45 protein-coding genes, 1 tRNA gene and 1 rRNA gene (1 of these 47 running past the window's edge) are annotated in these 57,671 nt (G+C 67.8%); 25 read left to right on the top strand and 22 right to left on the bottom strand.

What is annotated here, in order from left to right:
• The 3 genes in view from AC1DR1_RS14840 to AC1DR1_RS14830 are tightly spaced (at most 38 nt apart) and all read left to right on the top strand, a layout consistent with a single transcriptional unit that may run on beyond the window.
• A protein-coding gene (locus AC1DR1_RS14840; RefSeq protein ID WP_364748690.1) for an MFS transporter crosses the window boundary here: on the top strand, nucleotides 1-895 show its 3' portion. It extends 506 nt beyond the left edge of the window; 895 of the gene's 1,401 nt are visible here — the last part of the coding sequence; its start codon lies beyond the left edge, outside the window; the stop codon is at nucleotides 893-895.
• A gap of 38 nt (nucleotides 896-933) precedes the next feature.
• Complete coding sequence (locus AC1DR1_RS14835) at nucleotides 934-1,416, top strand: cation:proton antiporter regulatory subunit (protein ID WP_229993108.1); 483 nt, start codon at nucleotides 934-936, stop codon at nucleotides 1,414-1,416.
• A 5-nt stretch (nucleotides 1,417-1,421) separates the two neighbouring features.
• Nucleotides 1,422-2,618, top strand: coding sequence for a cation:proton antiporter (locus AC1DR1_RS14830; protein WP_229993107.1), 1,197 nt, complete (start codon nucleotides 1,422-1,424; stop codon nucleotides 2,616-2,618).
• A 63-nt stretch (nucleotides 2,619-2,681) separates the two neighbouring features.
• Here AC1DR1_RS14830 and dcd read toward each other — a convergent pair whose 3' ends face one another.
• From dcd to AC1DR1_RS14810, 4 genes are all read right to left on the bottom strand, one after another.
• Nucleotides 2,682-3,257, bottom strand: coding sequence for a dCTP deaminase (gene dcd / locus AC1DR1_RS14825; protein ID WP_090579904.1), 576 nt, complete (start codon nucleotides 3,255-3,257; stop codon nucleotides 2,682-2,684).
• A gap of 92 nt (nucleotides 3,258-3,349) precedes the next feature.
• Entirely contained in the window at nucleotides 3,350-3,796 is a 447-nt protein-coding gene (locus AC1DR1_RS14820) for an SRPBCC family protein (RefSeq protein WP_229993106.1), read from the bottom strand.
• 193 nt (nucleotides 3,797-3,989) lie between these two features.
• Nucleotides 3,990-5,288, bottom strand: a complete 1,299-nt coding sequence (locus AC1DR1_RS14815) for an MFS transporter (protein WP_476992807.1) — start codon at nucleotides 5,286-5,288, stop codon at nucleotides 3,990-3,992.
• A 154-nt stretch (nucleotides 5,289-5,442) separates the two neighbouring features.
• Entirely contained in the window at nucleotides 5,443-7,248 is a 1,806-nt protein-coding gene (locus AC1DR1_RS14810; protein ID WP_476992806.1) for a thiamine pyrophosphate-binding protein, read from the bottom strand.
• A 96-nt stretch (nucleotides 7,249-7,344) separates the two neighbouring features.
• On the opposite strand from AC1DR1_RS14810, the gene AC1DR1_RS14805 reads away from it, so the two are divergent.
• Nucleotides 7,345-7,794, top strand: coding sequence for an acyl-CoA thioesterase (locus tag AC1DR1_RS14805; protein WP_476992805.1), 450 nt, complete (start codon nucleotides 7,345-7,347; stop codon nucleotides 7,792-7,794).
• 76 nt (nucleotides 7,795-7,870) lie between these two features.
• On the opposite strand, the gene AC1DR1_RS14800 is transcribed toward AC1DR1_RS14805, so the two are convergent.
• The 5 genes from AC1DR1_RS14800 to AC1DR1_RS14780 form a co-directional block, all read right to left on the bottom strand.
• Nucleotides 7,871-10,252 carry a bifunctional salicylyl-CoA 5-hydroxylase/oxidoreductase gene (locus tag AC1DR1_RS14800; RefSeq protein ID WP_476992804.1) on the bottom strand — a complete coding sequence of 794 codons (2,382 nt, stop codon included), beginning with the start codon at nucleotides 10,250-10,252 and terminating at the stop codon, nucleotides 7,871-7,873.
• 10 nt (nucleotides 10,253-10,262) lie between these two features.
• Complete coding sequence (locus AC1DR1_RS14795; RefSeq protein ID WP_476992803.1) at nucleotides 10,263-11,912, bottom strand: AMP-binding protein; 1,650 nt, start codon at nucleotides 11,910-11,912, stop codon at nucleotides 10,263-10,265.
• Between the two features lie 129 nt (nucleotides 11,913-12,041).
• Nucleotides 12,042-12,914 (bottom strand): acyl-CoA thioesterase, encoded by an 873-nt coding sequence (locus AC1DR1_RS14790; RefSeq protein ID WP_229993100.1) that lies wholly within the window; start codon nucleotides 12,912-12,914, stop codon nucleotides 12,042-12,044.
• Nucleotides 12,911-13,360 (bottom strand): cupin domain-containing protein, encoded by a 450-nt coding sequence (locus AC1DR1_RS14785; protein ID WP_476992802.1) that lies wholly within the window; start codon nucleotides 13,358-13,360, stop codon nucleotides 12,911-12,913. Before AC1DR1_RS14785 ends, AC1DR1_RS14790 begins: the two co-directional genes overlap by 4 nt.
• Nucleotides 13,361-13,434: 74 nt before the next feature.
• Nucleotides 13,435-14,307 carry a fumarylacetoacetate hydrolase family protein gene (locus AC1DR1_RS14780; protein WP_476992801.1) on the bottom strand — a complete coding sequence of 291 codons (873 nt, stop codon included), beginning with the start codon at nucleotides 14,305-14,307 and terminating at the stop codon, nucleotides 13,435-13,437.
• A gap of 270 nt (nucleotides 14,308-14,577) precedes the next feature.
• Here AC1DR1_RS14780 and AC1DR1_RS14775 point away from each other — a divergent pair, with 270 nt between their 5' ends.
• Nucleotides 14,578-14,979, top strand: coding sequence for a RidA family protein (locus AC1DR1_RS14775; RefSeq protein ID WP_364748704.1), 402 nt, complete (start codon nucleotides 14,578-14,580; stop codon nucleotides 14,977-14,979).
• 5 nt (nucleotides 14,980-14,984) lie between these two features.
• Here AC1DR1_RS14775 and AC1DR1_RS14770 read toward each other — a convergent pair whose 3' ends face one another.
• Complete coding sequence (locus AC1DR1_RS14770) at nucleotides 14,985-15,905, bottom strand: PaaX family transcriptional regulator (protein WP_364748706.1); 921 nt, start codon at nucleotides 15,903-15,905, stop codon at nucleotides 14,985-14,987.
• Between the two features lie 325 nt (nucleotides 15,906-16,230).
• On the opposite strand from AC1DR1_RS14770, the gene AC1DR1_RS14765 reads away from it, so the two are divergent.
• The 3 genes from AC1DR1_RS14765 to AC1DR1_RS14755 all read left to right on the top strand — a co-directional run bounded on the left by AC1DR1_RS14765 (nucleotide 16,231) and on the right by AC1DR1_RS14755 (nucleotide 17,711).
• Nucleotides 16,231-16,304 (top strand) — tRNA-Gly (locus tag AC1DR1_RS14765).
• Between the two features lie 100 nt (nucleotides 16,305-16,404).
• Complete coding sequence (locus AC1DR1_RS14760) at nucleotides 16,405-16,554, top strand: hypothetical protein (protein ID WP_229993095.1); 150 nt, start codon at nucleotides 16,405-16,407, stop codon at nucleotides 16,552-16,554.
• A complete protein-coding gene (locus AC1DR1_RS14755) occupies nucleotides 16,551-17,711 on the top strand; it encodes a N(5)-(carboxyethyl)ornithine synthase (protein WP_476967009.1) in 1,161 nt (386 codons plus the stop codon). The genes AC1DR1_RS14760 and AC1DR1_RS14755 overlap by 4 nt, the downstream gene beginning before the upstream one ends.
• A gap of 115 nt (nucleotides 17,712-17,826) precedes the next feature.
• Here the strand turns inward: AC1DR1_RS14755 and AC1DR1_RS14750 are convergent, their stop codons facing one another.
• On the bottom strand, nucleotides 17,827-19,200 hold the full coding sequence (locus AC1DR1_RS14750; RefSeq protein WP_476992800.1) for an MFS transporter: 1,374 nt from the start codon (nucleotides 19,198-19,200) through the stop codon (nucleotides 17,827-17,829).
• Nucleotides 19,201-19,341: 141 nt separating this feature from the next.
• Here AC1DR1_RS14750 and AC1DR1_RS14745 point away from each other — a divergent pair, with 141 nt between their 5' ends.
• Both AC1DR1_RS14745 and AC1DR1_RS14740 read left to right on the top strand, forming a co-directional pair.
• Nucleotides 19,342-20,196 carry a LysR substrate-binding domain-containing protein gene (locus tag AC1DR1_RS14745; protein ID WP_229993092.1) on the top strand — a complete coding sequence of 285 codons (855 nt, stop codon included), beginning with the start codon at nucleotides 19,342-19,344 and terminating at the stop codon, nucleotides 20,194-20,196.
• Nucleotides 20,197-20,462: 266 nt separating this feature from the next.
• Nucleotides 20,463-20,831, top strand: a complete 369-nt coding sequence (locus AC1DR1_RS14740; protein ID WP_476992799.1) for a hypothetical protein — start codon at nucleotides 20,463-20,465, stop codon at nucleotides 20,829-20,831.
• A gap of 187 nt (nucleotides 20,832-21,018) precedes the next feature.
• On the opposite strand, the gene AC1DR1_RS14735 is transcribed toward AC1DR1_RS14740, so the two are convergent.
• Nucleotides 21,019-24,573 carry a bifunctional proline dehydrogenase/L-glutamate gamma-semialdehyde dehydrogenase gene (locus tag AC1DR1_RS14735; protein ID WP_476992798.1) on the bottom strand — a complete coding sequence of 1,185 codons (3,555 nt, stop codon included), beginning with the start codon at nucleotides 24,571-24,573 and terminating at the stop codon, nucleotides 21,019-21,021.
• Between the two features lie 250 nt (nucleotides 24,574-24,823).
• On the bottom strand, nucleotides 24,824-26,287 hold the full coding sequence (locus AC1DR1_RS14730; RefSeq protein WP_476992797.1) for an amino acid permease: 1,464 nt from the start codon (nucleotides 26,285-26,287) through the stop codon (nucleotides 24,824-24,826).
• A gap of 142 nt (nucleotides 26,288-26,429) precedes the next feature.
• On the opposite strand from AC1DR1_RS14730, the gene AC1DR1_RS14725 reads away from it, so the two are divergent.
• From AC1DR1_RS14725 to AC1DR1_RS14705, 5 genes are all read left to right on the top strand, one after another.
• On the top strand, nucleotides 26,430-27,380 hold the full coding sequence (locus AC1DR1_RS14725) for a LysR family transcriptional regulator (RefSeq protein ID WP_229993088.1): 951 nt from the start codon (nucleotides 26,430-26,432) through the stop codon (nucleotides 27,378-27,380).
• Nucleotides 27,381-27,469: 89 nt separating this feature from the next.
• Complete coding sequence (gene panD / locus AC1DR1_RS14720; protein ID WP_229993087.1) at nucleotides 27,470-27,898, top strand: aspartate 1-decarboxylase; 429 nt, start codon at nucleotides 27,470-27,472, stop codon at nucleotides 27,896-27,898.
• A gap of 160 nt (nucleotides 27,899-28,058) precedes the next feature.
• The gene (locus tag AC1DR1_RS14715; RefSeq protein WP_229993086.1) at nucleotides 28,059-28,985 is read left to right on the top strand and encodes an AEC family transporter; all 927 of its coding nucleotides are present in this window, start codon (nucleotides 28,059-28,061) and stop codon (nucleotides 28,983-28,985) included.
• Between the two features lie 56 nt (nucleotides 28,986-29,041).
• Entirely contained in the window at nucleotides 29,042-30,169 is a 1,128-nt protein-coding gene (locus AC1DR1_RS14710; protein ID WP_364748722.1) for an FAD-dependent oxidoreductase, read from the top strand.
• A gap of 88 nt (nucleotides 30,170-30,257) precedes the next feature.
• The gene (locus AC1DR1_RS14705) at nucleotides 30,258-31,355 is read left to right on the top strand and encodes a GmrSD restriction endonuclease domain-containing protein (protein WP_476992796.1); all 1,098 of its coding nucleotides are present in this window, start codon (nucleotides 30,258-30,260) and stop codon (nucleotides 31,353-31,355) included.
• Between the two features lie 38 nt (nucleotides 31,356-31,393).
• On the opposite strand, the gene AC1DR1_RS14700 is transcribed toward AC1DR1_RS14705, so the two are convergent.
• From AC1DR1_RS14700 to AC1DR1_RS14690, 3 genes are all read right to left on the bottom strand, one after another.
• Nucleotides 31,394-34,021 carry a trehalase-like domain-containing protein gene (locus tag AC1DR1_RS14700; protein WP_476992795.1) on the bottom strand — a complete coding sequence of 876 codons (2,628 nt, stop codon included), beginning with the start codon at nucleotides 34,019-34,021 and terminating at the stop codon, nucleotides 31,394-31,396.
• 157 nt (nucleotides 34,022-34,178) lie between these two features.
• Nucleotides 34,179-34,430: a LacI family DNA-binding transcriptional regulator gene (locus AC1DR1_RS14695; protein WP_229995039.1), complete on the bottom strand. Its 252-nt coding sequence runs from the start codon at nucleotides 34,428-34,430 to the stop codon at nucleotides 34,179-34,181.
• Nucleotides 34,431-34,577: 147 nt separating this feature from the next.
• Entirely contained in the window at nucleotides 34,578-35,903 is a 1,326-nt protein-coding gene (locus tag AC1DR1_RS14690) for a right-handed parallel beta-helix repeat-containing protein (protein WP_229995040.1), read from the bottom strand.
• 292 nt (nucleotides 35,904-36,195) lie between these two features.
• Between AC1DR1_RS14690 and AC1DR1_RS14685 the strand changes: the two genes are divergently transcribed.
• The 8 genes from AC1DR1_RS14685 to galK all read left to right on the top strand — a co-directional run bounded on the left by AC1DR1_RS14685 (nucleotide 36,196) and on the right by galK (nucleotide 47,221).
• On the top strand, nucleotides 36,196-37,512 hold the full coding sequence (locus tag AC1DR1_RS14685; protein WP_476967004.1) for an ABC transporter substrate-binding protein: 1,317 nt from the start codon (nucleotides 36,196-36,198) through the stop codon (nucleotides 37,510-37,512).
• 78 nt (nucleotides 37,513-37,590) lie between these two features.
• Nucleotides 37,591-38,541 carry a carbohydrate ABC transporter permease gene (locus AC1DR1_RS14680; RefSeq protein ID WP_364748731.1) on the top strand — a complete coding sequence of 317 codons (951 nt, stop codon included), beginning with the start codon at nucleotides 37,591-37,593 and terminating at the stop codon, nucleotides 38,539-38,541.
• Entirely contained in the window at nucleotides 38,538-39,506 is a 969-nt protein-coding gene (locus AC1DR1_RS14675) for a carbohydrate ABC transporter permease (RefSeq protein ID WP_229995043.1), read from the top strand. The genes AC1DR1_RS14680 and AC1DR1_RS14675 overlap by 4 nt, the downstream gene beginning before the upstream one ends.
• 2 nt (nucleotides 39,507-39,508) lie before the next feature.
• Nucleotides 39,509-41,623, top strand: coding sequence for a beta-galactosidase (locus AC1DR1_RS14670; RefSeq protein ID WP_476992794.1), 2,115 nt, complete (start codon nucleotides 39,509-39,511; stop codon nucleotides 41,621-41,623).
• A gap of 9 nt (nucleotides 41,624-41,632) precedes the next feature.
• Complete coding sequence (locus tag AC1DR1_RS14665; RefSeq protein WP_476992793.1) at nucleotides 41,633-42,454, top strand: DeoR/GlpR family DNA-binding transcription regulator; 822 nt, start codon at nucleotides 41,633-41,635, stop codon at nucleotides 42,452-42,454.
• 119 nt (nucleotides 42,455-42,573) lie between these two features.
• Nucleotides 42,574-44,850, top strand: coding sequence for an alpha-galactosidase (locus AC1DR1_RS14660; RefSeq protein WP_476992825.1), 2,277 nt, complete (start codon nucleotides 42,574-42,576; stop codon nucleotides 44,848-44,850).
• Nucleotides 44,851-44,852: 2 nt separating this feature from the next.
• The gene (galT, locus tag AC1DR1_RS14655; protein WP_476992792.1) at nucleotides 44,853-46,034 is read left to right on the top strand and encodes a galactose-1-phosphate uridylyltransferase; all 1,182 of its coding nucleotides are present in this window, start codon (nucleotides 44,853-44,855) and stop codon (nucleotides 46,032-46,034) included.
• Entirely contained in the window at nucleotides 46,031-47,221 is a 1,191-nt protein-coding gene (gene galK, locus AC1DR1_RS14650) for a galactokinase (protein WP_476992791.1), read from the top strand. Before galT ends, galK begins: the two co-directional genes overlap by 4 nt.
• A gap of 44 nt (nucleotides 47,222-47,265) precedes the next feature.
• On the opposite strand, the gene AC1DR1_RS14645 is transcribed toward galK, so the two are convergent.
• Both AC1DR1_RS14645 and AC1DR1_RS14640 read right to left on the bottom strand, forming a co-directional pair.
• A complete protein-coding gene (locus AC1DR1_RS14645) occupies nucleotides 47,266-48,255 on the bottom strand; it encodes an LLM class flavin-dependent oxidoreductase (protein ID WP_229995048.1) in 990 nt (329 codons plus the stop codon).
• 233 nt (nucleotides 48,256-48,488) lie between these two features.
• Nucleotides 48,489-49,289, bottom strand: coding sequence for a glycoside hydrolase family 25 domain-containing protein (locus AC1DR1_RS14640; RefSeq protein WP_476992790.1), 801 nt, complete (start codon nucleotides 49,287-49,289; stop codon nucleotides 48,489-48,491).
• A gap of 172 nt (nucleotides 49,290-49,461) precedes the next feature.
• On the opposite strand from AC1DR1_RS14640, the gene AC1DR1_RS14635 reads away from it, so the two are divergent.
• The gene (locus AC1DR1_RS14635; protein WP_476992789.1) at nucleotides 49,462-51,192 is read left to right on the top strand and encodes a helicase HerA-like domain-containing protein; all 1,731 of its coding nucleotides are present in this window, start codon (nucleotides 49,462-49,464) and stop codon (nucleotides 51,190-51,192) included.
• A 134-nt stretch (nucleotides 51,193-51,326) separates the two neighbouring features.
• Entirely contained in the window at nucleotides 51,327-52,319 is a 993-nt protein-coding gene (locus AC1DR1_RS14630) for a hypothetical protein (RefSeq protein WP_229995051.1), read from the top strand.
• A 199-nt stretch (nucleotides 52,320-52,518) separates the two neighbouring features.
• Here the strand turns inward: AC1DR1_RS14630 and AC1DR1_RS14625 are convergent, their stop codons facing one another.
• The 4 genes from AC1DR1_RS14625 to rrf form a co-directional block, all read right to left on the bottom strand.
• Nucleotides 52,519-54,477 (bottom strand): NHL domain-containing thioredoxin family protein, encoded by a 1,959-nt coding sequence (locus AC1DR1_RS14625; RefSeq protein WP_229995052.1) that lies wholly within the window; start codon nucleotides 54,475-54,477, stop codon nucleotides 52,519-52,521.
• Nucleotides 54,474-56,648 (bottom strand): bifunctional copper resistance protein CopD/cytochrome c oxidase assembly protein, encoded by a 2,175-nt coding sequence (locus AC1DR1_RS14620; protein WP_476992788.1) that lies wholly within the window; start codon nucleotides 56,646-56,648, stop codon nucleotides 54,474-54,476. Before AC1DR1_RS14620 ends, AC1DR1_RS14625 begins: the two co-directional genes overlap by 4 nt.
• 165 nt (nucleotides 56,649-56,813) lie before the next feature.
• The gene (locus AC1DR1_RS14615) at nucleotides 56,814-57,101 is read right to left on the bottom strand and encodes an HU family DNA-binding protein (RefSeq protein WP_011776355.1); all 288 of its coding nucleotides are present in this window, start codon (nucleotides 57,099-57,101) and stop codon (nucleotides 56,814-56,816) included.
• 373 nt (nucleotides 57,102-57,474) lie between these two features.
• A 5S ribosomal RNA gene (gene rrf, locus AC1DR1_RS14610) occupies nucleotides 57,475-57,591 on the bottom strand.
• Between the last annotated feature and the right edge of the window lie 80 nt (nucleotides 57,592-57,671).

Below are 57,671 nucleotides of genomic sequence, written 5' to 3'. Positions count from 1 at the left end.
GTATCTCGGCGGCATCGTGGCGCTGCTGATTGTGCTCCAGCTCTTTGTCCAGCCCAGCTTCGACTGGTTTGGCGCCTCCACCGCGGACAGCCTGAACATCCGGCTGGTGGCAGTGTTCTCGGCCCTGTGGTTCTTCATCTTTGCCCTGCCGGTGCTGTTTGCGGTGCCGGAGCTGCCACGCTCCGAGCGGGGCGCAGGCATTGGGTTCCTCGCCTCCTACGGCCTGCTGGTCCGGCGTATCAAGGCGATCTACCGGACCAGCCCGCACACCATCTACTTCCTTCTCGCGAGCGCCATCTTCCGGGACGGGCTGGCCGCGGTTTTCACCTTTGGCGGGATCATCGCGGCCGGCACCTTTGGCTTCGAACTCAAGGACGTCATCTTCTTCGCGATCTTCGGAAACGTCGTGGCGGCCGTCGGCGCCATCCTCGGCGGCTTCCTGGATGACAAGATCGGGCCGAAGTCCGTGATCATCGCGTCCCTCGCCGGCCTGCTGGTGGCGGGCACGGCAATCCTGGTCCTCGGCAACGGGAGCTACGAGTTCTTTGGCATGGCCTGGGCCGGGACCACCACATTCTGGATTTTCGGCCTGCTGCTGTGCCTCTTCGTGGGACCGGCCCAGTCGTCCTCCCGCGCCTACCTCGCCCGGCTCGCCCCGCACGGCGAATCCGGCGAGCTCTTCGGCCTCTACGCCACCACGGGCCGGGCCGTGAGTTTCCTCGCCCCCGCCCTTTTCACCCTGTGCATCACAGTCGCCGCTCCCTTCGTGGAAGCCGGCGAGGCCCAGCGCTGGGGCATCCTCGGCATCATGGTGGTGCTGCTCGCGGGCCTGCTCGTGCTCCTGCCGGTCAAGGCCCCCGACCAGACCGAAATCGCGGTGGTCCCCGAGGCGTGAGGCGGCCGAAAAGCCGGTTCGCGCACTAGGCTGATCATATGAACGTGGATGAGACGGACCTCCCCGGCCTCGGCCGGCGCAAGGACTTCATGACTGCCTCCGGACGCCGGATCGGCGTGGTCGAATACCGGGAGGGCCAGACAGAACTCATCGTCTCGACCTGGGACGATCCTGACACCTGCCAGGCCTCCGTCCCGCTGACCGCGGACGAGTCCGCCACCCTGGGCAACCTCCTGGGCGGCCAGCGCCTTGCAATGAAACTCTCCGAAGCCCACCGGGAAATTCCCGGCATCGTCACGCGCCAGTTCTCGATCAGCGCCGAGTCCCCCTTCCAGAACCAGCCGATGGGCAAAGCGTGCATCCGGACCCGCAGCGGGGTCTCAATCGTGGCCATCATGCGCGAAGGCGAGGTCCTGCCCTCCCCGGGACCCGACGTCGTCCTTCACCCCGGTGACCTCCTCGTTGCGGTGGGAACGCAAGAAGGCCTGGACACGGCGGCCGGCATCCTGCGCAACGGATAAGCGGCATGGATCCGCTCGCCCTGACCCTGATCGAGCTGGGGGCCGTCGTCTTCTGTCTCGGCCTGCTGGCCAGACTGGCCGGGCGGATCGGCATGTCGCCCATCCCGCTCTATCTGGTGGGCGGGCTGTTCTTTGGGGCCGGCGGCCTCGTCAAACTCGAAGGCATGCACGAGTTCGCCCATCTTTCCGCCGAGATCGGCGTGATCCTGCTCCTGCTTATGCTTGGACTGGAATATACGGCAACCGAACTCGTCACCGGGCTGCGGCGGTCCTGGCAAGCCGGCATCCTCGATCTGCTGCTCAATTTCCTGCCCGGCGCAGGGCTCGCGGTGATGCTGGGATGGGGCGTCGTGGGGGCGATGGTGATGGGCGGCGTCACCTACATTTCTTCCTCCGGGATCGCGGCCAAGGTGATTACCGATCTCGGCCGGATCGGCAACCGGGAAACCCCGGTGGTCCTGTCCATCCTGGTCTTCGAGGACCTGGCCATGGCCGTGTACCTGCCGGTCCTGACCGCCACCCTGGCCGGCGTCAGCTTGCTGATGGGCCTGCAGACCGTGGGCATCTCCCTGGCCGTCGTCACCCTGGTCCTGGTGGTGGCCCTGCGGCACGGGCACCACGTGTCCAAGGCCGTGCACAGCGAGAACTCCGAGGTGTTCCTGCTCAACCTGCTGGGCGCGGCGCTTCTTGTGGCGGGGCTCGCCGCCGCCATGCAGGTTTCCGCGGCCGTCGGAGCGTTTATGCTCGGTATCGCGATTTCCGGCGCCACGGCCCACAGCGCCACCCGTGTCCTGGAACCGCTCCGTGACCTCTTCGCGGCGATCTTCTTCGTTGTCTTTGGCCTCAACACAGACCCCCGGTCCATCCCGCCGGTCCTTGGCTGGGCCCTGTTGCTGGCCGTGGTGACGGCAGCCACCAAGATGATCACCGGGTTCTGGGCCGCCAAACGGGCCGGAATCGGCGTTCCCGGCCGTTACCGTGCGGGGGCCGCCCTGATCGCGCGAGGCGAGTTCTCGATTGTCATCGCCGGCCTGGCTGTCGCCTCCGGCGTGGTGCCCTCGGATCTGGCAGCCCTCGCCACCGCCTACGTCCTGATCATGGCGATCGTGGGGCCGCTGGCCGCCCGCTTCGTGGAGCCGCTGGTCCGGGTCCTGCGCCGTCCGGTGAGGGGACCCGCGTTCAGGACCTCCGGCCCGGCGTGAGGCTGCCGCCGGTACGAGCCGCGGCGCTGGATGTCGGCGTCAGATTACAGCGCCTGAAATGGGCTAGATGTCGGTGAGGTGGAAATTCAGGTGGCTGCGGCTGGCAGTGGGACCGCGCTGGCCCTGGTAGCGGTTGCCGTATTCCCCCGAACCGTAGGGGTGCTCCGCGGCGGAGGATAGCCGGAAGAAGCACAGCTGGCCGATCTTCATGCCCGGCCACAGCTTGATGGGCAGCGTGGCCATGTTGGACAGTTCCAGCGTGACGTGGCCGGAGAATCCGGGATCGATGAAGCCTGCCGTCGAGTGCGTCAGCAGGCCGAGCCGGCCAAGGGAGGACTTGCCCTCGAGGCGGGCCGCGATGTCATCCGGCAGCGTCACGGTCTCGTAGGTGGAGCCAAGGACAAACTCCCCCGGGTGCAGGATAAACGGCTCGCCGGACTCCACTTCCACCAGGCGGGTCAGCTCGGGCTGCTCTTCGGCCGGGTCGATGTGGGCGTATTTGTGGTTATCGAACAGCCGGAAGAACTTGTCGATCCTGACGTCCACGGAGGACGGCTGGACCATGGCGGGGTCGAACGGTTCGAGGACAATCCGCTCGGAGTCAATTTCGGTTCGAATGTCGCGGTCAGAGATCAGCACAGGTTCAAAAATACCGCACGGCGCCCTGCCGGGCCGCACGGACGGACGCAGCCGCCCAGTGTGACATCCCCGGGGCGTCTGCACCCAGACGTCTATTCCGCGGCAGGCATATCTTCGAGGAGGGACTTGAGCCGTTCGAGCTGGCCCACCTCGGCCTTCATCCGCCGGCGGAACGGGCTGGTCATCCGGACCATGAATCCCTTGGGCTCGTAGTTCAGGGCGAAACGGACGCGGGTACTGGGACCCTCCGTGCTCAGGTAGTAGCCGCCGTGCGGCCGGGCAGGGCCGACGAGGACCTGGTACTGGATCTCCGCGCCCGTCCGGGCCGCGATGATTTCGAAGTCCGCGGCCACGGGACGTCCGCCGGGCCCTGCGACCGTCTGCCGGTACACAGCACCTTTGGCACCGGCGGCGCCGGAGAGCAGTTCCACGCTCCTGACCCCTTCCCGCCACAGCGGCAGATGGACCGGGTCCAGGAGGAAGTTGTACACGCTCAGGGCGTCACGGTGGATGATGACGTCGTACTCTGCGAATGCCACGAAAATCCTTGCTCGGCGGACGGCAAATGGGCGTAGCCCGCTTCCCCCGAACTGCAGCTAACCATTTCAGGATAGACAGCAAGGCCCGCCCCGCGCGGCTGCGGGACGGGCCTTTATCGAAGAGTTATCGCCCCCGGACTGCATCCAGGCTGCGTGTCGCTCAGTGACTGCTTCGCAGGGGCTGCTACAGGGACTACTTTTCGGTTAGCTTCGGCACCGAGAACACCACAATGGCCCCGATCACGGCGAACGCTGCGAACATGTAGAAGTTGAGCTGCCAGCCGAAGGCCATCCCGGCAATCAGCCCGCCGATCAGCGGCCCGCAGATGGCGCCGATGCGTCCGATGCCCAGGGACCAGCTCAGGGCGGTGGCACTCAGGGACTGCGGGTAGTGGGTGGCGCAGTAGCCGCCCACCAGGATCTGAGTTCCCACCGAGCCGAGGCCGGCGAAGGCGACAATGACGAGCAGCATCGCCAGCGGCAGCTGGAGGCTCAGCATGAGGATCGCCACGAAGGCCAGGATGAAGGAGCCGGTGACCACCTTGCGGATGCCGATCTTGTCCGCCAGCACGGAGGCGCTGATGGAGCCGACTATCGCGCCGGCGTTGAGGACCAGCAGGAACGTCAGGGCATCCCCGAGCTGGAAGCCGGCCTGGCGCATGATCTGCGGAAGCCAGGTGTTCAGCCCGTAGACCAGCAGCAGCCCGCAGAAGTTCGCGAGCGCAAACAGGACGGTGGAGCGGAGCCACTTGCGGGTGAACAGGGTCTTCATGGCTGACTTCGGCGCCTCGGCACCGGTCTTGACGTCCTCTGCGGTGACGATGTCCGAGTAGACCAGGCCGTAGCGGTCCGCGGTGGCCCTGGCTTCTTCGATGCGCTGTTTGCGGGCCAGGTACGCCACCGATTCGGGCAGGACCTTCCAGGCGACGGGGAGCAGGGTGAGAAGAGGCAGGGCGCCGATGGCGTACATCCAGCGGAAGTCGATGTGCGGCAGGAGGTTGATGGCAAGCAGCGAGGCGCCGACGCCGCCCACGGAGTACCCGCTGAACATCACCGCGTTGGCGATCTGGCGGCGCTCCTTGCGGGCGTATTCGACCGTCAGCGCAATGCAGGTCGGCACAATGCCCCCCAGGCCCAGGCCTGTCAGGAACCGCAGGAAGCCGAACACCTCGGCGGACGGCGCGAAGGCCGTGAGCAGCATGCAGATGGAGAACCACGCGATGCAGGCGAGCATGATGCGGCGGCGGCCCAGCTTGTCTGTCAGGATGCCGACCGAGAGCGTGCCGACCAGCATGCCCACCAGGGCGAGGCTGCCGATCAGGCCGGCCTGCGCGGGGGTGACGCCCCATTCCTGGAATTTCAGGATCGTGGGGACGGTGGATCCGTAGACCACCAGGTCGTAGCCATCAAAGACGATGGCCAGGAAACACAGGATGAGGACGGCGTGGCCCTTCCAGCGGGTCGTGGCCTCGTTGCGCAACTCAGTCGACATTGACTGCGTCATGGATCTACCTCTCGTTGAGATTTCATGGGGATTTGTGCGGTGGCTCACATGCTGTGCCCACTGTGTCACGCTTTGATTCCGACAGTAAACAAGTCAGCATATATCGTTTACGTAACGATCGTCAGGTATTATCCGGCCGGCGTCAGTGGCCCTTGAACGCCTCGGCGAGCCACCAGGCGCCGCCGTCGGACGAGATCTTGGCATCGATGACCAGCGGGCGGGCGGGCCTCTCGCGCACCCAGGCGCGGACCTCCTCGAGATCCGCCACGCTGCGGACCGTCACTGCGTCCGCGCCGAAGCCCCGGGCGATCGCGGCGATGTCCGTGTCCGGGAAGGTCACGGTACTCAGATCGACGGCGGGGCCGACGGCGGGACCGTTACCGTCCGCAGCTCCCGCGCCAAAGTGGTGGACTTCCGCCCCGTAGCCTGCATCGTTGTAGATGATGCAGACGAGCGGCAGCTCCAGCCGGACGGCGGTCTCCAGTTCGCTGATGCCCATCAGGAAGCCGCCGTCCCCGGCACCGAGCACGGGCAGCCGGTCCGGCCGGGCCAGCGCAGCCCCGATCGCGGTGGAGAGCCCGAGACCGATCGACTGGAAGGCCTGCGTGAAGCAGAACCCGAACTCGTCCGGGACCTTCAGATAGGTGCTGGGATAGCCCATGAAGTTGCCGGAGTCGATCGAGACGATCCGCTCCGCCGGCAGGATGGCGTCCAGTTCGCGGCTCAGCTCCCGCGGATCGATCCGTCCGCCGCCGGAGAGATCCGGCGTTTCGACGTCGTTCCAGCGCGAGCGTTCTGCGATGGCCGCCGCGTTCCGCGCGGTGCGGTACCGCTGCGCCGGGGCCGGCTGGAGCGTCCGCAGCTCCGTGAGGACATCCGCCGCTGTCAGCGCGGCATCCCCCACCACGCCCAGGCCGATGGGCCGGTTGGCACCAAGCGCGGAGTCCTCGACGTCGACCTGGGCCACGGCGGTCCCGTCCGAGATCAGGTGGCCGTGCCGCATGGTCCACATGTTCAGGGCGCAGCCCCAGCCGACGATCAGGTCGGCGCCCTGGATCAGCTCGGCGCTCAGTGGTGAGGAGAATCCGCCCGAGATCCCGAGGGCGAACTCCTCGTTGTGGAACAACCCGTTCGCCACCGCGGACGTGGCCACGATGGCACCGGCGTGGGCGGCAAGGCTGAGCAGTTCCTCCCGCGCATTCCTTGCCCCGCGGCCTGCCACAAAGACCGGGCGCTCCGCGGCGTTGATCAGGTGTGCCAGGCGCCGGACGCTGGGGGCGGCGGGGCGGACCGGCTGGGCTTCGGCGACGGCGGCCGGGTGCGCTGCCGCCCGTGCGCTTGCCGGCGCCGGGGCGGACTGGACGTCGAGGGGCAGGTTGAGCACCACGGTGCGGCGTTCGTTCCGGGCGGTGCGGAAGGCCCGGAGGGTGTCCGCGACGGCGGTGGCCGGGGAATGGATCCGCTCGCTCACGGCTCCGACGCTGCGGGCGAGGGCGTCCTGGTCGATCTTGAAGTTGGAGCGGACAGCGGAGGCCTGGGTGTCGGCCGTCAGCACGATCAGCGGCGTGCGGCTCTTGGCGGCTTCCCCGATCCCGGTGACGGCGTTGCTCAGCCCGCAGCCCTGATGTGTGCTCACGACGCCCACCCGGCCGGACATCCGGGCGTAGGCGTCGGCCATTGTGGCGGCGCCGCCCTCGTGCCGGGCGGCGGTGAAGGGCACCCCGGCCAGGCGCAGGGCGTTGGTCACCTCGAAGTTGCCGCTGCCGACGACGCCGAAGACATGCCCGACGCCGAGCTCCGCCAGGGTCCGGCCCACCAGCTGGGCGACCGTCCCGGCTGCCTGCTGCGCCGGAGCCCCGTCTGTGTCCCGGGCCGTGTCCCGTGCCGCTTCGACGGGCTCGCGGGAGGCTTCAAAGGTGCCGGGGGAAATGTGTGAAGCTACTACCATGGACTTACCTTCCATTGAGTAATGCACCGGTTGAGTACTGCACTGGTTGAGTGCCGCACTGCTGCTGACTGCTCTTCGAACTTCCAGGCGGCATCCATGAACCCCACCCAGTCCCTTCCGTGCACGGCCACGACGGCGACTCTGGAACGGACCATCGAATGGGTGGATACGGATGCCGCGGGGCACCAGCACAATTCGGCGGTGCTCCGCTTTGTTGAGGCCTGCGAGGCCAAGTTGTTCCGGGACCTGGATCTGCCGGAGTATTTCCCGACGGCCCCGCGGGTTCGCCACGAGCTCAACTACCGGGCGAAGTTGTACTTCGGCCAGCAGGTCACCACCACCGTAGTGGTGGAGAAAATCGGCCGCACGTCCATGACGTTCAGCTTTGAAGTGTGGGGCGAGCCGTTCCGCGGCGAACCCCGCGCCCTTGCCGCCCACGGGTCCTTCGTCACCGCCCATGTGGCCCAGGGCGGCACGGCCGCCACCCCGTGGCCGGCGGAGCTGACGGCCAAGGTCACCGCCCGCGAGGCCTCCGGCCGGGACTAACCCGTCCGGACGCTGCCCGGCACCGCGCCTTTGCGGCACCGGGCATTGGGCCCGGGCAGCGGCCCTCCAACCGGCGCTAGACCGACGCCGGCACCTTGGCCGGCGTCCAGCGCAGGTGCGTCGGCAGTTCGGCGGCCTCCGGCTCCCGCACGAGCGCCAGCCGGGGCCGGACCGCGTCGGTGCGCGCCTCCGGTGGCTTCCGGCTGCCGGCCCGGAACTGCTGCGGCCAGGCGGCGCCGGGCCCCCGGTAGTCCTGCTCGATCGCCGCATGCAGGGTCCACTGCGGATCGAACAGGTGCGTACGGCCGAGGGCGCAGAGGTCCGCGCGGCCTGCCAGCAGGATTGAGTTGACGTCGTCGTAGGAGGACACCGCCCCCACCGCGATCACCGCGACGCCTGCCTTGTGCGCCACTTCCTGCCGGATCCGGTCCGCGAACGGCGTCTGGTAGCTGCGGCCGTAGGCTGGTTTCTCCTCCTTGACCACCTGGCCGGAGGAGACGTCCACGCCGTCGGCGCCGTGCTCCACGAACGCCCGGGCAATCGCGACGGCGTCGTGCTCGTCGTTGCCGCCGGGGGCCCAGTCCGTCGCCGAAAGCCGCACGGTCAGCGGCTTGTCCGCCGGCCAGGCGGCGCGGACGGCGTCGAATACCTCCAGCGGGTAGCGCAGCCGGTTCTCCAGCGGTCCGCCGTATTCGTCGCTGCGCCGGTTGGCCAGCGGCGAGAGGAACGAGGAGAGCAGGTAGCCGTGCGCGCAGTGCAGCTCCAGCAGGTCGAAGCCCGAGGCGGCCGCACGGACGGCGGCGGCGACAAACTCGTCCCGGACCCGGTCCATTTCAGCGCGGCTGATTTCCCGCGGCGCCGGACTGCCGGGGCCGTACGGGATAGCCGAGGGGCCCACCGGCTCCCAGCCGCCCTCGGGAAGCGGTTCGTCGATGCCTTCCCACATGAGTTTGGTGGAGCCTTTGCGGCCGGAATGGCCAAGCTGGACGCCGATGGCCGCCGTCGAGCGCTCGTGTACGAACTCGACGATCGTGCGCCAGCTCTCCTGCTGGGCCTCGTTGTAGAGGCCGCTGCAGCCCGGCGTGATGCGGCCGGTCTCGGAGACGCAGACCATCTCGGTCATGACCAGGCCGGCGCCGCCGAGGGCCTTGCCCCCGAGGTGGACCAGGTGGAAGTTGCCCGGGACGCCGTCGGTGGCGGAGTACATGTCCATCGGGGAGACGACGATCCGGTTCTTCAGCTCCAGCCCGCCGATCCGGTACGGCTGGAACATGGCAGGGGCACTGGACGCGATGCCCTGCGTGCGGGCGAATTCCTCATCCACGCGGGCCGCGAACTCGGGATCGCGCAGCTTGAGGTTGTCGTAGGTGATCCGGCGGCTGCGGGTGAGCAGGTTGAAGCAGAACTGCACCGGGTTCTGGTCCTTGTACATTCCGATGTTCTCGAACCATTCCAGCGAGGCCTGGGCTGCGCGCTGGGTGGATTCGACCACCGGCCGTCGCTCGGTTTCGTAGGCTGCCAGGGCGGCCTCAAGCTCGGCGTGCTCGTGCAGGCAGGCCGCCAGGGCGAGGGAGTCCTCCATGGCCAGTTTGGTGCCGGAGCCGATGGAGAAGTGCGCGGTGTGGGCGGCATCGCCGAGGAGCACGATGTTGCCGTGCCGCCAGGACTCGTTGCGGACCGTGGTGAAGTTGATCCACTTGGAGTTGTTGACCAGGACTTCGTGGCCCTCAAGCTCTTCGGCGAAGATGGCAAGGATCGCGTCGACGGCCGCCTCGTCGCTTTCGCCGGGCCGGAAGACCTGGTGCTCGGTGGCGTCGAATCCGGCGTTGCGCCACACGTCCTCGTGCATTTCGACGATGAAGGTGCTGCCCTCGTCCGAGTACGGGTAGCCGTGGATCTGCATGACGCCGTGCTCGGTGTCCTTGACGAAGAACTTGAACGCCTCAAAGACGAGGTCGGTGCCCAGCCACATGTACTTGGACTTGCGGACGTCCAGGCTGGGCCGGAACACCTCTGCAAAGCGGGAACGGACGGCGGAGTTCAGGCCGTCCGCGGCGAGGACCAGGTCGTAGTCCCGGCTGAGTTCCTCAACGTCGGGCGCCAGCGTGCTGAAGCGCAGGTCGACGTCGAGTTCGGCGCAGCGGCGCTGCAGCAGCTCGAGCAGCTCTTTCCGGCTCATGGCGGCGAAGCCCTGCCCGCCGACGGTGTGCTGACCGCCCTTGAAGTGGATGTCGATGTCGGTCCAGCGGGCAAAGCGCTCGGACATGTGCTCGGCGATCACGGTGTCCGCGTTGCCGATTCCGCCGAGGGTCTCGTCGCTGAAGACGACGCCGAAGCCGAACGTGTCGCTTGCGGCGTTGCGTTCCCAGACGGTGACCTCGTGGTTCGGGTCCAGCTGCTTCATGAGGGCGGCGAAGTACAGTCCGCCCGGACCGCCGCCGATGATTGCGATTTTCATGTGGTGCCTCTCAGGCGTTCTGGTGTTCGGGGGTGGCGGTGTCAGCGGCCAGCTGCTCGCGCAGCCGGAAGTGCTGGAGTTTGCCGCTGGGGTTGCGGGGCAGTCCGTCAACGAAGTTCACCTGCCGCGGGTACTTGTACGGGGCGATGCCCTGCTTGACGAAGTCCTGGATTTCCTTGCGCTTCGCGTCATCGGCCTCGACGCCCTCGCGCAGCACGATGAAGGCGCAGACCACGCTGCCCCGGTCCGGGTCGGGCCTGCCGACGACGGCGTTTTCCATCACGTCCGGGTGCTGGTCAATCGCGGCTTCCACCTCCGGGGCGCCGATGTTGTAGCCGGAGGACACGATCATGTTGTCGGAGCGGGCCTGGTAGTAGAAGTAGCCGTCCTCGTCCCGGCGGAAGGTGTCGCCGGTGACGTTCCAGCCATTGACGACGTAGTCCAGCTGGCGGGAATCGTTGAGGTAGCGGCAGCCGGTGGGCCCGATCACGGCGAGGCGTCCGACGGCGTCCGGGCCGAGTTCCCCACCGTCGTCGTCCAGAATCGTGGCGCGGTAGCCGGGGACGGCCGTGCCGGTGGCGCCGGCGCGGATGTCCTCCCCTGCCGCGGAGATGAAGACGTGCAGCATTTCGGTGGCACCGATGCCATTGACCAGCTTCAGGCCGGTGCGTTCATGGACCGCGCGCCAGGTCTCGGCCGGCAGGTGCTCACCGGCTGAGACTGCCGTGCGGAGGCTGGCGAGCAGCCCCTCGGCGCCTTCCTTGAGGATCGCCTTGTAGGCCGTCGGTGCGGTGAACAGGATGGTGGCCTTGGCCGCGTGCACGGCCTGCGCCAGTTCGAGCGGGGTGGCTCGTTCGGTCAGCAGCGAGGCGGCCCCGAAGCGCAGCGGGAAGACCACCAGGCCGCCCAGCCCGAAGGTGAAGGCCAGCGGCGGGGACCCCGCGAAGACGTCCTCCGGCGTCGGCGCAAGGATGTGCCGGGCGAAAGTGTCAGCGTTGGCGAGGATGTCGCGGTGGAAATGCATGGTGATCTTCGGCGTTCCGGTGGTGCCCGACGTCGGGCCGAGCAGGGCGACGTCGTCCGCGGCGGTCGGGACGGCGCTGAACTCGCCGCTCTTGGCAGCACAGCGGGCGGTGAGGTCCGTGCCGGTGCTGCCCCCCATGGCCAGCACCGGCACGTCGTTTCCGGCTGCCTCGGCGAGGTCGTCCAGGAACCGGCTGTCGCACAGGGCGGCGGCCGGTGCGGTCAGCTCCAGCAGGGTCCGGATCTCGTTGGCGCGCAGTGCCGGCATGATCGTGACCACCACGGCGCCGGCCTTGAGCACGCCAAGCCAGGCCGCGACGAGCCACGGGTTGTTCGGCGAGCGGAGCATCACCCGGTTCCCGGGGACCACCCCCAAATCCTCAACCAGGACCTGGGCCACCTGGTTGGCGTGGCGCTGCAGCTCACCGTAACTCCAGGCGTTGCCGTCCGGGGTGAGCAGGGCCGGGCGCTCGGCACCGAAGCTGCGGACGGCGTCGTCAATCAGCGCGGCGGCGGCGTTGAGCTGTTGCGGGTACTGCAGTTCCGGGAGGGTGAACTCCAGCGCGGGCCACTGCTCTGCCGGCGGCAGATTGTCACGCGCGAAGGTGTCCTGGTGCGCCGAGGGCGTCAGTTCCATGGCAAACCTTTCGTATCGTCATTGATAAGAGGTCACTGATAAGAGGTCACAGCTAAGAGGTCACAGCTAAGAGGTGGAACGGCTCATCGATTGCTCCGTAACGGCCGTCATGGCGGCCCAAAAGGGCAGTTACGGAGCAGTCGACATCCGGATCATGCCTTCCTGGACCACRGTGGCCAGGAGCCGGCCCTGCCGGTCGTAGAAGTGGCCCTGCGCCAGGCCGCGGCTGGCCTGGGCGGAGACTGCTTCCTGGACGTACAGCAGCCAGTCGTCCACCCGGCCTTCGCGGTGGAACCACATGGCGTGGTCCAGGCTGGCCGTGACCAGGCCCGGATCGCCCCATGCGTAGCCGTGCACCCGGAGCACCGGTTCCAGGATGGTGTAGTCGCAGACGTAGGCCAGCGCCGCGCGCTGCAGATCCGGGTCATCCGGGAGCCGGTCGAAGGCCTTGACCCAGACTGCCTGGTGCGGCACCTGCTCCCCCTCAACGCTGAGGTAGACGGCGCCCGGCACATGCCGCATGTCGAAACTGCGGCCGCCGGACCAGTAGGCTGCGGCGTCGCCTTCGACGCCGTCAAGCACGTCGGCGGAGGACGGCAGCGACTCCGGATCCGGGATCCCGGCCGGCATGGCACGGGCGAATTCCTCGCCGGATTCCTCCGCGTGGAAGGAGGCCATGGCCACGTAGACGGTCTTGCCGCCCTGGTAGGCGCGGACCTGCCGGGTGGAGTAGCCCCGCCCGTCGCGGAGCCGCTCCACCTCGTAGCGGACTTCGGCGCCGATGTCCGCCGGCCGCATGAAGTAGCTGTGCATCGAGTGCAGCGAGCGGTCATCCCCCACCGAGCGCATCGCTGCAGCCGCGGCCTGGGCCACCATGTCTCCGCCGTAGGCCTTGGGCCACGGCACGTACTGCGTCGTGGCGGTGTAGGCCTCGTCGAGGAACTCCGGTTCGATCGGCGTCAGCTCGAGGGCGGACAGCAGGATCTCCGACGTCGGAGTCATGCCCGGCGGTACCCGGCGAGCACGGAGTCATCGACGTCCTCGAGGTTCACCACAATGTTTTCCGGGGTGCGGGCCGTGAGCCAGACGAGCTCCTCGGTGATGCTCATGTTGGCTTCCACGTGCGGCATGTACGGCGGGACGAAAACCCAGTCGCCCTCGGTCATGTCGATGAACTCCTTGTAGTCCTCGCCGAAGTAGATCCGGCCGTGGCCGCGCAGCACGTAGCCGCCGGTCTCGGCTTCGCCGTGGTGGTGCGGGAAGGAGCGGTAGCCGGGTTCGTTGCTGACCTGGCCGTACCAAATCTTTGTAGCAGGGGTGTGCTGCGGGCTGACACCGGAGATCCGGACGGCCCCGCCGGACTGGCCGGTGTCGCGGTGCTCAGCACCCCTGCGGGTCACGACGGGGACAACCTGCGCGGTCAGCTGATCTGCGATCTGTTCGGTCATGGTGTTTCCTCTCTGTCGGCGGCAGCCTGGGTTGCCGCCACTGGGTGGTGTGGGGTGCGTGTGAGCCGGTGGCGTCAGAGACGGACCGTGTTGGTGAGCGTGCCGATGCCCTCGACCTCGGTGGTGACGACGTCGCCGTCGTGCAGGAAGCGGGGCGGGACGGCGCCCATGCCGACACCGCCGGGGGTGCCGGTGAGGACGACGTCGCCGGGGCTCAGCCGGGTGAAGGTGGAGATATAGGACAGCAGGGCGGCCGCGGTGAAGACGAGTGTCCTGGTGTTGCCGTTCTGGACCTCTTCGCCGTTGACCAGGCAACGGACCCGGACGCCGGCCTCGGGGTCGCATTCGTCCGGGGTCACAAGTACGGGACCCAGCGGGGTGGTGCGGTCAAAGGCCTTGCCCTGGAACCACTGCAGGGTGCGGCTCTGCCAGTCGCGCATGGAGATATCGTTCGCCACGGTGTAGCCGGCGATCGCGGCCGAGGCTTCCTCCGGCGAGGCATTCTTGAGCGGGGCGCCGACGACGACCGCCAGCTCCGCCTCCCAGTCCAGCCGGGCGCCGTGCCCGGCGGCGTCAATGACCTCGCTGTCGCCGATCAGGGTGTCCGCGTACTTGGCGAACAGGGTGGGGTACTCCGGCAGCTCCCGGCCCATTTCCGCGATGTGGTCCGCGTAGTTCAGGCCACAACAGATGACCTTGGCGGGGCGCGGCAGCACGGTGGCGAACCGGGCGGCGCTAACGGGGATGGACTCACCCGGGAGGCCGCCAGCGGTTTCCGCGGCGGCAACGGCTGCAGCTGCATGCTCCCGCCAGCCGGCGCTTCCCAGCAGTTCGCTGAGGTCCTGTGCGGCCAGCAGCACAAACCGGTCCCCGGACTGCACGGCGGCGCGGGTGGCAGGGCCGCCCCTGGCGTCGCGGGCTGCCGTAATAACGGTCGCAAGGCGCATGTTTCTTCACTTCCGGTTCGACGGCGGAACCGGCCCCTTTGCCGATTCCGGTGACGTGTCCACTGCGCCATCCCCAACGAGGGTATGTCGACATTTTTACGGTCGTCACATATGCTCAAGTTAACACGAATTCACCGGTTTGGGTAGACCCGCTTCGGTTCCGGATCCGGTCAACGGCCGGCGCCGACCGGCGCCGACTAGCCCGTAGGTACGCTCGCATTTACCAAAATCACCGCCGACTCAATACCGCCGACTCAATGAGGAGCCACCATGAACCACAAGGTCATCAACCCCGCAGCCCTGGCCAAGCCCTCCGGCTTCGCCCACGGCATCCTGGCCGGCAACACCGTGTTCCTGGGCGGCCAGACGGCCATGGACAACAACGGCACCATTGTTCCCGGCGGCATCGTGGAGCAGTTCCGTCAGTGCTTCTCCAACGTCCTCACCACGCTGGCTGAGGCCGGGGGCATGCCCTCGGACCTGGTCAACGTCACCATCTACCTGACCGACGTCGAGGACTACCAGAAGAACGGTCGCGAAATCGGGCGGATCTGGCGCGAGATGGCGGGCACCGACTATCCCGCGATGGCCGGCGTCGGCGTCACCCGGCTCTGGCAGGCCGAGGCGCTGATCGAGATCCAGGCCATCGCCGTCGTGTCAGGCCAGGGCTAGGACTACTACGCGGTAGCGGAACTGCCCGTGGCCCCCAGCAGCCGCTCGGCATGCTGGCGGGCCGGGCCGTTCAGGAGGCGGTGCAGTTCCGCGAAGATCCGCTCCGCGGTCAGCCCGTGCCAGCCCGGCGGCAGGAACTCCTCGGGCAGGCCCGGATCCAGATAGGGCAGCCGACGCCACTGGGTGAGGAGCTGGACGTAGTCCGCGAAGGCCGCCCGGTCGGCGTCGGGCCCGGACGCCGGCGCGCCCGCCGATTCCCAGCGTTCCAGCACCGGAGCGAAGCGTTCGATGAACTCCGCGTAGAGCGATTCAAGTGCCGGAAGGTCCCACCATCGGGAGACTTTGTCCTTGACGTCCTCGGCGGTCAGGTGCTCCGCCTTGAAGAACTCCACGTATTCCATCAGCCCTGTCCGCTCGAGCTGGTGCCTGATGTCCTCATAGGTGTTGCCCGGGGCAATCCAGAGCCCGGGCGTCACGGAACCGAAGCCCATCCGGGTCAGCATGCTGCGCAGCTGGTGGCGAAGGTGGCGCTGCGATTCCGGGACGGAGAAGGCGATGAGGAGCCAGCGGTCGGCCGCCGTCGCCCGCCGGGGCGAAAAGATGCGGCGGTCGCCCTCCTGGAAGACATCCTCCAGGTTGGGGGCCAGCCGGTAGGCGGCCACGCCGCCCTGTTTGACACTCTCCAGCACACCGCGGCGCTTGAGCCGGGACACGGAAGAGCGCACCCCGGACGACTCGACGCCAAGGTCGTCCAGCATGGAAATCAGCACCGAGACGGGCAGGGCGCCGCCGTTTGAGCGCCCATACAGGCCGTAAATCGTGACGATTAGCTGCTGGTGCCGCGGGGTCAGCCGGGGAACGGCGCTTCCGGCGGCAGGCTCGGCGTCCGGGTCGGCGTCCAGCGGCGGCGCTGGGTCTTCTACCACCGTCGGCCTTCCCTCGGGAGAACAGTCATGGATCTAGGCTATAGAGGTCTGCGCGCCCCGACGGCCATGACGCTCCGCGAACCGGTGCCGTGCCGCGTCCGGCGAAGCCGCTGCCCGCTTGGTCCGGGGCTGGGGACCGGCCGGCCCCGCCCGTTTGACGGAGATGGCCGCTCTGCGGAGCGGTTAGCGACCATCTCCGGCAAACGGAGGAGTGCGCTGCCCACGATTTCGACCGCGTGACCTGTTCGGAGAACGCCCGCGGCTGGGGTAAGGTAAATCTCGTTGTTTCACTGGGGCAAAGTCCAGCACGCTGGCTGGCCCCACTGCGGCTGTAGCTCAATGGTAGAGCGCTAGCTTCCCAAGCTTGATACGCGGGTTCGATTCCCGTCAGCCGCTCCAATCCACTCCCGCGCTCCGCGCCGCTCCCAGGGCTCCTATTAGGTAGCTACCTGTATCGTCAGAAGTCAGGAACCTCTTCGGTTCCGCTACAGGAGCAATCATGGCTGACAAGTCCCCCCGTCAAGCAGCATCCAAGAAATCCGGCAAATCCATCAAGGAAAAGCGCGCTGACAAGAGGGCCGCTTCTGCGCCGGCCAGCTCCCTGGACAAGGTGACCGCCACAAAGACGGCGAGCCCCAAAAAGAAGTGACCGGTTCCTCGAACCACCTCACCCTCGGCATCCTCGCCAGCACACGCAAACCGGATGAACGACGCCTCCCCATCCACCCCTCGCACCTGGACCGCATCGCGCCGGAAATCCGGGAACAGCTGATCCTCGAGGAAGGCTACGGCGAGCGCTTCGGCCTTTCCGACGCCGAGCTCGCGCCCCTCGTGGGGCGCATCGCGCCGCGACAGCAGCTGCTGGCGGACGCCGACGTCGTCCTGCTGCCCAAGCCGCAGCCCGAGGACCTGGCCGAACTCCGGGACGGGCAGGTCCTCTGGGGCTGGCCGCACTGCGTCCAGGACCGGGCCATCACCCAGCTGGCGATCGACAAGAAGCTCACGCTCATCGCCTTCGAGGCCATGAACCACTGGGCCAGCGACGGCGGCTTCGGCCTGCATGTCTTCCACAAGAACAACGAACTCGCCGGCTACTGCTCCGTGCTGCACGCCCTGGCACTGACCGGTTCCACCGGAGACTACGGCCGCCGGCTGAGCGCCGTCGTGATCGGCTTCGGGGCCACCGCCCGCGGCGCCGTCACGGCGCTGAATGCCCACGGCGTCCACGATGTTCAGGTGCTGACCAACCGCGGGGTCGCCGCGGTTGGCTCGCCCATACACTCGGTCCGGATCGCGCAGTTCGACCACGACGACCAGGCACCCTTCCTGAGCGAGGTCATTACCGAGCGCGGGCGCGTGCCGTTGGCGCCGTTCCTCGCCGGCAGCGACATCGTGGTCAACTGCACGCTGCAGGACCCCAACGCGCCGCTGACCTACCTGCGCACCGAGGACCTGGCCGCCTTCCGGCCCGGCAGCCTGATCGTGGACGTGTCCTGCGACGAGGGCATGGGCTTCAGCTGGGCGAAAACCACCACCTTCGCCGAGCCGATGTTCCAGGTGGGCCACCACATCGACTACTACGCCGTGGACCACAGCCCGTCCTATCTGTGGAATTCCTCCAGCTGGGAAATCAGCGAGGCGTTGCTGCCGTTCCTCGAGACCGTGGTCGCCGGCCCCGGGGCCTGGGCGGAGAACGAGACCATCCGCCGCGCGATAGAAATCCGCGACGGCGTGGTCCTCAACCCGGACGTGCTGCAGTTCCAGCAGCGGGAGCCGGAGTTCCCCCACCGCCCCCTGGCGCCTTAGTACTGCCGCACCTCTCCCGGTTTTCCGCGACGAAAAAGGACAGCCGCTGCGTGGATCCACGCAGCGGCTGTCCTTTTTCGGTGCGGAAACCGGCGTGGAAACCGGTGCGGAAAAGCTAGGGCGTGGCGGCTGCCGGCCGCCCGCCATCGTTCCGGACGATCCGCAGCAGCCGGCGCCGGTCCTTCAGGTCCACCTTGAGCATGAGCTGCCCGCGCCGGGCGAGCACGACGCCGACAGTCGCGGCGGCCAGCATCGGCACGCCCCCGGAAACCAGGACAGCGGTGTGCGGGTTAGCGTGCTCGGCCAGCCAGCCCATCATTGGCCCGCCGATTGCCTGGCCGCCGATCAGCACCATGATGTACAGGCTCATGACCCGCCCGCGGATGGCCAGGTTGGAGCTGACCTGGACCAGCTGGTTGGCGGCGGTCAGGAACATCAGGCACCAGAACCCGGCCAGCACCATGGCCGCGCCGAACCACACCATCGACGGCGCCAGGGAAGCCAGGCACAGCATGAGCCCGTACATCCCGGCGCCCAGGACCACCGAGCGCAGCCGCAATGCTCGCCGCCGGGCCGAGGTGATGGCACCGGCCAGCGCACCGAGCGCCACGAGGGTGTTGAGCAGCCCGTAGCCGCCGGCACCGGCGTCGTACACGTGGTCGGCAAACGCGGCCAGCAGCACCGGCAGGCTCATCGCGAACACGGCGATGAACCCGGCCATCAGCCAGGGCCAGTAGATGGTGGGCTTGCTGAGCGCATAGTCCAGCCCTTCCCTCAGCATGCCCCGGCGCTTGGCGACCGGCGTGCTGACATGCAGCTGGTCCTTGCGCAGGCTCAGGAGCATGGCCACCGTGAAGCAGCAGGCCACCGCGTTGGCGGCAAAGGCCCAGCCCGCACCCACGGCGGTCAGCAGGATCCCGGCGATCGCTGGACCGATCAGGCCGCCGAGCTGGAAGATCGTGGAGTTCACGCTGATCGCGTTTCGCAGGTAGCCGGGGCCTACGAGTTCGTTGACGAACACCTGACGGGCCGGCTGGTCCAGCACTGTCACGAGGCCCAGCACCAGTGCGATCGCGTAGACGTGCCCCACCTCGATCCTCTGGCTGAGCGCCAGGACGGCAAGGGCCGCGGCCAACGCGGCTGCCACCGACTGGCACAGCATGAGGATCTTCCGCTTCGCGAAGCGGTCCGCCATCATGCCGGCCCACGGGCCGAGGAACAGGGACGGCAGGAACTGCAAGGCCACGGTGATGCCGACGGCGGTGACGGAACCGGAGAGCTGGAGCACCAGCCAGTCCTGGGCGATCCGCTGCATCCAGAGCGCAATCACGGCGACGAAGTGCCCGATCGCGAAGATGCGGAAGTTGCGGACCTTCAGCGAAATGAATGTGTGGCGCCAGGGCAGGCGCTCGTTGACGACGGCGAGTGGTTGGGTGATGGTGTCCGGCAGGGAAGCTGCGTTCGCCTCTAGCGGCGGAGGGGGTGCCACGGAAAAGTCCTCAAATGAGCGGGTGAGCGGGATGGACTTAACGCTAGGCTGGCCCCAAGAGATTATGGAAGCCTATTCCAGGCATAACTCGCATTACAAAACGCAATGCGGTGTTTGCTGAACCCGATCCGGGAGACCCCGATGTTCGAACCCGCCCAGCTCCGCTCGTTCCTGGCCGTGGCCGAAACCTTGAGTTTTACCAAGGCCGCGGAACGCCTTGGCCTGGCCCAACCCACCGTCAGCCAGCACGTCCGCAAGCTGGAGGCCGCCGCCAAGCGGGTGCTGATTGCCCGGGACACCCGGGATGTGCGTTTGACCGACAACGGCGATGCCATGGCCGGGTTCGCCCGAAGCATCCTCTCCGCGCACGACTCCGCCGCCCGCTATTTCTCCGGATCCGCCATGCGCGGGCGCCTGCGCTTCGGCACGGCCGACGATCTCGCCATCACCGGGCTGCCCCGCATCCTCCGGGAGTTCCGGCAGATCTACCCGCAGATCAACCTCGAGCTGACGGTGGGCCAGAGCGACCAGCTCTACAAGCGCCTCAACGCCGGTCAGCTGGACCTCGTCTTCGTGAAATGGGTGGCGGGGGCCAAAGACGGGACCGTGGTCCAGCAGGACGCCTTCGCCTGGGTCGGCCTGGAGCAGACCGCGCTGGATCCGGCCGATCCTGTTCCGCTGATCGCCTATCCCTCCCCCAGCCTGAGCCGGAAGCTGGCGATCGACGCCCTTGAGGCCACGGGCCGCACCTGGCGGATCACCTGCACCACGCGGCAGATCAGCGGCGTGCTGGCCGCCGTCCGGGCCGGCATTGGGGTGGCGGTCATGCCTTCCTCCCTGGTGCCGGAGGACTTGAAAATCATCACCCGCCGCTTCGATCTGCCGCCCGTGGGCGACGTCGATTTCACGCTCATCCGCAACCCGCTGGCCAATACCGAGGTGATCGATGCCCTCACGCAGGCGATCGTTGGCCGGACCCTGAAGCGCCCGGCCTGAAGCGCCCGGCCTGAAGCGCCCGGCCTGCTGCCCTGGCGGGCCGCGTCCCGGCGCGGATCCTTCCACGGTACTTACGGGACGGACTACCCGGACGGGAGCAGTACTTACTTGACCATTGAACGGTGCAGGTACTTCATCTATCCTGTCACTACTTACGATCAACCGTTCGAGGTCAAGAAGTGGCCCGCGACAACGATTCGAAAAACGAACGCTGTCCGTCGCTGATGCCGTGTGGCTGGCGCCGGAGCGTTCGGGATAGGCCGCCAATGATGCCAGCCATTAACCACCCCCGATTGTCCACTCCCCACGCGCCCAAGGCCGCCCGTCCGGGAACCGCGCCGGCGCACCCCGCAGCGGCCATGCACCACCCGGGCACAGCATTGCACTCCAGCCTTGGCCACCGGGACATTCACCCGGCCACCCTGGCGGATTCCGACTATGTTGCCAGTCCGTTCTGCGAACACTGCGGCACGGACGAGTTCATTTACCTGGAGACCTTCGTCCCGGCCACGCACCGAAGGGACGGCTCCGTCAGCAAGCTCGGCGAAGTCACCTACTTCTGCTCGGGCTGCGATGACTTTTCCGCCCACGCGGTCCCGGCTTCGTGGGCGCCGCCGGGCTGGTACTTCGGCTAAGCGGCACGGCGTCTAACGCCCCGGCGCTCGGCGCCGTCACTGCCACTTACACTGCCACCACCGCTGCCGCCGCCACTGACACTGCGCAGCGCGGCCCCCTTTAACGCCGTCGCCGCCGTGCCGCACCTGACGGTGCCTGCACGGCGGCGATGGCGTTTTAGCACGCCCGGGCTAGACGACTAACTGCCTAGATAAGGGCGTCCGAGATGTGGTTGGGCGTCCCGAATCGGTGCGCCGTGATGCTGATGGCCTGCTCGTGCAGGAACGGCAGCAGCTCCACGCGTCCGGCTTCCGTGACGGGGTGGACATACACCGCCAGGTCCGGACGGCCGCCCGTGGCCTCGGACAGTGCCTTGGCGTCCCCGCCGATCAGCCGGATCCGGGCGCCGGAAAGCTTGCCCGCCGCGGCGAGCGTGCCGGCGGAAGCGAGCCATTCGGCGTCGTTCTCAACAGTGGCGGCGATGCCAAGCCCGGACAGGACCGCGCGCAGCTGGGCGGGCAGTTCGACGGCGGTGGAGATCGTCAGGTCGGACCCGGCCAGGACGCCCGCGGCGACGGTCCGGACCAGGCCTGCCAGCGGCTCGCCTTCCGAGAGGCGGACGGTGACGGGCAGGGCACGGTAGCGGAACACGTTGCGCTCCGCGCTCAGGCCCGAGACGTCCTTCGCGGTGCCGAACTCTTCGGCCCAGGCACGGGCGTCGGAGGCGAGCGCGCGCTGCAGCGGTGCGAGTTCGTCGGCTGTCAGGAAGCCCTTGGCCGCGTCCTCGATCCGGCGGACGCCGGAGTGGGCGGGAGCAGTGCCCGGCGTGCCGGCGGCGGTGCTGGGCTTGCTGACCCATTCGCCGAGGCCGACGAGGTAGTTCGGCCCGCCGGCCTTGGTGCCGGCGCCGACGGCGGATTTCTTCCAGCCGCCGAAGGGCTGGCGCTGGACGATCGCGCCGGTGATGCCGCGGTTGACGTAGAGGTTGCCGGCCTGGATGGTGTCCAGCCAGATCCCCAGCTCATCGGTGTTCAGCGAGTGCAGGCCCGCGGTGAGACCGTATTCGATCTGGTTCTGGATCGCGATGGCCTCCTCGAGGGTCTCTGCCGTCATGACGCCCAGGACCGGGCCGAAGAACTCGGTGAGGTGGAAGTAGGATCCGCGGCGGACGCCTGAGCGCACGCCGGGGCTCCAGAGCTTGCCCGTATCATCGAGCTTCCGCGGCTCAACGGCCCAGGTCTCGCCCTCGCCGAGGGTGGTGAGGGCGTTCAGGAGCTTGCCCTTGGCGGGCTCGATGATCGGGCCCATCTGGCTCGCCGGATCCTCCGGGTAGCCGACCTTCAAGGAGGTGACGGCGTCGATCAGCTGGTTGTGGAAACGCTTCGATTTCGCCACGGAGCCGACGAGGATCACCAGCGAGGCGGCGGAGCACTTCTGGCCGGCGTGGCCGAACGCGGAGTACGCGACGTCCTTGGCCGCGAGGTCCAGGTCCGCGCTCGGGGTGACGATGATGGCGTTCTTGCCGCTGGTCTCGGCCAGCAGGGGCAGGTCCTTGCGGAAGGAGCGGAACAGCTCGGCGGTCTCGTAGCCGCCAGTCAGGATGACGCGGTCCACGGCCGGGTGGGAAATCAGCTGCTGGCCCAGTTCCCGCTCGCCCAGCTGGACCATGGTGAGGACGTCGCGGGGAACGCCGGCCTCCCAGAGGGCCTCGATCATGACCGCGCCGCTGCGGCGGGCCTGCTTGGCGGGCTTGATCACGACGGCGGAGCCGGCGGCGAGGGCGGCCAGGGTGGAGCCGGCCGGGATGGCGACCGGGAAATTCCAGGGCGGCGYCACGACGGTGAGCTTGGCCGGAACGAAGGTGGCGCCGTCGACGTCGTCGAGTTTGCGGGCGGACTCGGCGTAGTAGTGCGCGAAGTCCACTGCCTCGCTGACCTCGGGGTCGCCCTGGTCGATCGTCTTGCCGGTCTCGGATGCCATGACCTCGAGGAGGTCCGCGCGGCGGGCCTCGAGAACGTCGCCGGCGCGGTGCAGGATTTCGGCGCGCTCGGCGCCGGAGAGTGCGCCCCAGGCCTTGCCCTTCTCGACGGCGGTGTCGATGACCGTGTTCAGGGTTGCGGCATCGTTGATCGTGGCGGCCTCGACGGCGGCGTTGCCCAGAGCCGACGTAGCCACGCGGCCCAGGATGGCGCGGCCCCAGTCGCGGTTCACGGGCAGCGACGGATCAGTGTCCGCGGTGTTCTCGAAGGAGTCGTGCGGCAGCGGCGCGGCCGGGAGGGCGCGGTTCTGCAGGCGGTTCGGGGCCGGGACCACGTCGTCGAGCTTGACGAGCGAGGCGAGGAAGCGCCGCTTCTCACGCTCGAAGAGGGACTCGTTTTCGCTGAGTTCGAAGACGGCGGACATGAAGTTGTCCTGGCTGGCGCCCTCTTCGAGGCGGCGGATCAGGTAGGCGATCGCGACGTCGAACTCGGCGGGATGGACCACGGGCGTGTAGAGCAGGAGGGAGCCGACGTCCTTCTTGACGGCTTCGGCCTGGCCCTGGGCCATGCCGAGCAGCATCTCGAATTCGATGCCGGACTCCACGCCGCGCTGCTTGGCCAGGAGCCAGGCGAAGGCGATGTCGAAGAGGTTGTGGCCGGCGACGCCGATCCGGATGTTGCGGATCCGGTCCGGGTGCAGCGAGTAGTTGATGACCCGCTTGTAGTTGGTGTCCGAGTCCTGCTTGGTGTTCCAGGTGGCGAGCGGCCAGTCATGCAGGGAGGCTTCGACCTGCTCCATCGGCAGGTTGGCGCCCTTGACGACGCGGACCTTGATGGCGGCGCCGCCGTCGGCGCGGCGGGCGGCGGCCCAGTCCTGCAGGCGGATCATGGCGGACAGGGCATCCGGGAGGTAGGCCTGGAGCACGATGCCGGCCTCAAGGTTCTTGAACTCGGGCTTGTCCAGGATCCGGGTGAAGACCGCGATGGTCATGTCCAGGTCCTTGTATTCCTCCATGTCCAGATTGATGAACTTCGCCTTCTGCCCGGCGGCGGCGTAGGAGGCGGCGCGGGTGAAGAGCGGGGTGAGCTTCTCCACGACGTGCTCCACGGCCTCGTCGAAGGCCCACGCGGAATGCGGCGCCACTGTGGAGGAGACCTTGATCGAGACGTAGTCGACGTCGGGCCGGGACAGCAGGGTGTGCGTGCCCTCGAGCCGGCGGGAGGCCTCGTGCTCGCCGAGGACTGCCTCGCCAAGGAGGTTGACGTTGAGCTTGATGCCGTCCTTGCGAATCTTGGCGATGGCCGGACCCAGCTTGGCGTCGGTGGCGTCGACAATGAGGTGGCCGACCATTTCACGCAGCACCCGGCGGGCGACCGGGATGACGACCTGGGGCAGGACCGGGGCCATCGTGCCGCCGAGGCGGACCGCGCTGCGCATGTGCCAGGGCAGGAACGCCGGGACCTTGGGGGCCAGTGCGGCGAGGTTGCGGGCGGCGACCTGCAGGTCTTCGGGACGGACGACGCCGTCGACGAAGCCGACCGTGAAGTCCAGGCCGTTGGGGTCCTTCAGGACCCCGGCGAGCTGCTCGGCCGAGGCGTCGACGGGCACCTTTGCGGCTTCGGTGAGCCAGTGGCGCACCAGCGCGATGGTGTCCTCGGCGAGGGCTGCGGCCTCAAGGACCGAAGAGCCTTCCGAAACGGCGGCGTGCGTGGCTTCGTTGCCTGCGGCGCTGCCTGCTGCGTTTCCGGTGATTGCGCCGGGCTCCGTGGAGATGTTGGTCATGGCTGGAACTCGTTCTTTCTCAAAATGTGGACCTCTTATGAATCAGTATGCGACCGGATTTTCATAAGATAAAGCGAAGTTTTCTGAGCAATACCGGTTAGAAAAACCGAAGCTTTGTTTTCCCGCCCGAACGTTCGGAAACCACCCCGAAACCTTAAAAACCCGTTGCGCTATCACTTCAGGGCCTTAAGACGTGTGAAGCACCGGGAATGGGAGCCATAAGTGATAGCGCAACGGGGAGGTGGGGTGGTTACGGCAGGGGGCGGTGCATCTCCACGATCTCCTCGTGCCGCGGGCTGTCCGGGTTCATTAGCGAGTTCTTGCGGCCGTAGCTGAAGTAGATGATCAGGCCGATCACGAGCCAGACGCCGAACCGCAGCCAGGTCTCCCAGTGCAGCTGGAACATCAGGAACAGCGAGGCAAACACACCGAACGCCGGAACCAGCGGCATCAGCGGCAGGCGGAAGGTCCGCGGGGCGTCGGGTTTCTTGTAGCGGAACACGATCACCGACACGCAGACGACGACGAACGCGGCCAGGATGCCGATATTGGTCAGGTCTGCCACGGCCTTGATCGGGAGGATGCCTGCCAGGACTGCGGCCCCGAGACCGGCAATCCAGGTCACGCGCTGCGGTGTGCCGTGCTGGTCCGTCTTTGAGAACCAGCCGGGCAGCAGGCCGTCGCGGCTCATCGAGAACCAGACGCGGGTGACGCCGAGGAGGAAGGTCAGCATCACCGTGAGGATGGACAGGACGGCGAAGACGGAGATGATCGTCGCGATCACCGGCAGCCCGACGCTGTTGAACGCGGAGGCGAAGCCGGCCTTGGGGTCGATCTCCGTGAAGTTCTGCATGCCGGTGAGCACCAGGGTGGCTGCGACATAGAGCAGCATGGCGATGATCAGCGAGAGGATGATCGCCTTCGGCATGTGCTTCTTGCCGTCGGTGGCCTCCTCCGCGGCGGTACTCATGGCGTCGTAGCCGAACACCGCGAAGAACACCGTGGCGGAACCGGCGACCACGGGACCGAAGCCGCTGGGGAAGAACGGGTTGTAGTTGTTGGTGTTTACGTAGAAGACGCCCAGGCCGATGATGAACAGGATCAGCAACACCTTGATGCCGACGGCGATCAGCTCGAAGCGTCCAAAGGTCTTGGTGCCGCGGGAGAGGATCCAAGTCACCAGCAGGCAGACGAGGATCGCGGGAAGGTTGATGATGCCGCCCGTGCCCTCATCCGGCGTCGAGGTCATCCAGGCGGGCATATGGATACCGACGCCGGAGAGGAACGCGTCGAAGTAGCCCGAGATGCCGATGGCCACCACGGCCACGATGGCGATGTACTCCAGCAGCAGGTCCCAGCCGATAAACCAGCCGATTATCTCGCCGAGGGCAACGTAGCCGTACGTGTAGGCCGAGCCTGCCCGCGGGATCATGCCGGCGAACTCGGCGTAGGACAGCGCCGCGGCGGCGGATGCCAGGCCGGCAATCAGGAATGAGATGAGCACGGCCGGGCCGACTCCGGGCTCGGTCTCGCTGCCGTGGGCCACCAAGCCCGCCAAAGAGAAGATGCCGACACCGATAATGCCGCCGACGCCGATGGCCGTTAACTGCCAGAGCCCCAGGCTCTTGTGCAATCCGCTGTGCTTGTTTTCTTCTTCAATGTCGTCGATGGGCTTGCGCCGCATGATCGACTGTGCCGAATCCTGTGTAGCCATCAGGGCCTCCTGCTTAGGTGTGATGCCCATCAATCCACCCTGTGATGGGCGTTACCGAGTGACAACAGTATGCAAGGCTGATTGCATTAGATAAAGTGAATTCTCTTAACGAATAACCATCAGAATTCACAAAGGAATAGCGATGCTTGACGTCCGGCGTTTGCGACTGTTGCGCGAACTGAAGATCCGGGGCACGTTGGCCGAAGTGGCCGAAGCGCTCCAGTACAGCCCGTCGTCAGTCTCACAGCAGCTGGCCCTCCTTGAGAAGGAGGCCGGAGTGGAGCTCCTGCGCAAGACCGGGCGCCGGGTGCAGCTGACGCCCCAGGCCGAAGTCCTGGTGGCCCACACCTCCCAGCTCCTGGAGACCCTGGAGCAGGCGGAGGCGGACCTGGCCGCGTCGCTGACCACGGTCACAGGTACAGTGCGGATTGCGGTCTTCCAGTCCGCCGCGCTGGCACTGATGCCGGACACCCTGACCAGGATGTCCTCCAGCTACCCGGAAGTCCGGGTGGAAATGACCCAGCGGGAACCGGAGACCGCCCTTCACGAGACATGGGCCCGCGACTTCGACCTTGTGATCGCGGAGCAGTACCCGGGCCATGCCGCCCCGCACTACGCCGAACTGGACCGCGTGGCCCTGACCCGCGACGCCATCCGGCTCGCCGTTCCGCCCGCTTCGACCGGGCGCGACGCCATCAGGACGCTGGCCGATACCGCCGGGCTGCCCTGGGTGATGGAACCGCGCGGAGCGGCCTCCCGGCACTGGGCCGAGCAAGCCTGCCGGAGCGCCGGCTTCGAGCCCGACGTCCGCTTTGAAACCGCCGACCTGCAGGCCCAGATCCGGCTGATCGAATCGGGAAATGCGGTGGCCCTGATGCCCGACCTCGTGTGGACCGGCCGTGGCACCAGCGCGCAGCTCCTGGACCTGCCCGGGAATCCGCACCGGACAGTGTTCACCTCGGTGCGGCGATCGAGTGCCAGGCGGCCCGCCCTGCTGGCAGCACGCGAAATCCTGGCGGTAACGGCGGCATCAATCGTGCCGGCGGCCGCTGCCGGCGCCCTCGATCCGGCCCACGAGGACCGGCCCGCGTGACTGCCAGCATGGTTGCACGCGCGGACAGGCCCGCGCGTGTGCGGTGGGCCACAGCGCGTGCGGTGGCCCCGCGTTAGACTGGTGACGTTATGAATCGCACAATATTCAAATCCAAGATCCACCGCGCGACGGTCACGCACGCGGACCTTCACTATGTCGGTTCCGTCACCGTGGACCTGGATCTGCTGGAAGCGGCCGACATCCTTCCCGGGGAGCTCGTGGCGATTGTCGACGTCACGAACGGCGCCCGGCTTGAGACTTACACGATTGCCGGCGAGCGCGGTTCCGGCGTGATCGGCATCAACGGCGCCGCCGCCCACCTGATGCACGAGAACGACATCGTCATCCTCATTACCTACGCCCAGATGACCACGGAAGAGGCGAAGGCGTACAACCCCAAGGTGGTCCACGTTGATCAGGACAACAAGATTGTCCAGATCGGCAACGACCCTGCGGAGGGCATGACCCCGGGCCTCCTGCGACCGCCGCACTCGCTCAATAACGCCGCGCTCAACTAGCGGCAGCCGCCCCACCCCCGCCTCCCGAGCGCCGCAGCAGGCGTGCGCAAGGCGCGGCAGCACGCCGTCGTGCGTAATAGGACGGTCTGCGGAATAAAGCTGATTACTCTGGAACGGTGACCCTTACCCGCTGCCCTCCCGCCCCGCTGCGGAGAACCGCGTGCTAGGGGTATTGGCAGGGTTCTTTGTGGTCTGGGTCATCATCCTGGTCGGCATGTTCGTAGGCCGGCGCAACATCCTGGGCGAGAACGCGCGCTCCGTCCTCAGCGCCCTGACGTTCTTCGTCGCCAGCCCCGCCCTGCTCTTCGAGACCCTCAGCAAGGCGAAACTCCACGACGTCTTTGCCGCACCGCTGCTCGTGACGGCAGTCGGTGCGGTGACGACGGCGGTCCTGTTCTTCGGCATTGTGCGCTTCGCCCTCAAGCGGCCCGTGCCGGAAGCCCTCATCGCCTCCATGAGCGCGTCCCTGGCCAACTCGGCCAACCTCGGCATTCCCATCGCCGTCTTCGTGCTCGGCGATGCCAGCTATGTGGCACCCCTGCTCATCTTCCAGCTGGCCTTCTTCACGCCCCTGTTCCTCATGGCATTGGATGCCACCACCAGCTCGCACCGCACCACGCCGCTGGGGTTCGTGCTCATGATCCTGCGGAACCCGATGATCGTGGGGTCCGGGCTGGGTCTGGTCGTGGCCGGAACCGGCTGGCAGGTACCGCCGCTGATCATGGAGCCCATCCACCTGATCGGCGGGGCCGCCATCCCGGCCATGCTGATCGCCTTCGGCATGAGCCTGAACGGCTCCAAGCCGCTGCAGGCGGCGGCCGGCCGCCGGCTGGACACGCTGCTGGCGAGCTGCTTCAAGCTCATTGTCCACCCGCTGGTGGCCTACCTGTTTGCCCGCTTTGTCCTCGGCATGCAGGAGCAGGCGCTGTTCGCCGCCGTCGTCACGGCAGCCCTGCCCACTGCCCAAAACGTGTTTGTTGCGGCCAGCCGCTACCGCACCGGCGTCACAGTAGCCAAGGACACCGTGTTGATCACTACGGTGGTAGCTGTCCCGGCCATGATCGGCGTGGCCCTGCTGCTGGCCTGACCCGTCTGGCCTGACCTATCTGGGCGGGCCGGGACCACACCCCGGAGGAGGAACCCTTGAAGACAACTTTGGACACCGTGGTCATCGGCGGCGGAGCGATGGGCTCCGCCGCCGCGTGGGCGCTGGCCCGGCGCGGCCGGGACGTGACCCTGCTGGAGCAGTTCGGGCCCGGCCACCGCAACGGGGCTTCCCACGGCACAACCCGGAACTTCAACCCCGGCTACGCGGATCGCGACTACGTGGCCATGCTGGCCGAGGCGGCACGGCTGTGGCGCGAGCTGGAAACGGACTCCGGCGCGCGGCTGCTGGCGCGCACCGGCGTCGTGAACCACGGCGCCGATCCGCGGCTGCCCGAGGTCCGGAATGCGCTGCTTGCCGCCGGGCTCCGGGCGGAGTTCCTCTCCGCCGAGGAAGCCGCCGAGCGCTGGCGGGGCATCCGGTTCGAGACGCGCGTGCTGCACATGGCGGACGGCGGCCAGCTGAACCCGGACGCCGCGTTGCCGGCGCTGCAGCGCCTCGCCGCCGGCCTCGGGGCCGAGATCCGCCATCATGTGAAGGTCCTGGAGCTGGAAGTGCTCGACGACGGCGTCCGGCTCACCGTGGAGTCCGGCGGCCGCACGGAGGTGCTCTCCGCCAGGCAGGCCGTTGTCACCGCCGGCGGCTGGACCACGAAGCTGCTGGCCGGCGTTTTGCCCCTCCCCCGGCTGACGGTCACCCAGGAACAGCCCGCGCACTTCGCCATCGCAGACGACGGCGCCGTGTGGCCGGGGTTCAACCACATGCCCGGCCGCGGGGATGCGTACGCGTACTGGCGGTCCCCCGTCTATGGCATGTCAACGCCGGGCGAGGGCATCAAGGCCGGATGGCACGGTGTGGGCCCGGTGGTGGACCCGGACCGGCGGACGTTCGCTCCGGAGCCCGAACAGCGGGCAGCCCTGCAGCGCTACGCCCGGGACTGGCTGCCCGGCGTCGACCCCGACTCCCTCACCGACATCAGCTGCACCTACACAACCACAGTGGATGAGAACTTTGTCCTGGACCGGATCGGCCCGGTTGTCATCGGCGCCGGCTTCTCCGGCCACGGGTTCAAGTTCACGCCGGCCGTGGGCAGGATCCTGGCCGACCTCGCCACCGGCGACGGCGGTGCGCCGGCCATCTTCTCGGCCTCCCGCCCCCGCCCCTGACGTCCCGCCCGGAGCAACGCCGGTAGGCTGGGACCGGTCTTAAGCCGCCCCACAGGCACCAGGGGCACCAGCATGAAGTGGGGAAGAATTGCTCAGCACCAAATCAGGCAGCGCCCAGTCCAACAGCACGCCATCAACAAGTGCCCGCAGCCGGACGATGGGCCCCGTCGACTGGATGGCCCGGGGCCTGGCCGGCCTGCTGCTGGTGGCGACCTCAGCGTGCGCCGGTCCCGGGGCAGTCCCCACGGCCGCTGGTGCCGGCGTTCGCCCCGGCGTGACGGCTGCCCCAGCCACTGCGTCAGCGGGCACGGACAGCGCCCCGCTGGATCCGGACACCACACCCGGTGTCGGTGTTCCCGGCGTCGGCGCCCCGCACCAGCTGCCAGCCTTTGCGAGCAAAGCCCTCGAGGTGCTGGCGACGCTGCCCGTCAAGGGCCGCGCACCCAAGACGGGCTATTCGCGCGAGCAGTTCGGCCCGGCCTGGTCCGACGTCGACCACAACGGCTGCGACACCCGCAATGACGTGCTCCGCCGCGACCTCACCGCCCTCGCGCTCAGGCCCGGGACGCGGGACTGCGTGGTGCTCTCCGGCGTTCTGGCCGACCCCTACACGGCCGCCGCCATCAACTTCCTGCGCGGCAACGCCACCAGCACCGCGGTCCAGATCGACCATGTCGTGGCCCTCAGCGACGCCTGGCAGAAGGGCGCGCAGCAGCTCAGTCCGGCACAGCGGCTAACCTTCGCCAACGACCCCCTGAACCTGCTGGCGGTGGACGGCCCGGCCAACCAAAGCAAGAGCGACGGCGACGCCGCCACCTGGCTGCCGCCGAACAAGTCCTACCGCTGCAACTACGTCGCCCGCCAGATTTCAGTGAAATCCGTCTACGGGCTCTGGGTGACCCAAGCCGAGCACGATGCCATGGCCCGGGTCCTCTCCGACTGCCCGGACGCCCTGGCCCCCACTAACCAGCAGACCTCCGCTCCAGGCCAGGCCGCGCAGGCACCGCCCGCACAGCAGCCCGCCCCGGCGCAGGTCCAGATGGCCCCCGCCCCCGCAGCACCTGCGGCGGTGACCTACGCGAACTGCGCCGCGGTCCGCGCCGCCGGCGCGGCGCCCATCCACGTCGGCCAGCCGGGGTACAGCGGCAAGCTGGACGGCGACGGGGACGGCGTCGGCTGCGAGTAGTGGCGGCCGGCCCTGCGTCCGGTCATTTCCGGTGGCGGTCAGTTCTTCTGGTGCTCGTGCAGGAGCCGGGCGCAGCGGATGAAGCCCAGGTGCGAATAGGCCTGGGGATGGTTGCCCAGGTGGGTTTCCGTGCCGGGATCGTATTCTTCCGGCAGCAGCCCCGTGGGACCGAACAGGTTCACCAACTGGTCGAAGAGGTCCCATGCCTCCTCGATCCGGCCGACGGCGATGTAGGCCTCGATCAGCCACGTGGTGCAGATGTGGAAGCCGCCCTCCAGGCCGGGCAGGCCGTCGTCGTACCGGTAGCGGAAAACGGTGGGCCCCACCCGCAGTTCCCGTTCCACCGCCGTGACGGTGGCCAGGAAGCGGGGGTCGTTGACGTCCAGCAGGCCGGAGAGGCCGATGTGCAGCACGGCCGCGTCCAGGTCCGGGCTGTCGTAGGCCACGGTGTAGGAGGACGCCGACTCGTCCCAGCCTTCGCGCAGGACTTCCTGCCGGATTCTCGCCGCTGTGGGCTCCCAGTCCGGCAGCGGTTCCCGGCCATGCCGGGCGGCCGTGCGCAGCGCCCGGTCGAGCGCCACCCAGCACATCACCTTCGTGTAGACATGGTGCCGCGGCGCCCGTCTGGCCTCCCAGATGCCGTGGTCCGCCTCATGCCAGCGGGCCAGCACGGCCGAGGCCATCTGGACCAGCAGTTCCCAGTGGTCATCTGAGAGCACGCCCTGGCGGGCGCTGAGGGCATGAATCAGCTCGGCAATCGGGCCAAACACATCCAGCTGCACCTGGTGGTCGGCAGCATTCCCGATCCGGACCGGGCGGGACCCCGCGTAGCCGGGCAGGCTCTCGATGATGGCCTCGGTGGACAGCGGCGCCCCGGTCACCGAGTAGAGCGGATGCAGCCACTCCGGGCCCGGGGCGTGGGCCAGGATCCGGCCCAGCCAGGCCAGGAAGCCCTCGGCCTCGGCGGTGGAGCCCAGGTCCACGAGGGCGTTGACGGTCATGGACCCGTCCCGTAGCCAGCAGTACCGGTAGTCCCAGTTCCGCGTGCCGCCGATACCCTCCGGCAGTGAGGTGGTGGGCGCGGCCAGCACGGCGCCGGTGGGTTCGTGGACCAGGGCCCGCAGCACCAGCGCGGACCGGCGGACCAGCGACGGCTTAACGCCCGGCAGTTGCAGCTCGTGGACCCAGCGCCGGGAATGAAGGGCGACGGCGGCGCGACGCCCGGTCTCATCCTCGGGCACCGCCGGCTGGAGTTCCGTGTCGCCGCAGCGCAGGTTGAGGACCACGGGCCCGTCCCGCAGGTCGACGTCGGCCGTGGCGGTGGCGTGCCGGCCGTCCGAGGTGATGGAAAAGGCCACCCCGGGCGCCCGAAGGGCGATGGGGTCCGCGGTGCCGACGACGTGCAGTTCCGGCCCGCGCGCCTCCATGCTGAACGGCGCATTCGCGTAGTCCGGCCGTGGCGCGAAGACGATTCTCGCCGTGCCGGTGCCGGAGAGGACCCGGACCAGGCTGGTGATGCCTTCCGGGGCCGGCTCCAGGTAGTCCGTCACGGTGACGTCGGCCCAGCGGGTTTCGACGATCATGGTGCTGTCCACGTAGCGCTGGCCCAGGACCTGGGAGGACTTCACCGGTTCCACGGAGAAGTGGCCGGCCGCATCGCCGCCGAGGAGATGGGCAAACAGCGACCCCGAGTCCGGCAGCGGGTGGCTCATCCAGCAGATCTTCGCGTCCGGCGTGATCAGGGCGGTGGAGGAGCCGTTGCCGATCATGGAGTGCCGTTCCAGGCCCACGGCGTCCTCGCCGAAAAGCCACGCCCGCCGCAGTTCGAACAGGATCGCCAGGACCCGGGCAAACGACTCCGTGTCCCGGAGCCTGTGGTTCGCCACGCTGGGCCCCTCCCCCACGCGCAGCGCCATGTCCGGTCCGCGCAGCGTTGCCATGGCCAGCTCATCGCTGGACGCGTCGCCGGCGTAGAGGGCGGCACTGACGCCGAGCACGGAGCGCAGGTGCTCCATGGCCGCAGCCTTGGACGGTTCGACGACCGAAAGGTCCAGCACTGAGCCGTCCACGATGAAGTGGAGCCCAAGGTCCTGGGCGATGTGCGAGGCCTTCCCGGTGGCCAGGGCAACGATGTCCGGCGCCGCGGACCGCGTGTGGACGGACACCGCGACGGGTTTGCGTTCGATGCTGATGCCCCGGTACGCGCCGACCGTTTCGGCGAGTGCCTGGTGGGCCTGCTGGAGCACGGACTCCGTGGCCAGCGAGAGGCTGTGGGCGTAGCCCATGTCGAACTCGGCACCGTGCGAGCCCACCAGATGTACCTCGGCGGGCAGGCGTGAGACTGCTGCGAGGTCGCGGAGGGACCGGCCGGAAATGACGGCGGCGTGCGTATTGGGCAGGGCGGCGAGCGCGCGGAGGGCGATCGCGGCGCTGGCCAGCGGCAGGGTCTCGGTCGAGATCCCTTCCGCCGCGCAGAGGGTTCCGCCATAGTTGCACGCCACCAGTAGCCCCGGGGTGCGGGCCAGGATCTTGRGCTCAGCCAGCAGTTGCGGCGTCAGCCCGTCGTCGGCGGCGTCAGTCTGCACGAAGGCCCGGAGCACGCCCAGCGGGAGGGACTTGGTCAGGAGGGCAGAGTCAGCCAAGGACTGGTTGAGCGGAGTGGGCATGCGCGGAGTCCTTCGAATAGTCCCCAATGCTGCATGAGAATCGTCCTCGGGAGGGCGTAGTTCCAGTATCCTCCTGACCCAGTTTCGCCCGGGTGTCCCGGCGGTTGCAGGTATGTAACGTCTGCTGGCCGCCGGGAACAAAACAGTGCGTTGGGAGCTAGCTGTGCTCGGCGCCCGGAGCCGTGGCGACGCTCAGGACCAGGGTGTAGTCGTGCTCGGCGAGCGCGGTCTCGATCCCGGCGATGAAGGCCGGGAAGAACGGGTCGGTTCCCAGCAGGGAAGGGTCCCGGGCCACCACCAGGCCCAGCGCATAGGCCTTTGCTGAGGACAGTCCTTTCACCCGGAGGCTCGGCTTCCAGCCGAGGTCCTTGGCCACCCTGAGGATGCGCTCCCGGGTGTCCGGGCTCACCCCGGGCTGGCCGTTGAGGGCGTAGGCACGGCACCCTTGCTGACGCCGGCCGCGTGGGCGACGTCCGGTTCAGTTGCTGCTTGTCAAGGATGGGCACTGCGCAGCCCCGGCCCGGCCGGCATCGGAGCAGCCGCCCCGCCACGCGTTTCAGCAGTTGGCTGGCCTGTATTCGTAGGTTCCCGCATCGGCCGCGCCACCGCCCTGGCAGTCGGTCTTTTGGTTGGCCGACCGCCCGTCCAGATCCATGGGGAACGGGCTGATCCCGGCCCGGTCAATGGCCGGGCTCACGCCCGAAAGGTGGAGATCGGCGGGTGCATTCACAAAGTCGGCCGGTTCGGTGGTGGAGGTGGCGCTGGGAACGATGTTGATGGGGCCGTTGAGGACGTTCCCTTGCTCCGTCCAGCCAGAGCTGTCCATCCACAGCGCGTTGCGGGCGGCTACCAGGATGTTTCCCCGGATGACGGTGGAAGCCGGGCATGACGCGTGGCAGACAAAGGCCTGGGAGTCCGGGCCGTCCAGCCATACGGTGTTGTATTCGAACGTGGTGCCGTTGGTCGGGCCGAAGGACGACGTCCTGCCGCGCGCAATCAGCCCCATGGCCTGGGAACAATTGGGGCCGCAGGTGGATCGGACGAGGTTGTAGCTAAAGGTGTTGCCGTCGGCAGTTCCGCCCCTTCCGCGCCCCAGTTCGGAGAAGACGTTGTTATCCACGGCCACGTTGTGGTGGATCCTGTTCCGGTTGCCGTTGAAGATTTCGAACGCGCTGCCGTCGTGGCCAAAGTCGTAGGACAACGCGGTGGAACCGGTGATGGTGTTGCCGGAGAACTCATTGTCGCTCCCGTTGACCAGGAAGCCGAAGGCACCCGAATCATCGGTGCACTTCACGGCTGTCGCGGTGCCGCACCGCTCCCCCTGGGTGTTGACGTTCATGATGCTGTTGTCAGCGAGTGTGTTGTTGGCGTAGCTGCCAAAGTCGGAGCCCTCGCTCACCTTGATACCCGCGGCGTTCTTGTCCGCGGCGGAATTCCGTATGGAACCGTGGTCGCCGTAGATGCTGAAGCCCGCATAGCCGCACGATTCCGTCCGCAAGCCGTCCACGGTGATGTAGTCGCCGTCGAGCCTGACGCAAGTACCCGCCAGCCCCCCGGTAACGACAGGCAGGTCGCCGCTTCCGTAGGCATTCAGGGTGATCCTGAGCCGGCTGGTGCCGCTGTTGCCGACCACAAGGCCCCCGGAAAAGACATCTCCGCGGCGAAAGCTGACTGAGTCCCCGGGCCGCAGAATGGTGGCGTTGACCATATCGAAGGTCGCCCAGGCCGATTGTGGCGATGTCCCATCGTTGGCGTCATTGCCGTCCGCGCCCACGTAATACGTGGCACCGACCGCCGCGGCCGGCGCGGATGCGCCGCCGAGCAATCCACCCAGGAACAGCAGGATGAGCAGCGTGGCGGCGGCTGTGGACTTGATCTTCATGGGTGCACCTGGGTTTTCGCCATGTATCCGCGGATCCGGGCACCACCGCCAACCGGCGGACCACGTCGGCACCCTGAGGGGCTTAACGCTAAGAGCGGGTCGGTGCTAAGTCAACGGACAAAGCTGCCCCTGGCAGAAATACAGCGAGAATGCCGCAGCGGCGCCGCCCACAGCGCCGGCCGCGGGCATCGTAATGTTCTTTTTTGCTACTTGACGTTCTTTATTGTGCGAATATGATAGCTAATTATGTGAGCTGCTTCACGCGACCCCGCATTATTTCAAAGGAGAAATTATGACCATGCACGAAGACGCACTGCTCCGGGCCTCCAGCCAAGGCGGGTGGGACCGGAGGACGCTGCTGAAGACATTCGGCGCCGGAGCAGTCGCGATGGCCGGCATTCCCCTGCTTACAGCCTGCACGGGCGGCAGCGCACCTGCCAGCAGCGGTGCCACGACGGCCACCTTCGGATCCGGCTCCTCGGACGAGGTCCCCAAGGCCGCTTACAAGGCGGTGACGGACGCTTTCCAGAAGAAGTCCGGCATCACGATCACCACCAACGTGGTGGCGCACAACGACTTCCAGAACAAAATCAACACCTACCTCCAGGGCAGCCCGGACGATTCCTTCACGTGGTTCGCCGGCTACCGCATGCAGTACTACGCCGGCAAGGGACTGCTCGCCCCGATCGACGACGTCTGGGAAAAGGTCGGCGGAAACTACTCCGACGCCCTGAAAAAGGCCTCGACGGGCGCCGACGGCAAGATGTACCTGATCCCGAACTACAACTACCCCTGGGGCTTCTTCTACCGGAAGAGCCTCTGGACGGAAAAGGGCTACACCGTCCCCACGACGTTCGATGAGCTGAAGACCCTCGCCGCCAAAATGAAGGCGGACGGCCTGATCCCGATTGAATTTGCGGACAAGGACGGCTGGCCCGCCATGGGCACCTTCGACTACCTGAACATGCGCCTGAACGGCTACCAGTTCCACATGGACCTCACCGCGCACCGGGAAAGCTGGGACCAGAAGAAGGTCAGCGATGTCTTCGACACCTGGAAGGCCCTGCTGCCGTACCAGAACCCGAACGCCCTCGGCATGACCTGGCAGGACTCGGCGAAGTCCCTCGCGGACAAGAAATCCGGCATGTACCTGCTCGGCTCCTTCCTCACCCAGCAGTACACGGACAAGGCAATCGCCGACGACATCGACTTCTTCCCCTTCCCCGAGGTCGCGATGGAAGGCCAGGACGCCATCGAGGCACCCATCGACGGCCTCCTGCTCTCCAAGAAGGGCGGCCAGAACCAGGCCGCGCGGGACTTCCTGGCCTACGTCGGCACCCCGGAGGGACAGGACGTGTACGCCTCGGTTGACTCGTCCAACATCGCCACCGCCAAGGGCGCTGATACGTCCAAGTTCACTCCGCTCAACAAGAAACTGGCCGAGGCCATCAGCGGTGCCAAGAACATCAGCCAGTTCTTCGACCGTGATGCCCTGCCCGCCATGGCCAACAACGTGATGATCCCGGCCCTGCAGTCCTTCATCAAGGACGGCACCGTCGATGTGAAGAACCTGGAAGCCCAGGCCAAGTCCCTGTACGCCGCCCAGTAGCGGCGTGCCTGGCCGCGCGTTTCGCACGCGCAATTTCCACAGCATTCCCCTCTGCATTTCCCAAGGCAAGGAATCTCCATGAGTGTCTCTACCAATCCGTCGGCGCGGGGGCGCAAGGCAGCCGCCGCCCCAGCGCGGCGGGTTCGGCGGCTGTCCGGCCGCGACAAACTGGTGCTCGGCTTGATGGTGGGCGTCCCCACGCTGATCCAGCTCGTATTGGTCTGGATCCCCACGCTCATGTCGGTCGGGCTGTCCTTCACCCGCTGGAACGGGCTGGAGCTGACCGACATCAAGCCCGCCGGCGTCGAGAACTACCAGTTCATCGCCCAGGATTACCCGCCGTTTTGGCCGGCCATGCAGCACAACGTGCTGTGGCTGGCGTTCCTGGCACTTGTCGCCACCCCGCTGGGGCTGCTGCTGGCTGTCCTCCTGGACCAGAACATCCGCGGCACGCGGATCTACCAGAGCATCTTCTTCGCACCGGTGATGCTGTCCCTGGCCCTGATCGGGATCATCTGGCAGCTGTTCTACAACCGTGACAGCGGCCTCTTGAACTTCGTCCTCGGCACGGCGGGCACGCCCCAGGCCGTCGACTGGTTCGGGGATTCCAGCGTCAACATCTGGGCTGCCCTCTTCGCCGCCACCTGGCGGCACGCCGGCTACGTCATGATCCTGTACTTGGCCGGGCTCAAGGGAGTGGATCCGACACTGCGGGAGGCGGCCCAGATTGACGGCGCCAACGCGGTCCAGACCTTCTTCCGGGTGATCTTCCCGGCCATGCGTCCGGTCAACGTCATCATCATCGTCATCACCGTTATCGAGTCCCTCCGGGCCTTCGACATCGTCTACGTGATCAACCGCGGCACAAACGGCCTGGAACTCATCAGCGCCCTGGTCATCCAGAACCTGGTGGGCGAGGGGCAGGTGATCGGCATCGGGTCGGCCCTGGCGGTCATCCTGCTCGTCATCTCGCTGATCCCCATCACGTTCTACCTGTCCCGCGCGTTCGGAAAGGACAAAGAGGCATGAGCATCGCCCATCCAACCGATGCCGCCGCGGCCGGCACGCCGGCAGACGCCCGGCAGAGCAGCTCCGGTCCGGGCAGGGCCCGCCCCCGGCCGGGCCGGCCGGCCAACAACAAGCAGGGCAAGCGGCACTACGGCACCCACGTCTTCCTCATCGTCATGGCGGCTATCTGGCTGGTACCGCTGGGCTGGGCCATTTTCACTGCCCTTCGGCCAAAGGCGGACACGGACAAGTACGGGTATTTCAGCACCGGCGGGGCCTTCAACTTCGACAACTTCATCCAGGCCTGGACGCAGGGCGGCTTTGCGAAGCTGTTCTGGAACTCCGTGCTCATCACGGTCCCGACCGTGTTCCTGATCCTCTTCTTCGCCTCCATGATGGCCTTCGCCGTCAGCCGGGTGAGCTGGAAGTTCAACATCACCCTGCTCATCATGTTCACCGCCGGAAACTTGCTGCCCCCGCAGGTGCTCGCGGCGCCGCTCTTTGAAATGTTCAAGCACTTCGAGCTGCCGTACGCCGTCAGCGATTCCGGGAACCTGCTCAACACGTACATCAGCGTGATTGCCGTAGACACCGCCTTCCAGATCGGCTTTGTGACGTTCGTCCTCTCGAACTACATGAAGGCCCTGTCCCCCGAACTGACCGAGGCAGCCCTGGTCGACGGGGCCGGCGTCTGGCGCCAGTACTGGGACATCATCCTGCCGCTGTGCCGCCCTGCCCTGGCCGCCATGGGCACGCTCGAGGTGATCTTCATTTACAACGACTTCTTCTGGCCCCTGCTCTTCATCCAAAGCGGCGACCGCCTTCCGGTCACCACCGCGATCAACAACCTCCAGGGCCAGTTCCTCTCCAACTACAACCTGATCGCCGCCGGCGCCATGATCACGGCCATTCCGGCCCTGATCATCTACCTGCTCCTGCAGCGCCACTTCGTGGCGGGCCTGACCCTCGGCTCCAGCAAAGGATAAACGTGGACAACAGCTTCAACCACAACAACAACCACATGGACTACATCACCGCCCGCCTCGGCTCCGAGGGCTCCCCGATGCTGGCCTTCGGCGGCGACTACAACCCGGAGCAGTGGCCCGAGGAAACCTGGGACGAGGACGTCCGGCTGATGCGCGAGGCCGGCGTCAACCTCGTCAGCGTGGGCATCTTCAGCTGGTCCCTGCTTGAGCCGTCCGAGGGCGTCTACGAGTTCGGCTGGCTGGACCGGGTCCTGGACCTGCTGCACGCGAACGGCATCCGGGTGGACCTGGCGAACGCCACGGCATCGCCGCCGCCCTGGTTCAGCCACAAGTACCCCGAGTCCCTGCCTGTAACGGCCGACGGCGTGCGGCACAGTTACGGTTCCCGGCAGGCGTTCGCGGCCTCGAGCGCCGAATACCGCCGGGCCGCCGCGGCCCTGACCGAGCAGATCGCCGTCCGGTACAAGGACCACCCCGCCGTCGTGATGTGGCACGTCCACAACGAGTACGGCTGCCACAACCAGCCGGATTTCTCCGACGGCGCCGCCGCCGGCTTCCGGCGCTGGCTCGAACACCGGTACGGCAGCCTCGAGGCCCTCAATGCCGCGTGGGGCACCGCCTTCTGGTCCCAGCGCTACTCGGCCTGGGAGCAGATCCTGCCGCCGCGCACCTCCGGGACCTGGGTTAACCCGACCCAGCAGCTGGACTTCGCCCGCTACTCCTCCGATGAACTGCTCGAATGCTACAAGGCCGAGGCCGCGATCATTCGCTCACACTCAGGGCATCCCGTGACCACCAACTTCATGGGGTTCAACATGGGCCTGCACCAGCCCGTGGACTACTGGCGCTGGTCCGAGGAGATGGACGTGGTCTCCAACGACCACTACCTCATCGCCGAGGACTTGCGAAACTTCCAGGAACTGGCGGCAACCGCGGACCTCACCCGCGGCTGGGCCAAGGGCAAGCCGTGGCTGCTCATGGAGCATTCCACCTCTGCCGTGAACTGGCAGCCCCGCAACATCGCCAAAGCGCCCGGTGAGATGCTGCGCAATTCCCTGCAGCACGTTGCCCGCGGCGCCGACGGCGCGCTCTTCTTCCAGTGGAGGGCCTCGCGCGCGGGCGCCGAGAAGTTCCACTCCGGGCTGTTGCCGCATGCCGGCACGGACACCAAGGTTTGGCGTGAAGTGGTCCAGCTCGGCCAGGCGCTGCGCAGCCTCGCCGAAATCAGCGGCTCGGTGGTGACGGGAGCATCCGGCCGGGTGGACGTCGCGATCCTCCACGACACCGACGCCCGCTGGGCCTCGGAACTGGACTCGCACCCGAGCGTGGATGCCTCCAACATCGCGGAAACCCGCCGCTGGCATGATGCCTTCTACCGTGCCGGCATCCCCACCGACTTCCGCCAGAGCACCGACGACCTCTCCGGCTACCGGCTCGTCGTCGCACCAATGCAGTACCTCGTGAGCGATGCCGGGGCCGCGAACCTGGACGCGTACGTGCGCGCCGGCGGCCACCTCGTGGTGACGTATTTCTCCGGTATCGTGGACGAAAATGACCACATCAGGCTCGGCAGCTACCCCGGCGCGTTCAGCGCACTGCTGGGCGTCCGGATGGAAGAATTCTTTCCGCTGCGCGGCGGCGAAAGCGTCCGGCTCAGCGGTTTCGGGGCGGGCACCTGCTGGAACGAACTGGGGCGGGCGACCACCGCCGAGGTCCTCGCGACCGTGGAAGAGGGACCGGCAGCCGGCGCTCCCGCCGTGACCCGCAACCGCGCCGGAAGCGGCCGCTCCTACTATGTCGCAACGACGCTCGCACCGGAGGGCCTGGGCGAACTGCTCGCCGTCGTCTGCGCCGATGCCAGGGTGCAGCCGCTCATTCCGGACCTCCCGGACAATGTGGAAGTTGCCCGGCGCAGCAAGGACGGCACTGACTGGACGTTCTGCATTAACCACGGGGCCCACGACGTCAGGCTGCCGCTGGAAGGCGTCGACCTGCTCTCCGGAGCCGAGCTCGACGGCGGGCTCGGCCTCGCGGCCGGAGGTGTCGCCGTCGTCCGTTCCCGTGCCGCCCAATTGGTCGGCACGTCCGCCAGCCACTCAAGCCACTCAAGCCTGTAAGGACTCCACATGCTAGCCGCAGCCCGCCATTCCGCCATCCTCGCGGAGGTCCAACGTGAGCGGATCGTCCGTGTCGCGGACCTCGCCAAGATGCTCGGCGTCTCGCTGATGACCGTGCGGCGGGACATCGAGGCCCTCGACGCGGCCGGCTCCGTGGAGAAAATCCACGGCGGGGCCAAGCTGCCCGGCGGGGCCGGCACCCACGAGCCAGGCTTCGAGCTGAAGGTGACCCAGCTCCAGGACGAGAAGATGGCGATTGCCCAGGAGGCGGCCGCCCAGGTGCGCGAGGGCATGGCGGTGGGGCTCAGCGCGGGCACCACCACCTGGGCGCTGGCCCAGCTGCTGTCCGCCGGGCCRCGGATCACGGTGGTCACCAACTCGGTGCGGATCGCGGATGTCTTCCACCAGAGCTCCTCGCCGTCCACCGTGATCCTGACCGGCGGCGAGCGCACACCCTCCGATGCCCTCGTCGGGCCGCTGGCCACGTCCTCGCTCAAGCAGCTGCACCTGGACGTGCTGTTCCTCGGCGTCCACGGCGTCGACGCCGACGCCGGGTTCACCACCCCCAACGTATTGGAAGCCGAAACCGACCGGGCCTTCGTCACCGCGGCCCGGCGGGTGGTGGTGCTGGCCGACCACACGAAGTGGGGCACCCTTGGCATCAGCACCATCGCCGGCCTGGAGGACGCTGACGAACTGATCAGCGACGACCTCCTCGGCAGCGAGGCCCGGCGCATCCTCGGCGAGCGCGTCGGCAGGCTCCGCCTGGCCAGTACCGGCGACGCCCGGCGCATCAGCACAGCCACGAGCCCCACAGCAGCCGCAGGCTGACGGCAAGGCCCGCCCACCCCCAAACCACTACGCCTGGAGCTGCCGTGAACAACCCGGACCTCACCCTTGCCGCCGAGACCCGCTCCCCCCTGGGCGTCCCGGGCCTGTTGCCGTCGGATCTGGAGCCGTTGTACCTGCGTCGCTCCGGCACGTCCCTGCTCATCGACTTCAGCACGGGCGAGGCCGCGATGTTGCACTTCGGCGCCGACCTCGGCCCGGCCTTGCCGGAGCTTTCGCTGCTGGGCGACGCCGTGCCGCGCTCGGCCCTCGACGTTCCGGTCACACTGGGGCTGATCCCGCAGGCGTCCTCCGGCTGGCGCGGACGGCCCGGCCTCCGCGGCCACCGGAATGGCCAGGCGTTCTCGACCCGGCTGCGCGTTGTCAGTGTTGAGCGTTCCGGCGGGGGGCGTTCCGGCGGGGAGCTGACCGGCGCGCACGAGTGCTCGGCCGTCATCACCCAGGCGGACCCCGAGGCCGGCGTCAGCGTCCGCACGGAGATCAGGATCAACGACGGCGGCCTGCTCCAGCTGCGGCACCGGCTCGATAACGACGGCGCCGGCCCGTACAGCCTTGACGAACTCGCGGCCGTGCTGCCGGTGGGCCGCGCCGCCACAGAGATCCTGGACCTCACCGGCCGCTGGTGCCGGGAGTCCCACCCCCAGCGCCTGCCGCTGCACCAAGGCACGTGGGTCCGCTCGGGCCGACACGGCCGGACCGGCCATGACGCTTCCCTCCTGCTGGCAGCCGGCACGCCCGGATTCGGTAACCGCCACGGGCAGGTCTGGGCCGTGCATCTGGGCTGGAGCGGCAACCACGAGAGCTTCGTTGACGCCGCAGCGGACGGCCGGACCGTCCTGGGCGCCTCGGAACTGCTCGGCGCCGGCGAGATCAGCCTGGCCGCGGGCGCCAGCTACGAGACCCCGTGGTTGTTCGCGGCGTACTCCGCCGCGGGGCTGGACGGCATCAGCGATGCTTTCTACACCTGGTTCCGGAGCCGCCCGCACCACCCCGGCGTGCGGTCGGGCAAAGCCCGTCCCGTGGTTCTTAACGTCTGGGAAGCGGTGTATTTCGACCACCGGATGCCGGTGCTGCTTGATCTCGCCGAATCCGCCGCCCGGCTGGGCGTGGAACGCTACGTCCTCGACGACGGCTGGTTCCGCGGCCGGCGCAACGACCAGGCCGGCCTCGGCGACTGGTACGTCGACGAGGACCTCTGGCCCGGTGGCCTGGCCCCGCTGATCGACGCGGTGACCGGCCACGGCATGGAATTCGGTCTCTGGGTGGAACCCGAAATGGTCAACGAAGACTCCGATCTGGCCCGCGCCCACCCGGACTGGATCGCCGCTCCGGTACCGCGGAGCGCCGGCGGCGGCCCGGCCGCCGGGGGCAGCGCTAGCGGCGGGGGCAGCCCGACCGGCCGGCTGCCGGAACGGTGGCGGCACCAGCAGGTCCTCGACCTCGTCAATCCGGAGGCCTGGCAGTACATTTTCGACAGGCTCGATGCCCTGTTGAGCGAATACCGGATCAGCTACCTGAAATGGGACCAGAACCGGGACCTGACCGAAATGGGCCACGCCGGGCGCCCCTGCGTGCACGCCCAGACGCGGGCCGTTTACCGGCTCCTCGACGAGCTGCGCCTGGCCCACCCGGCCGTCGAGATTGAAAGTTGCTCCTCCGGGGGCGCCCGCGTGGACCTCGGAATCCTGGAACGCACCGACCGGATCTGGGCCTCGGACTGCAACGATGCCCTGGAACGGCAGACCATCCAGCGCTGGACCGGTGTGGTGGTGCCGCCGGAGCTCGTCGGATCGCACATCGGACCCACCACGAGCCACACCACCGCGCGAACGCACGACCTCTCCTTCCGGGCGATCACCGCGATGTTTGGCCACTTCGGCCTCGAATGGGATGTCCGGCACCTCGCCGATTCCGAGCGCACCGAGCTTGCCGGGGCGATCGCGCTGTTCAAGCAGTACCGGCCCCTGCTGCACAGCGGGCGGATGGTACGGGCGGACGAGCCTGATCCGGCCCTCCGGCTCCACGGCGTCGTGTCCCATGACGGCGGGGAGGCCCTCTTCGCCCTGGTGTCCGTGGCGACGTCGTTCGCCGAAGTCCCGGGGCGGGTCTGCCTGCCAGGGCTGCTGCCGGACGCCGCGTACCGGGTGGAAGCGGTCTACCCGGCGGCCGATGACAGGCGGGCGTTCCTGCAGACGGTGTCTCCGGCGTGGCTTGCGGGCGGCGTCGAGGCGACCGGACGGTTCCTGGCGGAGTCCGGCCTCCCCATGCCTGTCCTGAATCCGGAGCACGGGCTGCTGCTGGCTATCCGCCGCGTCACCGCCGCCGTTCCAGCCGCCGTTCCAGCCGCAACCGACGGCCACCCCGTAAGGAACTCCTGACCATGGGCCAGATTACGAAGCGCTCCTATAAGCTCTCCGACGGCCGGGACATCATCTACTTCGATGATGCCGATACCGTCCTGCCCCCGGACCGGGGGGACGATCTCCGCGAGCCGGCGCTCCGTCCGCCTACCGCCACCATGCGCCAGGACGTCCTGACCGGGGAGTGGATTTCGATCGCGGCCGCCCGGCAGAACCGGGTGGTCCTGCCGCCCTCGCACCTGGACCCGCTGGCCCCGGCGTCGCCGGAGAATCCCTCGGAGATTCCGAGCCTCTATGACGTCGCCGTCTTCGAAAACAAGTCCCCGTCCTTCGGACCGGACCTGGCGGGGGCCGGCGCGCCGGAGGGCCTGGACGACCTCGCCCTGGTGGGGCTGGGGCGCAGCCGGCAGTCTGTGGGCCGGTGCGAAGTGGTGTGCTTCTCCCCCGAACACACCGGGTCCCTGGCGGGGCTGCCCCTGTCCCGGATGCGCACCGTGGTGGAAGCCTGGGCGGACCGGACGGCCGCGCTGTCCGCGCTGCCCGGCGTCGAACAGGTTTTTCCGTTCGAGAACCGCGGCGAAGCGATCGGCGTGACGCTGCACCACCCGCACGGACAGATTTACGCCTACCCGTACATCACGCCCCGTACGGCCCAACTGGTCCGCACGATCGAGAGCTACGGCGGCTCGCTGTTCCAGGACATCCTCAGCTTCGAGCAGAAATCCGAGCGGGTGCTGCTCCAGGGCGAGCACTGGACGGCGTTTGTCCCGTTTGCCGCGCGCTGGCCGCTGGAAGTCCATATCCTCCCGCACCGGCACGTCCCGGACCTCGCCGCCACCACAGACGAGGAACGCGATGAGTTCTCCCGGCTGTACGGCCGGCTCCTGCGCGGCGTCGATGCCCTCTACGACACGCCCACTCCGTACATTTCGGCGTGGCACCAGGCTCCCGTCCACGCCCACCGGGACGACATCCGGCTCATGCTGCAGCTGACCTCGCCCCGCCGGGAGGAGGACAAGCTCAAGTACCTGGCAGGCTCGGAGGCCGCGATGGGCGCATTCATCGCGGACATCCCGCCGGAAACGGCAGCCGCCCGGCTCCGCGAGGCCATGGAAAAGGCATCGCCACCACCGCCTACGGCAGGGCTCGAGCCACTCCGCACAGAACTGCCAGCAACAGAACAGGAAGCCGCCCAGCCATGAACGAGGTCCTTCAACTGGGAGGCGAGTACTTTTCCAGCCAGTTCGGCGGCGTGCCGGACGGCTTGTGGTCGGCGCCCGGGCGGGTCAACCTGATCGGCGAGCACACGGATTACAACGACGGCTTCGCGTTGCCGATCGCGATCGACAAGCGCACCACGGTAGCGGCCCGCGCCCGTGCAGACCGCTTGCTCAGGGTCACAAGCAGCTCTTTCCCCGGCATGATGGAGGTGAGCCTCGAGGACTTGGACCCAGATGCCCTGACCGGCTGGGCCGCCTACCCCCTGGGTGTGGCCTGGGCGATGTCCCGCGCGGCGGCTGCCGGCGCGCCCGACGGCGCCGGTTCCGGGGGTGCCTCGCGGATGTCCGGCCTGGACCTGGCGCTGACCTCGGATGTTCCGGCCGGCGCCGGGCTGTCCTCCTCCGCCGCCGTCGAATGCGCCGTGGCCCTGGCCCTGAACGATCTCTGGGAGTTGGGGTTGGACAGGCAGGAACTGGCCCGGATCGGCCAGCTGGCCGAGAACAGGGTGGTCGGCGCACCCACCGGCATCATGGACCAGTCGGCCTCGCTCCTGGGCGAACCGGATCATGGCATCCTGCTCGACTGCCAGAGCCTGGTGACCGAGACCGTTGCCCTGGGCTTCGCCGGTGCCGGCGTAGGGCTCCTGGTGATCGACACCCGCACCAGCCATTCCCATGCCGACGGCGGCTATGCCAGCCGCCGCCGGTCCTGCGAGGACGGTGCCCGCCGCCTGGGCGTCGGCAGCCTGCGGGCACTGGGCCCGGATGATCTCCCCCGCGCCGCAGCACAGCTCGACGGACAGACCTACCGCCGGGTCCGCCACATCATCACGGAAAACCAGCGGGTGCTGGACACCGTCGCGGCGCTGCGGACCTCCGGCGCGGCCGCCATCGGGCCGTTCCTCAACGAATCGCACCTGTCCATGCGCGACGACTTCGAGATCTCCACGCCCGAGCTCGACCTCGCCGTGGCCGGCGCGCAGGAATTGGGCGCCATCGGAGCGCGCATGACCGGTGGCGGCTTCGGCGGGGCCGCCCTCGCCCTGGTCCGGAACGACGACGCCGGCGACGTGGCCGGGGGCATTGCACGCGACTTCGCCCGTGCCGGGTTCACGGCCCCGCACATCTTCCCCGTCACCGCGTCCGAGGGCGCCCGCCGGGAACTGTAGCCCGGGCCGCCGTGAGACCCGCAGGCAGTTAGGCCCGCAGGCTCTTAGGCCCGCACGAGCTGGGCGGCGTCGGCCAGAAGTTCCACGGAACGGAGCCGGGCCTCGGTGCCGGTGCTCTGGTGCGCCACGATCAGCTCGTCCGCGTCGGCGTGCCCCGTGAACTCCTCGAGGTACGCCAGGACGGCATCGGGAGTGCCCACAGCGGAGTACTTCATCATCTGCGCCACGTGCTGGCCCTGGGGCGAGTCCAGGATCATGTCCGCCTCGTCGTCGCTGAACACACGGCCATTGCCGAAGAACAGGGAGACCCTGGCCCGCTTGGTGGCCTGGAACATCGCCTGCGCCTCCGCGGCCGTATCCGCGGCAACGACATTGACGCCGGCGATCACATGCGGGGCGTCGAGCTGCGCAGAGGGCCGGAATTCGCGGCGGTAGACGGCCACCGCGTCCTGCAGCGCGTTGGGCGCGAAGTGCGAGGCGAAGGCGTAGGGCAGGCCCAGCTGGGCGGCCAGCCTGGCGCCGAACAGGGACGAGCCCAGAATGTACAGCGGCACGTTGGTGCCTTTGCCCGGGGTGGCCTCCACGCCCTGGATGCGGGTGGGGCCGGTCAGGTAGCCCTGGAGCTCCAGGACGTCCTGCGGGAAGCTGTCTGCCGACATCGGATCGCGGCGCAGGGCGCGCATGGTGTTCTGGTCGCTGCCCGGCGCCCGGCCCAGCCCGAGGTCGATCCTTCCCGGGTGCAGGGTTTCGAGCGTGCCGAACTGTTCCGCGATGGTCAGCGGCGAGTGGTTGGGCAGCATCACGCCCCCCGCGCCGAGCCGAATGCTGGAGGTGTGGGCCGCGACGTGGGCGATCAGCACGCTCGTGGCGGAGGAGGCGATCGCGGACATGTTGTGGTGCTCGGCGTACCAGATCCGCCGGTAGCCCCGGTCCTCGGCGAGCTGCGCCATGGCCACGCTTCCGGCGAAGCTCTCCGCCGCCGTCTGGCCCGGGCCGATGGTTGCGAGGTCAAGAATGGAAAGCGGAACAGTCACGGAAAAGCCGGCCTTTCGTAGCGGAGCAGTGTGCGGGCCGGAGTTTGGAACTGCGGTCCTGGGCGGCGCCGGGTTTCCGGCGCGGGCACACTGGCATCAACGACGGCGGCCCTCGGGATATTTCTGCACATATATCTGCGCATGATTCTGGACCGCGCGGACAGCCCACCCCCAGCTGGGCCGGCTGCTTCTTGCCAGCTTCTGCTTCTACTTCAGCGTCTGCTTCAGCGGGATCAGCTGCAGGAGTAGTTGTAGTCGAGGCCGCCGGAGATGTACTGCGTCATCGAGACGCGGCTGCGCGGGGTGAGTCCGGGCAGGGCGCAGTTCTGCTTGGCGCCGGCCGCCGATCCCGCTCCAGCGAGCCAGCTCGGCAGTCCTGCCAGCGGGCTGGTGAACTTCACGGATCCGGCGATCTTCCCCCACTGGTAGCCGGTGGAGTAGAGGCCCACGCGGGCGCCGATCCTCTTGAAGTAGGCGGTCATGCCTTCCAGGACGGCGACGTTGGCGGCCTTGTCTGTCTGCCAGGTGTTTTCCGTTTCCACATCCAGCCACCAGAGGTAGGACTGCGGGTTGCTGACCCCGCGGCGCCTGGCGTCGTCGGACGCCTTGGCCCACCCGTACATGTAGGAGCAGGCTTTGAACGACCCCAGGGCGCAGTTGCCGTAGGGGTTGGTGACCTTCACCCCGTTGTAGGTGTTCGACGTGGGCCACCAGGACCCCTGCCGGCCGGGGTTGGCGGTGTTCACGTACAGGGCCACTCTGGGCTGCGCTGTCGCTGCGGGGGACTTTGCGGTCATCGCCCAGGCCAGCTGGCTAGCCAGGCACGGGTTCGTGTTGTTGGCCAGGCCGTAGTTGACGCCGACGATCGCGAAGGCGGGCTGCTTTGGCAGGGTCCTGCCGCACTGCGGCCAGGACACATCGATTCCGGGTCCCGAGGTGCTGGCCGTGGCGGCCGAGGCGGGGCTTCCGCCCAAGAGGACAAGGCCGAGGGTCACAACAAAGGCCAGTACGATGCGCGGGAACGAGTTGGGCATGCCACAGTCTAAGGCAGAATCGCAGAAACGCTAATCGGTGGCGTAATTCCGTCACGGCGTCGATGGGCCGCCGGCACGGCATCGATGGGGCGGCACAGTCGGTGTGCGCGTCCCGCGGAATAGGCCAGTCTTAGCCGGGTCCGGGAACCCCGGACCCGGCTAAGCTAACCGCATGGCCATCAAATCCACTGCAGATAAAGTCGCCACGATCCAGAAGGGCTACACCCTGGACGGCCCCACGATCGAACTCGGTGCGGCGATCGTCGATGGCGAACTCCACAAGGACGCCCCCGTCCGGCTGCCGCTCGCGATGATGAACCGGCACGGCCTCGTGGCCGGGGCGACAGGCACCGGCAAGACCGTCACGCTGCACATGATGGCCGAACAGCTCTCCACGGCGGGCGTGCCCGTGTTCCTTGCCGACATCAAAGGAGACCTCTCCGGGCTGGCCACGGCGGCCACGGGCAGCGACAAACTCCGGGCCCGCACGGAGAGCATCGGCCAGGCGTGGGCCGGCAAGACCTTCCCGGTGGAGTTCCTGGCCCTCGGCGGCGACGGCCAGGGCATCCCGGTCCGCGCCACCATTACCTCCTTCGGCCCCATCCTGCTCTCCCGGGTCATGGACCTGAACGAAACCCAGGAATCCAGCCTGCAGCTCGTCTTCCATTTCGCGGACAAGAACAACCTGGAACTGATCGACCTCAAGGACCTGCGGGCCGTCATCCAGTTCCTGACCTCCGCCGAGGGCAAAGACGAGCTTGAGGAACTCGGCGGCCTCTCCAAGGCAACCGCCGGTGTGATCCTGCGCGAACTGATCACGCTTGAGGCGCAGGGCATGGAGAAGTTCTTCGGCGAACCCGAGTTCGACACCGCCGAACTGCTGCGTACCGCGCCGGACGGCCGCGGCGTGGTCAGCTGCCTCGAGCTGCCGACGCTGCAGACCAAGCCCATGCTCTTCTCGACGTTCCTGATGTGGCTGCTCGCCGACCTCTTCGAGGACCTGCCGGAGGCCGGGGACCTCGACAAGCCCAAGCTGGTGTTCTTCCTGGATGAGGCGCATCTGCTGTTCAACGGCGCCTCCAAGGCCTTCCTCGACGCCATCACCACCACCGTCCGGCTCATCCGGTCCAAGGGCGTCGGCATCTTCTTCGTGACGCAGACCCCCAAGGATGTCCCCGCCGACGTCCTCGGCCAGCTGGCAAACCGGGTACAGCACGCCCTCCGCGCCTATACCCCGGAGGATGCCAAGGCCCTCCGGGCCACCGTCTCCACCTTCCCGACCAGCGACTACGACCTCGAGGAGACCCTCACCACTGCCGGCATCGGCGAGGCCGTTATCACCGTCCTGAATGAGAAGGGCGCGCCAACTCCCGTGGCACTGACCCGGCTCCGCGCCCCGGAATCCGTGATGGGGCCCAGCACCGACGCCCTGATCTCCAGCACCGTCGCCACCTCCGCGCTCCTGCCCAAGTACGGCACCGCCGTCGACAACATCTCGGCCTACGAGAAGATCGCCGGGAAGGGCGCTGCCCCCACCGGACCGGCCGCCGGGACCGCGCACCAGGTCGGCGCGGACCAAGGCGGCGCGGACCAGGGCGGCAGCTTGGACGCCAACGCCATCGAGGCCGAAGCCCGACGGATCGAGGAAGAAATCCTTGGCCGTCCCAGCAGCCGTCCGCCGGCGCCGGGGACGCCCGAACACGGGAACGCGCCTGAACGGCGGGCCCCACGGCCGGCGCAGCCGACGGACGGCGGCGGCATCGCCGGCGGTGGGATCGGCGGTGATCTCGCGGGGGCCCTCGGCGGAGGACTCAAGAGCATGGCCCGCTCGCTGGGAACCCAACTCGGCAGGGAGCTGCTCCGCGGCGTCTTCGGCACTTCCTCGAAGCGCCGCCGGCGCTAGGGATGACCACGGGGGCATCCCGCCAAATGGTCTTGGCCCGCTAGCCCGACGGCGGTCAGCCATGCTCCGCGTCACAGATGCGCACCTTGACACAGGGATTCCTGTGGGGTGCAGGTAACGTAAGAATCGTGCAGATGAGTCAGGCGTTGGTCAAAATCGCGGCAGTGTGGCTGCTCGGACTGATGCTTGCCGTGGCCGGGGCCATCGTGTCCATCAACCTGGTGAACGACTCCGTTGCCGGGCCCCAGCAGCCGGTCCGCGAATATCTCAGCGCCCTGCAAAAGGGCGATGGCGAAAAGGCGCTGGGCCTGTTGCGCGCCTCCGTGCCGCAAAGCAACCCGGCGATGCTCGACGGAACCGCACTGCAAACCGCGGCCGCCCGCATCTCCGACGTCAAGCTTGGTGGCGCTGAGGAACGCGGCGCGAATCAGGTCATGGTGCCCATGGACTACACGATCGACGGCAGCCAGTTGCACGCCGAGTTCCTGCTGGAGCGCTCCGGCACCGAGTGGCTGTTCTTCCACAAATGGTCTTTCGTCCCCTCCGCGCTGCCCGTCCTGGACGTCACTGTGGTCAACTCCAGCGAGGCCACCCTCAACGGGGTACCGGTGAACATGCCCAACGGCCGCAACTCCTTCGCTGTCTTCTACCCCGGCGAGTACGAGGCCGCGCTGAACGGCCAGTACTTCTCCGCCCCGGCCAGCCGGGCCACCGTGGCGGGCGGGGACGCGCGCCCGGGCTCGCTGAACCTGCTGACCGAGGCCACAGGTGCCCTGAAGGAGGCCGTGAGCGGCAAGGTCAAGGAGTTCCTGGACTCCTGCGCCGACGAGGCCGACAAGCAGCAGATGCTGCAGCCCGACTGCCCGTTCTACCACGCCACCAACAACCGCGTGATGGACGGAACCATCGACTGGAGCATTACGGACTACCCGACCGTCAGCATCGAGCCGTTCGGCGGCCGCTGGGTGGTGGCGCCCCTGGACGGCAAGGCCCGGATCAAGGCCCGCCAGGTGGACCTGTTCACCGGCGCCGTGTCCGACATCAACTCGGTACACGATTTCAGCTTCACGACCCGCCTGGACATCGACGGCGACACCGTCAAGCTCACGCCGCAGCTCAACTACTAGACCCGGTTAACAACTACACCCGGTTAACTACTAGAACCGGGGGATTCCCCGCCGCAGTGTCTCTTCCCGTCACGCAGGGCAGACTTTGGCCCATCCGAGAGAACCGCCAGGACCTCCGCCACCATTGAAAGCCAAAAGGCTGCTGTCCGTGACGTGAGGTCACGGACAGCAGCCTTTGGATCAGCAGCGGTGCAGCGGGTCAGTCCATTCCGCGCAGGTCCAGGACCAGCTCGGTGTCGCCGTCGGCCTGCAGGAGCACGGGGATTCCCCAGTCCTGCTGGTACAGGTGGCAGGCGGCGTGGTCCGGGATCTCGCCGTCGGCGTCTTCGGGTCCGTCACACGCCGCCGCGCGGGCGGTGATGTGCAGGACGCCTTCGGCAACGTCGGAGGAAAGCTCCAGTGTGCGGAGGAGCCCCACGGACGTCCCGCCGCCGGAAACCAGCAGTTCGGGCGGTGTGGACGATATCTTCAATTGGGTGGGATCGCCCCACCGGTCGTCCAGCTTCTGCCCGGTGGGCGCCGTGAAGCGCACCGCCAGTTCGAGCGGCCCGGGCGCCACGGGGCTCTTGGGCCGGTGGGTCTGCGCAGCGCCCTCGTCCACCTGCTGCGCTTCCTTCGGGATGGGCACGTACACCAGCTGGTGCTTGTTGGCCTCGACCACCACCAGCAACGGCTCGGATCCGGCGACCTGGGTGTGGTCCACAATCACGTCCGAGGGCTCGGACAGTCCGCGTGCCAGCGTGGAAACCGTGCCCGTTGCCGGGTCGTAGCGGCGCACTGCGCCGTTGTACGTGTCCGCGATGGCCACCGAGCCGTCAGGGAGCACCGTCACGCCGAGCGGGTGCTGCAGCCGCGCCTCTGCGGCGGGGCCGTCGCGGAAGCCGAAGTCGAACAGGCCCTTGCCCACGGCCGACTCGACGGTGATGCTGCCGGCGTCGCTAATCACGAGTTTGCGCAGGGCGGAGGTCTCGGAGTCAGCCACCCAGATGTTGCCGTCGGCGTCTTCGGCGAGACCGGAGGACTGGGCGAACCAGGCTTCAGCGGCCGGGCCGTCCAGGAGACCTTCGAGGCCGTTGCCGGCGATGATCTTTACGGCGCCGGAGGTCGGCTCGAAACTGAAGATCTGGTGCACCCCAGCCATCGCCACCACCACGGCGTTGAGTTTGCTGGACCAGACGACGTCCCACGGCGAACTCAGGGACACCCCAAGCGGATCCGCCTCGAGCCGGGTACCGTAGGCGGCGCCTTCCTCGTTCACGCGGGCCGGGCCGGTTTCCAGCAGCCGCTGCACGCCGTTGCCGGCCAGCGTCCGGACGGTTCCGTCCGAGAGGGACAGTCCGCGGAGCCGGTGGTTCACGGAGTCGGCAATTACGACGTCGTAGCCGGCGTCCGCGGCGACGTCCTCGGGCAGCAGCACCAGGCCCTGCGGTTCATTGAACCGGGCGGTCGCGGCGTTGCCGTCGGCGTGGCCCTTTACACCGGAGCCGTACGTGGCCAGCAGCGTCTCAAAGTCGGTGGAGAGTTCCACGAGCCGGTGATGGCCGGTGTCGGTCACGAGCCACGAGCCGTCCCCGGCGCTTCCGACGCCACGGCCGTCGGGCAGGAACAGGGCCTTGCCCGGGAAGCGCAGCGTGCCCGACGACGGTTCCGGCGCCACATAGGGGCCGTCGCCGCGGTGCAGGGTGCCCCTTGCCTCATGCTCGGCGATCAGTTCGGGGATCAGCACGGCGAGGCCGTCCGCGTGGCCTTCACCGGAGAGGTGCGCCACGATGTAGCCCTCAGGATCGATGACCACCAGGGTGGGCCACGCCCGGGCCGTGTAGGCCTTCCACGTGTCCAATTCGGGGTCGTCGAGGACCGGGTGGCGGATCTCGTAGCGCTCCACGGCGGCCGCCAGTGCCACGGGATCGGCCTCGTGCTCGAACTTGGGCGAATGCACGCCGACGGTCACCAGGACATCCGAGTACTGCTGCTCGAGCGGACGGAGTTCGTCCAGGACGTGCAGGCAGTTGATGCAGCAGAACGTCCAGAAGTCCAGCAGCACGATCTTGCCGCGCAGGGATTCGAGGTCCAGGGACTTGCCACCGGTGTTCAGCCAGTTGCGGCCGACCAGTTCGGAGGCCCGGACCCGGAGATGGGTGCGTACGGTTTCGGTCATGAGCGTCCTTCCAGCTTTGAATTGCGTTCGGCAAGCCTGGCGTCGCGCTCGGCCAGCTTGGCAAACATATCGTTGTAAGCAGTGAGATCGGCGTCGTTATTCCTGTCCGCCGCCCGGTCGGTGCGTTTGGACTCGCGCGCGTCGGAACGGGACCACATGACGGCGACGCCAATCGCCACCAGCAGGGTGGGCACTTCGCCGATGCCCCAGGCCACAGCGCCACCCATCTGCTGGTCCAGCAGGGCCGAGGGGCCCCACGTCCGCCCCAGGTTGCCGAAGTAGTCCGCGGCCAGCAGCCCCGTGCCTCCCATGATGGCGACGCCGAAGAACGCGTGGAAGCCCATGGTGGCCAGCAGGAGCAGCAGCCGCATGGGGTACGGTGCGCGGCGCGGCAGCGGATCGGTGCCGATCATGGTGAGCACGAAGATGTAGCCGGTGAGGGCGAAGTGCAGGTTCATGAGCTCGTGGCCCACGTGGTCCCGCATCGCGTAGCCGAACGCGTCCGAGTAGTAAAAGAGCACGATGGAGCCGGCGAAGTTGGCGGCCGCGAACAGCGGATGGGTCACCAGTTGCGAGAACTTGGAGTGGATGAAGATCATCAGCCACTCGCGCGGTCCGCGCGAACTGTCGCGCCGCGGGGTGAGCGCCCGGAGCGCCAGCGTCACCGGGGCGCCTAGGACCAGGAAGATGGGGGCCACCATGGTCAGGGCCATGTGGTCCACCATGTGCGCGGAAAACAGCACCCTGCCGTAGACCGACGGCGGCCCCGAGGTCACGTAGGTGAGGACCACGAGTCCGATCACCCAGTTGACCGTCCGGAACCAGGGCCACGAGTCGCCCCGTTGCAGCACCTTCCGGACTCCGAGGGCGTAGGACACCAGGGCAAAGGCCGCGACGGCGACCCAGAGCCAGTCGAGCCGCCACTCGGTGAGCCATCGTTCCGGGGTCAGTTGCGGCGGGAGCTCGTAGCCGGAGAGGATGAAGGCCGGCGACGCGTCGGGGGCGAAGGTGGTGGGCTGCGGCGGGGCAGAGCGTCCCAGCGCCACGGCGATCCCGGACGTCGCTCCCATGATGATCAGTTCGACGATAACCAGCTGCCACAGCACTTGGCGCGCGGACCTGCCCATGCCTCGGTTGCCCAGCTGCGGGATAACCCAGCGGCGGTGCATGAGCCCGATGCCGCCCAGCACAAGGACTGCCGCCGTCTTGGCGAGAATCAGTTGCCCGTAGGCCGACCCGAAGAGGTCTGCCCAGGTGGTGAGGCGGATGCTGGCGTTGATCACCCCTGAGGCGAAGACCAGAACGAAGGCAAAACCCGCAAGGGACGAGAACCGGCGCAGGGTCGGCTCGGTGATGTCTGCGGTGCGCGCGGACGCACCTGAGGTGCGCCCGCCGGCGCCGGTGCCGGTCAGGACGCCGGAAAGGATCGCCAGCATGATGATGCCGCCCACCCAGGCCGATACGCCCACCAGGTGCAGGCCGAGCGAGTTGATGGCGCCCTCGTGGTCGCTGGAGCTTGAGGAGTGCCCGATCAGGGCGGCGGGGACCAGCCCGATCAGCGAAAGGAGCAGGGTCAGTGCCAGGCCGCCTCGGGATCGCACGCCGAAAAGGGCTGTGGTGACGACGGCCGCGATGATCACGACAGCCAGCCAGGCACGTCCCGTTTCGATGTCCGTCATGAAGTACACGAGGGAGCGGGTGAATTCCGGATCCCCGGAGATGCCCTGCCCTGCAATGTCCGCATAGCCCAGGACCAGCACGGAGATCGCGGAGAGCGTCCAGACGGCGCCGGCCGCGGCGGCCACGGCCAGCGCCCGGGTGAAGGCCGGATGTTCCGGGCCGTCCTGCTCCTTGGTCCGGGAGCCGCTCCGGTTCCGCGGGAGGATCGCGACGGCGAAGATCAGGCCGCCGATCACGGTGGCCACGGCGACGTTGTGGACCGCTTTGCTCACCGGCAGCCCCCAGCGCACCAGCGCACCCGGATCCGAGACCTCGCGGGCGGCTGCCGCGCCGGAAAAGATGAGTGCCACGGCCAGGCCCACGAACAACGCGCTGAGGCCGGCTATCAGCCACGGCCGGGCAATGCCGCCAGGACCTTGGCCAGGGCCGCGTGTGTCCCCGGGGGGAACGGGCGCTGCGGTTGTGGGCGTGGGATTTGCTGCGGAAGGCACACCTCCATTGTCCGCTACGCCGTCCTGCTCAGCGAATCGGCCCCCAACGGTTCGGCTTTGGGGGTCGGTCCAGGCGACCGGGCGCGGATGGGGCGGGAGACGGCCGGGAACCAAAAAGGAGCGGCAACCCGAGGGTTGCCGCTCCTTTCAAGCCTGCGAAGAAGACTACTTCTTCTTGGCGACTGCAGCCTTCAGCTTGGAGCCGGCGGTCAGCTTGACGCTGTGGCCAGCGGCAATCTGGATGGTCTCGCCAGTCTGCGGGTTGCGGCCGGTGCGAGCTGCACGGTCGGTGCGCTCGACTGCGAGCCAGCCCGGGATGGTGATCTTTTCGCCCGCGGCGACAGAGGTCTCGAAGACCTCGAACAGTGCGTCGAGCACGGAGTTGACTGCTGCCTGGCTGGTGCCGGCCTTGCCTGCGACCTCTGCAACAAGTTCACTACGGTTCTTAGCCATTTATGTCCTCCTGGACGGTCATGATTTTTGGAGCCTGCACACGGCATGCGTACAAACCACTGTTCGAAAACTTACCAGCTTGGCGCCTCAGAGGTGGCAAATTCCGCGTGTTTTCGGCGTTTTTTGGGGAAAATCACTGGAATCGACGCCGATCGCGGCCAAATTGCGCCGAGAGCGGACGCCCCTTCGCCGGGGCCGATTCAGGCAGATCCACTGCGGTCCTCGCCGGCGGACTTTCCGCCGTCTGAACAGAGGGCCGGGGCGGCCTCACAGGCGGCCTGGCCCGGTGGTCCGGCAGCTGGTTTTGTGTTGTGGGGGTTAAATGCGGGAGGACCCCCGACCTGTGGTTGGGGGTCCTCGACCGTGAATGGTGTTCCGGCGGTGACCTACTCTCCCACACCCTCCCGGGTGCAGTACCATCGGCGCTGTGGGTCTTAGCTTCCGGGTTCGGGATGGGACCGGGCGTTTCCCCCACGCTATGACCGCCGTAACCCTGTGTCCGCACCCTGCCGGCCGTGCCGGGGGTGGGAAATCTGGTGGTTACAACATCTGTGGTGTTGTTATTGTTAT

The organism is Arthrobacter sp. P4_F10 (assembly GCF_056401435.1).
The sequence above is the reverse complement of the archived record's forward strand: the minus strand, read 5'-3'. Positions and strand labels throughout refer to the sequence as shown.

Bases quoted from the DNA above. Each gene is read 5' to 3' on its own strand.
- AC1DR1_RS14835 (WP_229993108.1), top strand. From the start codon at position 934: ATGAACGTGGATGAGACGGACCTCCCCGGCCTCGGCCGGCGCAAGGAC.
- AC1DR1_RS14830 (WP_229993107.1), top strand. From the start codon at position 1,422: ATGGATCCGCTCGCCCTGACCCTGATCGAGCTGGGGGCCGTCGTCTTC.
- AC1DR1_RS14815 (WP_476992807.1), bottom strand. From the start codon at position 5,288: ATGTCGACTGAGTTGCGCAACGAGGCCACGACCCGCTGGAAGGGCCAC.
- AC1DR1_RS14810 (WP_476992806.1), bottom strand. From the start codon at position 7,248: ATGGTAGTAGCTTCACACATTTCCCCCGGCACCTTTGAAGCCTCCCGC.
- AC1DR1_RS14805 (WP_476992805.1), top strand. From the start codon at position 7,345: ATGAACCCCACCCAGTCCCTTCCGTGCACGGCCACGACGGCGACTCTG.
- AC1DR1_RS14800 (WP_476992804.1), bottom strand. From the start codon at position 10,252: ATGAAAATCGCAATCATCGGCGGCGGTCCGGGCGGACTGTACTTCGCC.
- AC1DR1_RS14795 (WP_476992803.1), bottom strand. From the start codon at position 11,912: ATGGAACTGACGCCCTCGGCGCACCAGGACACCTTCGCGCGTGACAAT.
- AC1DR1_RS14785 (WP_476992802.1), bottom strand. From the start codon at position 13,360: ATGACCGAACAGATCGCAGATCAGCTGACCGCGCAGGTTGTCCCCGTC.
- AC1DR1_RS14780 (WP_476992801.1), bottom strand. From the start codon at position 14,307: ATGCGCCTTGCGACCGTTATTACGGCAGCCCGCGACGCCAGGGGCGGC.
- AC1DR1_RS14775 (WP_364748704.1), top strand. From the start codon at position 14,578: ATGAACCACAAGGTCATCAACCCCGCAGCCCTGGCCAAGCCCTCCGGC.
- AC1DR1_RS14760 (WP_229993095.1), top strand. From the start codon at position 16,405: ATGGCTGACAAGTCCCCCCGTCAAGCAGCATCCAAGAAATCCGGCAAA.
- AC1DR1_RS14745 (WP_229993092.1), top strand. From the start codon at position 19,342: ATGTTCGAACCCGCCCAGCTCCGCTCGTTCCTGGCCGTGGCCGAAACC.
- AC1DR1_RS14740 (WP_476992799.1), top strand. From the start codon at position 20,463: ATGATGCCAGCCATTAACCACCCCCGATTGTCCACTCCCCACGCGCCC.
- AC1DR1_RS14730 (WP_476992797.1), bottom strand. From the start codon at position 26,287: ATGGCTACACAGGATTCGGCACAGTCGATCATGCGGCGCAAGCCCATC.
- AC1DR1_RS14725 (WP_229993088.1), top strand. From the start codon at position 26,430: ATGCTTGACGTCCGGCGTTTGCGACTGTTGCGCGAACTGAAGATCCGG.
- panD (WP_229993087.1), top strand. From the start codon at position 27,470: ATGAATCGCACAATATTCAAATCCAAGATCCACCGCGCGACGGTCACG.
- AC1DR1_RS14690 (WP_229995040.1), bottom strand. From the start codon at position 35,903: ATGAAGATCAAGTCCACAGCCGCCGCCACGCTGCTCATCCTGCTGTTC.
- AC1DR1_RS14685 (WP_476967004.1), top strand. From the start codon at position 36,196: ATGACCATGCACGAAGACGCACTGCTCCGGGCCTCCAGCCAAGGCGGG.
- AC1DR1_RS14680 (WP_364748731.1), top strand. From the start codon at position 37,591: ATGAGTGTCTCTACCAATCCGTCGGCGCGGGGGCGCAAGGCAGCCGCC.
- AC1DR1_RS14675 (WP_229995043.1), top strand. From the start codon at position 38,538: ATGAGCATCGCCCATCCAACCGATGCCGCCGCGGCCGGCACGCCGGCA.
- galT (WP_476992792.1), top strand. From the start codon at position 44,853: ATGGGCCAGATTACGAAGCGCTCCTATAAGCTCTCCGACGGCCGGGAC.
- galK (WP_476992791.1), top strand. From the start codon at position 46,031: ATGAACGAGGTCCTTCAACTGGGAGGCGAGTACTTTTCCAGCCAGTTC.
- AC1DR1_RS14640 (WP_476992790.1), bottom strand. From the start codon at position 49,289: ATGCCCAACTCGTTCCCGCGCATCGTACTGGCCTTTGTTGTGACCCTC.
- AC1DR1_RS14635 (WP_476992789.1), top strand. From the start codon at position 49,462: ATGGCCATCAAATCCACTGCAGATAAAGTCGCCACGATCCAGAAGGGC.
- AC1DR1_RS14630 (WP_229995051.1), top strand. From the start codon at position 51,327: ATGAGTCAGGCGTTGGTCAAAATCGCGGCAGTGTGGCTGCTCGGACTG.
- AC1DR1_RS14625 (WP_229995052.1), bottom strand. From the start codon at position 54,477: ATGACCGAAACCGTACGCACCCATCTCCGGGTCCGGGCCTCCGAACTG.
- AC1DR1_RS14615 (WP_011776355.1), bottom strand. From the start codon at position 57,101: ATGGCTAAGAACCGTAGTGAACTTGTTGCAGAGGTCGCAGGCAAGGCC.